55 protein-coding genes and 1 pseudogene (1 of these 56 only partly in view) are annotated in these 57,671 nt (G+C 39.7%); 39 read left to right on the top strand and 17 right to left on the bottom strand.

The genetic code is table 11. The annotated features are described in order from the left end of the window. On the bottom strand, positions 1-949 hold the 5' portion of the coding sequence (gene rimO, locus A9500_RS07665; RefSeq protein ID WP_065244482.1) for a 30S ribosomal protein S12 methylthiotransferase RimO. 389 nt of this gene lie to the left of the window's left edge; only the first 949 of its 1,338 coding nucleotides appear in the window; its start codon is at positions 947-949; its stop codon lies off the left edge, out of view. 165 nt (positions 950-1,114) lie between these two features. Between rimO and A9500_RS07660 the strand changes: the two genes are divergently transcribed. Together A9500_RS07660 and mutS are read left to right on the top strand one after the other, a co-directional pair. Further along, entirely contained in the window at positions 1,115-1,831 is a 717-nt protein-coding gene (locus A9500_RS07660; protein WP_049364256.1) for an MgtC/SapB family protein, read from the top strand. A gap of 84 nt (positions 1,832-1,915) precedes the next feature. After that, positions 1,916-4,498, top strand: coding sequence for a DNA mismatch repair protein MutS (mutS, locus tag A9500_RS07655; RefSeq protein ID WP_065244481.1), 2,583 nt, complete (start codon positions 1,916-1,918; stop codon positions 4,496-4,498). 59 nt (positions 4,499-4,557) lie between these two features. On the opposite strand, the gene glpX is transcribed toward mutS, so the two are convergent. Then, a complete protein-coding gene (gene glpX / locus A9500_RS07650; RefSeq protein WP_014064477.1) occupies positions 4,558-5,571 on the bottom strand; it encodes a class II fructose-bisphosphatase in 1,014 nt (337 codons plus the stop codon). A 142-nt stretch (positions 5,572-5,713) separates the two neighbouring features. Between glpX and A9500_RS07645 the strand changes: the two genes are divergently transcribed. From A9500_RS07645 to A9500_RS07585, 13 genes are all read left to right on the top strand, one after another. Beyond that, a complete protein-coding gene (locus A9500_RS07645) occupies positions 5,714-5,932 on the top strand; it encodes a cell division protein ZapB (RefSeq protein WP_014064476.1) in 219 nt (72 codons plus the stop codon). Positions 5,933-5,983: 51 nt separating this feature from the next. Further along, positions 5,984-6,421 (top strand): FMN-binding protein MioC, encoded by a 438-nt coding sequence (gene mioC, locus A9500_RS07640; RefSeq protein ID WP_065244480.1) that lies wholly within the window; start codon positions 5,984-5,986, stop codon positions 6,419-6,421. Positions 6,422-6,850: 429 nt separating this feature from the next. After that, complete coding sequence (gene mnmG / locus A9500_RS07635) at positions 6,851-8,740, top strand: tRNA uridine-5-carboxymethylaminomethyl(34) synthesis enzyme MnmG (protein WP_065244479.1); 1,890 nt, start codon at positions 6,851-6,853, stop codon at positions 8,738-8,740. 172 nt (positions 8,741-8,912) lie between these two features. Further along, positions 8,913-9,524: a 16S rRNA (guanine(527)-N(7))-methyltransferase RsmG gene (rsmG, locus tag A9500_RS07630; protein WP_065244478.1), complete on the top strand. Its 612-nt coding sequence runs from the start codon at positions 8,913-8,915 to the stop codon at positions 9,522-9,524. Positions 9,525-9,664: 140 nt separating this feature from the next. Beyond that, positions 9,665-10,033 (top strand): ATP synthase subunit I, encoded by a 369-nt coding sequence (locus tag A9500_RS07625; RefSeq protein WP_005699282.1) that lies wholly within the window; start codon positions 9,665-9,667, stop codon positions 10,031-10,033. A gap of 41 nt (positions 10,034-10,074) precedes the next feature. Beyond that, positions 10,075-10,872, top strand: coding sequence for a F0F1 ATP synthase subunit A (gene atpB / locus A9500_RS07620; protein ID WP_005699269.1), 798 nt, complete (start codon positions 10,075-10,077; stop codon positions 10,870-10,872). A 56-nt stretch (positions 10,873-10,928) separates the two neighbouring features. Further along, on the top strand, positions 10,929-11,183 hold the full coding sequence (gene atpE, locus A9500_RS07615; protein WP_005699353.1) for a F0F1 ATP synthase subunit C: 255 nt from the start codon (positions 10,929-10,931) through the stop codon (positions 11,181-11,183). A gap of 37 nt (positions 11,184-11,220) precedes the next feature. Then, on the top strand, positions 11,221-11,691 hold the full coding sequence (gene atpF / locus A9500_RS07610) for a F0F1 ATP synthase subunit B (RefSeq protein WP_005699345.1): 471 nt from the start codon (positions 11,221-11,223) through the stop codon (positions 11,689-11,691). Positions 11,692-11,703: 12 nt separating this feature from the next. Next, positions 11,704-12,237: a F0F1 ATP synthase subunit delta gene (atpH, locus tag A9500_RS07605; protein WP_049370027.1), complete on the top strand. Its 534-nt coding sequence runs from the start codon at positions 11,704-11,706 to the stop codon at positions 12,235-12,237. Between the two features lie 12 nt (positions 12,238-12,249). Then, positions 12,250-13,791 carry a F0F1 ATP synthase subunit alpha gene (atpA, locus tag A9500_RS07600; protein ID WP_049365101.1) on the top strand — a complete coding sequence of 514 codons (1,542 nt, stop codon included), beginning with the start codon at positions 12,250-12,252 and terminating at the stop codon, positions 13,789-13,791. An 18-nt stretch (positions 13,792-13,809) separates the two neighbouring features. Beyond that, positions 13,810-14,679: a F0F1 ATP synthase subunit gamma gene (gene atpG / locus A9500_RS07595; protein ID WP_005694946.1), complete on the top strand. Its 870-nt coding sequence runs from the start codon at positions 13,810-13,812 to the stop codon at positions 14,677-14,679. 16 nt (positions 14,680-14,695) lie between these two features. Further along, positions 14,696-16,069, top strand: coding sequence for a F0F1 ATP synthase subunit beta (atpD, locus tag A9500_RS07590; protein ID WP_065244477.1), 1,374 nt, complete (start codon positions 14,696-14,698; stop codon positions 16,067-16,069). A gap of 30 nt (positions 16,070-16,099) precedes the next feature. After that, positions 16,100-16,528, top strand: a complete 429-nt coding sequence (locus A9500_RS07585) for a F0F1 ATP synthase subunit epsilon (RefSeq protein ID WP_065244476.1) — start codon at positions 16,100-16,102, stop codon at positions 16,526-16,528. Positions 16,529-16,578: 50 nt separating this feature from the next. Here the strand turns inward: A9500_RS07585 and ilvA are convergent, their stop codons facing one another. The 6 genes from ilvA to A9500_RS07555 form a co-directional block, all read right to left on the bottom strand. Beyond that, positions 16,579-18,120, bottom strand: a complete 1,542-nt coding sequence (ilvA, locus tag A9500_RS07580) for a threonine ammonia-lyase, biosynthetic (protein WP_065244475.1) — start codon at positions 18,118-18,120, stop codon at positions 16,579-16,581. Positions 18,121-18,204: 84 nt separating this feature from the next. Beyond that, a complete protein-coding gene (gene ilvD / locus A9500_RS07575; protein ID WP_065244474.1) occupies positions 18,205-20,043 on the bottom strand; it encodes a dihydroxy-acid dehydratase in 1,839 nt (612 codons plus the stop codon). Between the two features lie 357 nt (positions 20,044-20,400). Then, complete coding sequence (locus tag A9500_RS07570) at positions 20,401-20,643, bottom strand: hypothetical protein (protein ID WP_065244473.1); 243 nt, start codon at positions 20,641-20,643, stop codon at positions 20,401-20,403. 13 nt (positions 20,644-20,656) lie between these two features. Then, positions 20,657-20,875, bottom strand: a complete 219-nt coding sequence (gene ilvM, locus A9500_RS07565; protein ID WP_065244472.1) for an acetolactate synthase 2 small subunit — start codon at positions 20,873-20,875, stop codon at positions 20,657-20,659. Position 20,876: 1 nt separating this feature from the next. Beyond that, positions 20,877-22,532 carry an acetolactate synthase 2 catalytic subunit gene (gene ilvG / locus A9500_RS07560; RefSeq protein ID WP_065244471.1) on the bottom strand — a complete coding sequence of 552 codons (1,656 nt, stop codon included), beginning with the start codon at positions 22,530-22,532 and terminating at the stop codon, positions 20,877-20,879. Positions 22,533-22,715: 183 nt separating this feature from the next. Continuing rightward, positions 22,716-23,357, bottom strand: coding sequence for a tellurite resistance TerB family protein (locus A9500_RS07555; RefSeq protein WP_065244470.1), 642 nt, complete (start codon positions 23,355-23,357; stop codon positions 22,716-22,718). Positions 23,358-23,516: 159 nt separating this feature from the next. Between A9500_RS07555 and A9500_RS07550 the strand changes: the two genes are divergently transcribed. After that, a complete protein-coding gene (locus tag A9500_RS07550) occupies positions 23,517-25,031 on the top strand; it encodes a sodium-dependent transporter (protein ID WP_065244469.1) in 1,515 nt (504 codons plus the stop codon). 2 nt (positions 25,032-25,033) lie between these two features. Next, entirely contained in the window at positions 25,034-25,132 is a 99-nt protein-coding gene (locus tag A9500_RS10535; RefSeq protein ID WP_032827301.1) for a methionine/alanine import family NSS transporter small subunit, read from the top strand. A gap of 57 nt (positions 25,133-25,189) precedes the next feature. On the opposite strand, the gene cpdB is transcribed toward A9500_RS10535, so the two are convergent. Next, positions 25,190-27,163 carry a 2',3'-cyclic-nucleotide 2'-phosphodiesterase gene (gene cpdB / locus A9500_RS07545; protein WP_065244468.1) on the bottom strand — a complete coding sequence of 658 codons (1,974 nt, stop codon included), beginning with the start codon at positions 27,161-27,163 and terminating at the stop codon, positions 25,190-25,192. 232 nt (positions 27,164-27,395) lie between these two features. On the opposite strand from cpdB, the gene A9500_RS07540 reads away from it, so the two are divergent. The 4 genes from A9500_RS07540 (at position 27,396) to potE (ending at position 32,644) form a co-directional block, all read left to right on the top strand. Then, positions 27,396-28,400: an ornithine carbamoyltransferase gene (locus A9500_RS07540; RefSeq protein WP_065244467.1), complete on the top strand. Its 1,005-nt coding sequence runs from the start codon at positions 27,396-27,398 to the stop codon at positions 28,398-28,400. Positions 28,401-28,614: 214 nt separating this feature from the next. Next, on the top strand, positions 28,615-28,809 hold the full coding sequence (gene speFL, locus A9500_RS10805; RefSeq protein ID WP_197534114.1) for a leader peptide SpeFL: 195 nt from the start codon (positions 28,615-28,617) through the stop codon (positions 28,807-28,809). A gap of 250 nt (positions 28,810-29,059) precedes the next feature. Continuing rightward, positions 29,060-31,222 (top strand): ornithine decarboxylase SpeF, encoded by a 2,163-nt coding sequence (gene speF, locus A9500_RS07535; RefSeq protein ID WP_014064454.1) that lies wholly within the window; start codon positions 29,060-29,062, stop codon positions 31,220-31,222. A 105-nt stretch (positions 31,223-31,327) separates the two neighbouring features. After that, positions 31,328-32,644 carry a putrescine-ornithine antiporter gene (gene potE / locus A9500_RS07530; RefSeq protein ID WP_065244466.1) on the top strand — a complete coding sequence of 439 codons (1,317 nt, stop codon included), beginning with the start codon at positions 31,328-31,330 and terminating at the stop codon, positions 32,642-32,644. A gap of 107 nt (positions 32,645-32,751) precedes the next feature. On the opposite strand, the pseudogene A9500_RS07525 reads toward potE, so the two are convergent. Further along, positions 32,752-32,898, bottom strand: a pseudogene (locus tag A9500_RS07525) (SoxR reducing system RseC family protein); the annotation flags it as partial. Between the two features lie 175 nt (positions 32,899-33,073). On the opposite strand from A9500_RS07525, the gene pepE reads away from it, so the two are divergent. The 3 genes from pepE to A9500_RS07510 all read left to right on the top strand — a co-directional run bounded on the left by pepE (position 33,074) and on the right by A9500_RS07510 (position 36,432). Beyond that, positions 33,074-33,778, top strand: coding sequence for a dipeptidase PepE (gene pepE, locus A9500_RS07520; protein ID WP_065244464.1), 705 nt, complete (start codon positions 33,074-33,076; stop codon positions 33,776-33,778). Between the two features lie 17 nt (positions 33,779-33,795). After that, a complete protein-coding gene (gene dcuC, locus A9500_RS07515) occupies positions 33,796-35,091 on the top strand; it encodes a C4-dicarboxylate transporter DcuC (protein WP_065244463.1) in 1,296 nt (431 codons plus the stop codon). 69 nt (positions 35,092-35,160) lie between these two features. Further along, entirely contained in the window at positions 35,161-36,432 is a 1,272-nt protein-coding gene (locus A9500_RS07510) for a M20 family metallo-hydrolase (RefSeq protein WP_065244462.1), read from the top strand. 98 nt (positions 36,433-36,530) lie between these two features. Here the strand turns inward: A9500_RS07510 and A9500_RS07505 are convergent, their stop codons facing one another. The 6 genes from A9500_RS07505 to A9500_RS07480 form a co-directional block, all read right to left on the bottom strand. Further along, positions 36,531-36,971 (bottom strand): SoxR reducing system RseC family protein, encoded by a 441-nt coding sequence (locus A9500_RS07505; protein WP_065244461.1) that lies wholly within the window; start codon positions 36,969-36,971, stop codon positions 36,531-36,533. Next, positions 36,965-37,732 carry a class I SAM-dependent methyltransferase gene (locus A9500_RS07500; protein WP_065244460.1) on the bottom strand — a complete coding sequence of 256 codons (768 nt, stop codon included), beginning with the start codon at positions 37,730-37,732 and terminating at the stop codon, positions 36,965-36,967. Before A9500_RS07500 ends, A9500_RS07505 begins: the two co-directional genes overlap by 7 nt. After that, positions 37,714-38,805 carry a tRNA (uridine(54)-C5)-methyltransferase TrmA gene (gene trmA / locus A9500_RS07495; protein WP_065244459.1) on the bottom strand — a complete coding sequence of 364 codons (1,092 nt, stop codon included), beginning with the start codon at positions 38,803-38,805 and terminating at the stop codon, positions 37,714-37,716. The genes A9500_RS07500 and trmA overlap by 19 nt, the downstream gene beginning before the upstream one ends. A gap of 101 nt (positions 38,806-38,906) precedes the next feature. Next, the gene (locus tag A9500_RS07490; RefSeq protein ID WP_032804166.1) at positions 38,907-39,242 is read right to left on the bottom strand and encodes a DUF413 domain-containing protein; all 336 of its coding nucleotides are present in this window, start codon (positions 39,240-39,242) and stop codon (positions 38,907-38,909) included. 53 nt (positions 39,243-39,295) lie between these two features. Then, the gene (locus A9500_RS07485; protein ID WP_065244458.1) at positions 39,296-39,901 is read right to left on the bottom strand and encodes a DsbA family protein; all 606 of its coding nucleotides are present in this window, start codon (positions 39,899-39,901) and stop codon (positions 39,296-39,298) included. Between the two features lie 9 nt (positions 39,902-39,910). Then, positions 39,911-40,177 (bottom strand): YihD family protein, encoded by a 267-nt coding sequence (locus tag A9500_RS07480; protein ID WP_005694923.1) that lies wholly within the window; start codon positions 40,175-40,177, stop codon positions 39,911-39,913. A 66-nt stretch (positions 40,178-40,243) separates the two neighbouring features. Between A9500_RS07480 and mobA the strand changes: the two genes are divergently transcribed. Beyond that, positions 40,244-40,810, top strand: coding sequence for a molybdenum cofactor guanylyltransferase MobA (gene mobA, locus A9500_RS07475; RefSeq protein WP_065244457.1), 567 nt, complete (start codon positions 40,244-40,246; stop codon positions 40,808-40,810). 84 nt (positions 40,811-40,894) lie between these two features. Continuing rightward, a complete protein-coding gene (gene htpX, locus A9500_RS07470; protein ID WP_178162576.1) occupies positions 40,895-41,746 on the top strand; it encodes a protease HtpX in 852 nt (283 codons plus the stop codon). A gap of 52 nt (positions 41,747-41,798) precedes the next feature. Here the strand turns inward: htpX and A9500_RS07465 are convergent, their stop codons facing one another. Further along, a complete protein-coding gene (locus A9500_RS07465; protein WP_065244456.1) occupies positions 41,799-43,247 on the bottom strand; it encodes an aminoacyl-histidine dipeptidase in 1,449 nt (482 codons plus the stop codon). Between the two features lie 110 nt (positions 43,248-43,357). Here A9500_RS07465 and gpt point away from each other — a divergent pair, with 110 nt between their 5' ends. The 13 genes from gpt (at position 43,358) to fruK (ending at position 57,671) form a co-directional block, all read left to right on the top strand. Beyond that, positions 43,358-43,816 (top strand): xanthine phosphoribosyltransferase, encoded by a 459-nt coding sequence (gpt, locus tag A9500_RS07460; RefSeq protein ID WP_065244455.1) that lies wholly within the window; start codon positions 43,358-43,360, stop codon positions 43,814-43,816. 108 nt (positions 43,817-43,924) lie between these two features. Continuing rightward, positions 43,925-47,404, top strand: coding sequence for a DNA polymerase III subunit alpha (gene dnaE, locus A9500_RS07455; RefSeq protein WP_065244454.1), 3,480 nt, complete (start codon positions 43,925-43,927; stop codon positions 47,402-47,404). Between the two features lie 78 nt (positions 47,405-47,482). Beyond that, positions 47,483-48,022 carry a bifunctional pyr operon transcriptional regulator/uracil phosphoribosyltransferase PyrR gene (gene pyrR, locus A9500_RS07450; RefSeq protein WP_049365120.1) on the top strand — a complete coding sequence of 180 codons (540 nt, stop codon included), beginning with the start codon at positions 47,483-47,485 and terminating at the stop codon, positions 48,020-48,022. 77 nt (positions 48,023-48,099) lie between these two features. Beyond that, positions 48,100-49,032, top strand: coding sequence for a peptidylprolyl isomerase (locus A9500_RS07445; RefSeq protein ID WP_065244453.1), 933 nt, complete (start codon positions 48,100-48,102; stop codon positions 49,030-49,032). Positions 49,033-49,096: 64 nt separating this feature from the next. Continuing rightward, entirely contained in the window at positions 49,097-50,146 is a 1,050-nt protein-coding gene (mltG, locus tag A9500_RS07440; RefSeq protein ID WP_065244452.1) for an endolytic transglycosylase MltG, read from the top strand. Next, the gene (gene tmk, locus A9500_RS07435; RefSeq protein ID WP_065244451.1) at positions 50,146-50,778 is read left to right on the top strand and encodes a dTMP kinase; all 633 of its coding nucleotides are present in this window, start codon (positions 50,146-50,148) and stop codon (positions 50,776-50,778) included. Before mltG ends, tmk begins: the two co-directional genes overlap by 1 nt. Next, positions 50,775-51,755, top strand: coding sequence for a DNA polymerase III subunit delta' (locus tag A9500_RS07430; protein ID WP_065244450.1), 981 nt, complete (start codon positions 50,775-50,777; stop codon positions 51,753-51,755). The genes tmk and A9500_RS07430 overlap by 4 nt, the downstream gene beginning before the upstream one ends. A gap of 7 nt (positions 51,756-51,762) precedes the next feature. Next, entirely contained in the window at positions 51,763-52,545 is a 783-nt protein-coding gene (locus A9500_RS07425; protein WP_065244449.1) for a YchF/TatD family DNA exonuclease, read from the top strand. 26 nt (positions 52,546-52,571) lie between these two features. After that, positions 52,572-53,096: a DUF1523 family protein gene (locus tag A9500_RS07420; RefSeq protein ID WP_049371396.1), complete on the top strand. Its 525-nt coding sequence runs from the start codon at positions 52,572-52,574 to the stop codon at positions 53,094-53,096. Between the two features lie 112 nt (positions 53,097-53,208). Then, positions 53,209-54,519, top strand: a complete 1,311-nt coding sequence (locus A9500_RS07415; protein WP_065244448.1) for a hemolysin family protein — start codon at positions 53,209-53,211, stop codon at positions 54,517-54,519. Positions 54,520-54,600: 81 nt separating this feature from the next. Continuing rightward, complete coding sequence (locus A9500_RS07410) at positions 54,601-55,131, top strand: hypothetical protein (protein ID WP_049369994.1); 531 nt, start codon at positions 54,601-54,603, stop codon at positions 55,129-55,131. Positions 55,132-55,205: 74 nt separating this feature from the next. After that, on the top strand, positions 55,206-56,726 hold the full coding sequence (fruB, locus tag A9500_RS07405) for a fused PTS fructose transporter subunit IIA/HPr protein (RefSeq protein WP_065244447.1): 1,521 nt from the start codon (positions 55,206-55,208) through the stop codon (positions 56,724-56,726). Between the two features lie 3 nt (positions 56,727-56,729). Then, a complete protein-coding gene (gene fruK, locus A9500_RS07400; RefSeq protein WP_065244446.1) occupies positions 56,730-57,671 on the top strand; it encodes a 1-phosphofructokinase in 942 nt (313 codons plus the stop codon).

The following is a 57,671-nucleotide window of genomic DNA, read 5'->3' as shown; positions in this document are numbered from 1 at the left end:
CTTCTGTTTCACCCGGGAAACCTACAATGAAAGTTGAACGCAAGGTTAAATCCGGACAAATCTCACGCCATTGCTTGATACGCTCTAAAGTGCGGTCAATTTTTCCTGGTCTTTTCATCGCTTTTAAAATTTTTGGACTCGCATGTTGCAATGGAATATCCAAATAAGGCAACAATAGACCTTCCGCCATTAATGGAATTAAATCATCCACGTGAGGATAAGGATAAACGTAGTGTAAACGTACCCAAATGCCTAATTTACCAAGTTGTTTACACAAGGTCATTAAGTCATTCTTAATTGGCATACCATTCCAAAAGGCGGTTTTCACGCCACCTTCTTTGCGTTGTGTATCCATCGCATAAGCAGAAGTATCTTGTGAAACAACCAATAACTCTTTCACTCCCGCATCAGCAAGACGTTTTGCTTCATCCAATACTTGCGTGATAGAACGGCTTTCTAAATCCCCACGTAATGAAGGGATTATACAGAATGTACAACGATGATCACAGCCTTCTGAGATTTTCAAATAAGCATAGTGTTTTGGTGTTAATTTCACCCCTTGTTTTGGTACAAGGCTGGTGTAAGGATTATGCTCTGGTTTTGGTACGTATTTATGTACTTGTGCCATTACTGTTTCATAACTATGCGGACCGCTCACTTCCAATACTTTCGGGTGAACTTGGCGAATTTGATCTTCTTTCGCCCCCAAGCAGCCAGTCACAATCACGCGTCCATTTTCTTCCAACGCCTCTCCAATAGCTTCTAGAGATTCCTGCACGGCGCTATCAATAAAACCGCAAGTATTCACAATAACCAAGTCCACATTTTCATAACTTGGCACAATGTTATACCCGTCAGTACGTAATTCGGTCAGAATACGTTCGGAATCCACTAAATTTTTAGGACAACCTAAACTTACAAAGCCAATATTCGGCGTTGATTTTTGCATAAATTTATTCTCAGCTATCATCATCTTTCAAGACTTTAGATTTTACTCAATTTCAAGCAGAAAGGCGATAAATTAAAGGTAAATTGATTGTAAATTTGCCCATTAAAGTCCTTTTTTCAGGTAGAATAACGCCCGTTTTCTTATTTACTCATATTCATTATAAACATGGAAAATTCTTCTCTTTTTTCGACCGCTCTTGAACAGACGGCTTATTTACTTATTCTAGGGAAAATGCTACTCGCACTTGTACTTGGCGGGATTATTGGCTTAGAACGTGAACTTAAACACAAACCGGTTGGGGTCAAAACCTGCGCCATTATTGCGGTGACAACTTGTGTACTGACGATTGTATCCATTCAAGCTGCAGAACATTATGCGCAAGTTTCAGATAATATCCGAACAGACCCTATGCGGCTTGCCGCACAAGTAATCAGCGGCATCGGTTTCTTAGGTGCTGGGGTTATTTTGCACAAGAAAAATGATGCGATTTCAGGCTTAACCACAGCTGCCATTATTTGGGCAGCAGCAGCTATCGGTGTGGCAACAGGTGCAGGCTTTATTTTTGATGCGATTATTGCCACTTTAATGATTTTAATCGCCATCCGTATCAGCCCGATTGTGCAACGTTATGTTCGTCGTAAAACCTATAAAAAACGTACTCGCTTAGCTATTCAACTAAGTTCTGCGAACGGCATCAGTAAAGTGACAGATTTATTATTGAAACATGACTATCGCATTGAAAATATCTCGGTAAAAGACCAAGCGAGTGGCGAGGTTCGCTTGCAAGTACGATGCTACAATATTGATAATGAAATGCTAAAAGATGTCTATACGCTATTAAAAACAGAAGATGAAGTACTGAGTGTGGATGTAGAAAATTAAAATCAGCTTAAAATAACACATTACTTCTATCGTAAAACCTATACTTGCTAGACAAAAAGTTAAACACTTAAACTGGATAACGTCATGAATTTACAAGATAATTTCGAGCAGCATACGCCGATGATGCAGCAATATCTCAAGTTAAAAGCAGAAAATCCTGATATTTTGTTATTTTATCGAATGGGGGATTTTTATGAGCTTTTTTATGATGATGCAAAAAAAGCGGCAGCGTTGTTAGATATTTCTTTAACGAAACGTGGGCAATCAGCAGGTAATCCCATTCCCATGGCGGGTGTGCCTTATCATGCGGTAGAAGGTTATTTAGCAAAATTAGTGCAATTAGGTGAACCTGTAGCCATTTGTGAGCAAGTGGGTGATCCCGCTACATCAAAAGGGCCTGTTGAACGCAAAATTGTACGAATTATGACGCCAGGTACAGTAAGTGATGAAGCGCTTTTACCAGAACGCCAAGATAACTTAATTGTGGCGGTTTATCAGGAAAAAGAAAAATTTGGTCTAGCCACATTAGACATGACATCTGGACGTTTCCAACTTTGTGAACCTCATTCAAAAGAAGCCTTGCAAGCCGAATTACAACGTATTAATCCCGTAGAATTACTTTATTGTGAAGATTTTGCCGAAATGGCCATTATCGAACATTATAAAGGCCTACGCCGTCGCCCAATTTGGGAATTTGAACTTAGTACGGCTATTTCAGAACTTAATCGTCAATTTGGTACGAAAGATTTACGTGCATTTGGTGTGGAAAAATCACCTCTTGGCTTGGCAGCAGCAGGCTGTTTATTGCAATATGCAAAAGAAACTCAACGTGCTTCTCTGCCACACATTCAAAGCATTAGTGTTATTCAAAATAACGATAATATTCAATTAGATGCAGCAACACGCCGAAATTTAGAACTCACTCAAAATCTTGCAGGTGGCACAGAAAATACACTTGCTTCGGTATTAGATAAATGTGTTACCCCAATGGGTAGCCGTTTGTTAAAACGTTGGATTCATCAACCTATCCGTCAAACAGACATTCTATTAAAACGCCAAAAAACTATTGGTGAAATTATTGAGCAAGATTTGTATCACGAATTGCAGCCTTATTTGCAACAAGTGGGGGATATGGAACGTATTCTTGCTCGTGTAGCATTGCGTTCTGCTCGTCCTCGAGATCTCACGCGTTTACGTACTGCATTAGAACAAATTGAACCGATAAAATCGCTGATTCATACAAAAATATCGTCAAATTTGACCGCACTTTCCGCACAAATTGATGATTTTTCCGCGCAAATCGACCTACTTCAAAAAGCAATTATTGAAACTCCTCCGTTATTAATTCGCGATGGTGGCGTTATTGCTGAAGGCTATAATGCAGAATTAGATGAATGGCGAACCCTTTCCGCTGGCGCAACGCAATATTTAGAAAATTTAGAACAACGTGAACGAGAAAGCACAGGTATTGATACCTTAAAAATTGGTTTTAATGCGGTGCATGGTTATTACATTCAAATTAGCCAAGGGCAAGCTCATAAAGCACCGATTCATTATGTTCGCCGTCAAACATTAAAAAATGCCGAGCGCTATATTATTCCTGAATTAAAAGAATATGAAGACAAGGTTTTAAAATCAAAAGGAGCGGCGCTTGCTTTAGAAAAGCAACTTTATGATGAATTGTTTGATTTATTATTGCCACATTTAGGTAAATTGCAGTTAGCGAGCTTGGTATTATCTGAATTGGATGTGTTAGTTAATCTCGCAGAACGAGCAGAAACCTTAAATTATGTTGCACCACAATTTAGTGATGAAATTGGCGTAAAAATTGAAAATGGTCGCCATCCTGTAGTGGAACAAGTCTTAAAAGACCCCTTTATTGCTAACCCTGTGAATATCAATCAGCAACGTCATTTGCTGATTATTACTGGCCCAAATATGGGTGGTAAAAGTACCTATATGCGTCAAACGGCTTTAATTACGTTAATGGCGTATATAGGCAGTTTTGTGCCAGCTGATAGTGCGGTTATTGGGCAAATTGATCGTATTTTTACTCGAATTGGTGCTTCTGACGATTTGGCATCCGGTCGTTCTACATTTATGGTAGAAATGACCGAAATGGCGAATATTCTTCATCAAGCCACTTCACAAAGTTTGGTTCTGATTGATGAAATTGGACGAGGTACGTCTACTTATGATGGGCTTTCTTTAGCTTGGGCTTGTGCCGAATGGTTAGCGAAGAAAACCCGTTCACTTACATTATTTGCGACCCATTATTTTGAACTCACCGCACTGCCAGAACAAATTGAAGGTATTGCTAATATTCATTTAGATGCATTAGAACATAACAATACCATCGCCTTTATGCACGCTGTTCAAGACGGTGCGGCAAGTAAAAGCTATGGTCTTGCTGTTGCAGCGCTGGCAGGTGTGCCCCAATCTGTCATTAAACTGGCGAAGCAAAAATTACATCAATTAGAAAAATTGTCAGCACAAAATGGTGATCAACAAATTCAACATTTAAGAGCGTTAAATCAACATCAAGGTGAATTGGCTTTTGAAGCGGAGCCTGATGCTTTACGCGAAGCCATTGAGCAACTTGATCCAGATGAATTAAGTCCAAAACAAGCCTTAGCTTATCTGTATCAATTGAAGAAAATGCTGTAAGAAATAAAAAAGAGCGGTCAAAAAATTCATTGTTTTTTATGACCGCTCTTTTATTTTCACTAATTTCTTAAAATCTCATAGATTTCAGAATCTTTTCTATCGAGATAATGAATGGATTGGATTTTACGAATGGTGCGTGATTTACCACGAATTAATAAGGTTTCTGTCGTTGCCAAGTTTCCACGACGAGAAATTCCTTTGAGTAATTCACCGTGCGTAATTCCCGTTGCAGCAAAAACAAGATTATCATCACGTACTAAATCTTCTAATTTTAAGATTTCATTGACCTTCACACCTAAGGCTTCACAACGTTGAACTTCTTCAGCGGCAATTTTACGGTTTTCTTCTGTATCGCCTTTCACTTCATTACGTGGAATAAGGCGAGCTTGCATATCTCCACCTAATGCACGAATTGCAGCGGCAGCTGCCACACCTTCAGGTGCACCGCCAATGCCATAAACCATATCCACTTCAGCATCCGGTAAACAACATAAAACCGAAGCGGCAACATCACCATCTGGAATAGCCATCACGCGAATACCTAGATTATGCATTTGCTTAATCACTTCATCATGACGTGGTTTAGCGAGTACCATCACCGTTAAATCCGATAAGGATTTACCTAAACGAGAAGCTACACGGCGAAGATTTTGCTCAATCGGTAAACTTAAATCAATCATGCCTTTCACTTCAGGACCAACGACCAATTTTTCCATATACATATCAGGTGCTTTTAAAAAAGTACGTTTACCACCAGCAGCCAATACTGAAATAGCATTTGATTGGCCCATTGCGGTCATTCTTGTGCCATCAATCGGATCAACCGCAATAGAAACGAGTTCACCATTACCTGACCCGACTTTTTCGCCAATATAAAGCATTGGGGCTTCATCAATTTCCCCTTCACCAATTACAATTTCACCGTCCATATGGATTAAATTCAGCATATAACGCATGGCTTTGACTGCCGCCTCATCTGCCGCATTTTTATTACCACGTCCAAGCCAAGTATAAGCCGCTAATGCAGCTGCTTCGGTTACTCTTGAAAATTCAATAGCTAGTGCACGATTCATTTTTCTCTCCCAATGCAAAAAGTCTTGCTATTTTATCACTAAGCAAACGTTTGCATAATAATTTTTGACAAGAGGCTTTTAAAAATAGGATTAAGTGGGTAGAATAAAGCCGTTTCGGACTTATTTTAAAAAGGAAATCACTATGTCTTTAGAAATTTTAGATCAGCTTGAAGAAAAAATTAGACAAGCAGTAGAAACTATTCAATTACTTCAACTTGAAGTGGAAGAATTAAAAGAACAAAAAAATCAATCTCAACAAGCGGTAGAAGCATTGCAGCATGAAAATGAGCAACTTAGAAATGAACACCGCAACTGGCAAGAACACATTCGTTCATTGTTGGGTAAATTCGACAACGTATAATGACTATAAAGGCTTAGAAAATCTAAGCCTTTTTTCTTATTAGGAAACAATATGAATATTTGCGTGATTTCAGGCAGCACACTAGGTAGCGCTGAATATGTGGCGGAGCATTTAGAAGAGGTGTTAAAAAAACAAGATTTTTCTACCGCACTTTTCCACGGACCAGAACTTGATGATGTGATTGATGAAAATATTTGGTTGATTGTCACTTCAACACATGGCGCAGGTGAATTGCCTGATAATTTGAAACCACTCTTTGAACAAATTGCGGCATCAGATAAAGATTTCTCTTCCCTCCGCTTTGCCGTTGTAGGCTTAGGCAATTCAGATTACGATACATTCTGTCATGCCGTGAATAAAGTCGAAACACAATTAAGTGAAAAAAGTGCGGTCAAAATTTGCGAGAGTTTAAAAATCGATGTCTTGCATGTTGATGATCAAGAACAATTTGCGGAAGATTGGCTACCACAATTTATTCATGCACTTTAGTCATAATAAAGCGATAATTTGAGTTATCGCTTTTTCTTTATCTATTATCTAAAAAAATCACCTGTGGATAACTTTAAAAAAACCTGTCAAAAACTTGTTCTTTTCCACTGAGTAAATATGATGATTGTTTTAACTGTGGATAAAATTAAAGGTTATCCACAAGAAAAAGCCTCCAAACTGACGACATTTCAACACAGTCTAAAATGATCTAACTTCTTCATTTAAAAAAGGAAAAGGATCTTATTAACAAGGTAAAAGGATCTTAATAGTAACAATAATAAGATCTTTATATATAAATAGATCTTATCTTTATTACCTCTCGATCTTCTCTTATCACAGATTGAATTCTTGCTTTCAAGCACACGTAATTTTCAGTAGAATAGCGCCTATTTTTAGATCGAAGATCAAATTGAAGACGAAGAGAGAGATATGTTTTACACCGAAAATTATGATGTGATCGTCATTGGAGGCGGTCATGCTGGTACAGAAGCGGCATTAGCACCAGCACGTATGGGATTAAAAACCCTATTATTGACACATAATGTCGATACCCTTGGACAAATGTCATGTAACCCAGCCATTGGCGGCATTGGTAAAGGCCATTTAGTAAGAGAAATTGATGCAATGGGTGGTCTTATGGCTCACGCAGCGGATAAAGCCGGTATTCAATTTCGTACTTTAAACAGCAGTAAAGGGCCTGCTGTACGTGCAACCCGAGCTCAAGCTGACCGCGTGTTATATCGTCAAGCCGTACGCATCGCACTAGAAAATCAACCAAATTTAGATATTTTCCAACAAGAAGTAACGGATATTTTAATTGAGCAAGATCGTGTTTGTGGTGTGGAAACCAAAATGGGACTTAAATTCCGTGCTAAATCGGTGATTTTAACTGCCGGTACTTTCTTAGCGGGTAAGATCCATATTGGTTTAGAACATTATGAAGGCGGTCGCGCAGGTGATCCAGCATCTGTTACACTTTCTCATCGTTTACGTGATCTGAATTTACGTGTAGATCGTTTAAAAACCGGTACACCACCACGTATTGATGCACGCACGATCAATTTCGATATATTGGCTAAACAACATGGTGATGCCGTATTACCGGTATTCTCTTTTATGGGATCAGTGGATGATCACCCTCAACAAATTCCTTGTTATATAACACACACTAATGAACAAACTCATGAAGTGATCCGTAATAACTTAGATCGTAGTCCAATGTATACTGGTGTGATTGAAGGAATCGGTCCGCGTTATTGTCCATCTATTGAAGATAAAGTGATGCGTTTTGCGGATCGTAATTCACATCAAATTTATTTGGAACCAGAAGGCTTAACCAGTAATGAAGTGTATCCGAACGGGATCTCTACTAGTTTGCCTTTTGACGTACAAATGGGCATTGTGAATTCTATGAAAGGTTTAGAAAAAGCTCGCATCATTAAACCAGGTTATGCCATTGAATATGATTATTTTGATCCACGTGACTTAAAACCAACATTAGAAACTAAATCGATTTCGGGTTTATTCTTTGCGGGTCAAATTAACGGTACAACCGGTTACGAAGAAGCTGCAGCACAAGGCTTATTGGCTGGGATTAACGCAGGTCTTTACGTGCAAGAGAAAGAGGCATGGTATCCACGTCGCGATCAATCCTATACTGGCGTATTGGTGGATGACCTTTGTACGCTTGGTACCAAAGAACCGTATCGCGTATTCACTTCTCGTGCAGAATACCGTTTGTTATTACGTGAAGACAATGCAGACATTCGTTTAACGCCAATTGCCCATGAATTAGGTTTGATTGATGAGGCTCGCTGGGCTCGCTTCAATCAAAAAATGGAAAATATCGAACAGGAACGCCAACGCTTACGCAGCATTTGGTTGCATCCGCGTTCTGAATATTTAGAAGAAGCGAATAAAGTACTTGGTAGCCCACTTGTGCGTGAAGCCAACGGTGAAGATTTATTACGCCGTCCGGAAATAACTTACGATATTTTGACTTCTTTAACGCCATATCAACCGGCAATGGAAGACAGAGAGGCCGTAGAACAAGTGGAAATTGCCATTAAGTATCAAGGCTATATTGAGCATCAGCAAGAAGAAATTGAAAAACAAAAACGCCACGAAAATACAGCTATCCCGGCTAACTTTGATTACAGCAAAGTTTCCGGTTTATCTAATGAAGTACGTGCGAAGTTGGAACAGCATCGTCCAGTTTCAATTGGTCAAGCGAGCCGAATTTCAGGCATTACTCCTGCGGCAATTTCAATTATTCTGGTGAATTTGAAAAAACAAGGCATGCTAAAACGTGGGGAGTAAACTTCTCAGGTATTGAAAGTAAAAGTGCGGTGAATTTTCATCGCACTTTTTTATATTACAAATTAAAAAATATGTAATGAGTAGGCTAAATTATTTGCTTAAATAAAAACACTAAGGATTTTAACCACACTTTCAAGTAGAATGACGACAAACAGACAAGATAGATAGAAAAATGAAAACAAAACTCGAAAATTTACTGACTCAAGCAGAAATTCAATTAACAGATCGACAAAAAGATCAACTTATCCAGTTAGTGCAATTACTCAATAAATGGAATAAAGCCTATAACTTAACCTCTGTGCGTGATCCACAGGAAATGTTAGTGAAACATATCTTGGATAGTATTGTTGTTAGTCCTTATTTACAAGGGGATCGTTTTATTGATGTAGGAACCGGTCCAGGTTTGCCAGGCCTGCCTTTAGCCATTATTAACCCTACCAAGCAATTTGTCTTGTTAGATAGTTTAGGTAAGCGTATTAGCTTTATTCGAAATGCAGTACGTGAGTTAGGACTAACAAATGTAGAACCCGTTCTTAGCCGCGTTGAGGAATACCAACCTGAACAAAAATTTGACGGTGTATTAAGTCGTGCATTTGCTTCGTTAAAAGATATGACAGATTGGTGTCATCATTTGCCAAAGAAAGATGGATATTTTTATGCTTTGAAAGGCATTTATCACGAAGATGAAGTTCAAGAATTAGACAAAAAATTCGAAGTAAAAGACGTGATAACTTTACATGTCCCTGAGCTTGTAGGTGAACGACATTTAATCGTTTTACGATAAAACACACTTTTTTTGTGATGATTTTGTGAATATTTTTTTAAAAGTGTGATTTGTTTAACATTTTTTAGTGGTTTAAAAGTTGAAACTCTTTGTAGCACGGGTATAATTAGATGGTTTTTGTATTTTAAAAAAATAAGATAATGTCTAAGGTTTTAACACAGGCTAAAAATCGATATCAAAAGGCGATAATCATTGAGTCGGTTTGTCTTGTTGTTTTTGGGGTATTCCTTGCAATTTGGCAAGGTGAAAGTGCGGTAGATTTCAGTTTAGGATTTATCAGTGCTTTTGTACCATTTTGTGCTTTTGCTTATATTGTTTTTTTTCGCAAACAAGATTTTTCAACAAAATTAAAGGCATTTTATCTTGCTGAAGTAGTTAAGTTTCTATTCACTATTTTGTTGGTTATAACCTTTTTTAAATGGTTTGAAATTACTAATTTTTTACTGTTTTTTAGCGGTTTTATGGTGGCATTATTATTGAATAATTTGCTTCCTTTTTTGTTTAGATAAAACAGCATCCATTTTATTATTTTTTATACAGGGTATTTATTATGTCAGGACAAACCTCGATTGAGTATATCCAGCACCATTTGACTTACCTAACCACAGGGGAAGGATTTTGGACCTTTAATTTAGATACATTTTTCTTTTCTATCGTTTGCGGTTTAGTTTTTATTGGTATTTTTTATAAAGTAGCTAAAAAAACGACAACCGGTGTTCCAGGAAAATTGCAGTGTGCAGTTGAAATGGCTGTAGAATGGATAGATGGTGTCGTTCGTGAAAACTATCATGGAAAACGAGGGGTTATTGCGCCATTAGCATTAACTATCTTCGTTTGGGTGTTTATCATGAATGCAATTGACCTTGTACCTGTTGATTACATCCCTCAACTTTTTGCTTTAATTAGCGGAGATCATCATATTCCTGTACGTGCCGTGCCTACTACAGATATGAACATGACCTTCGCAATGTCTATTTCTGTATTTATTCTAATTCTGTTTTATACCGTGAAATCTAAAGGTATTACAGGATTGGTTAAAGAATATACGTTACATCCTTTTAATCATTGGGCTTTTATTCCCGTAAACTTACTATTAGAGTCTGTTACTTTAATTTCAAAACCAGTCTCTCTTGCTTTACGTTTGTTCGGTAATATGTATGCTGGTGAGTTGATTTTCATTCTTATCGCAGTGATGTATTCAGCTAATGCTTTCGTTGCTGCTATGGGAGTGCCATTGCATTTAGTTTGGGCTATATTCCATATTTTGGTTATAACGTTGCAAGCCTTTGTTTTCATGATGTTAACTGTTGTTTATCTCAGTATCGCTTATAACAAAGCCGAACATTAATTAACTTTTTTATTAACAAACCGGGCGAAAGCCTTAACTCAACTTGGAGAAATCTTATGGAAACTGTAATTAGTGCAACAATTATTGCATCTGCGATTATGCTTGCTTTTGCTGCTTTAGGTACTGCAATTGGCTTCGGTCTTTTAGGTGGTAAATACCTAGAATCTGCAGCTCGCCAACCTGAATTAGCTAACTCACTACTTACAAAAATGTTTATCGTTGCAGGTCTATTGGATGCGATTGCTATGATTGCAGTTGGTATCGGCTTGTACTTTGCATTTGCAAACCCATTTGCCTCATTATTAGGTTAATAAACAACAAACAGCCTATTAAAGAAGGGGGTATGTTGTGAATATTAATGCAACATTAATTGGCCAAACTATAGCATTTATCATCTTTGTATGGTTTTGTGTTAAATATGTATGGCCACCAATTATTAAAGCAATTGAGGAACGTCAGAGCCAAATTGCGAACGCGTTAGCGTCAGCTGAAGCAGCGAAAAAAGAGCAAGCAGATACTAAAAATCTTGTGGAACAAGAACTTTTATCTGCAAAAGTACAAGCTCAAGAGATTTTAGATGCTGCGAATAAACGTCGCAATGAAGTGTTAGACGAAGTGAAGGCAGAAGCCGAAGAACTGAAAGCAAAAATTATTGCTCAAGGTTATGCTGAAGTAGAAGCAGAACGTAAACGTGTTCAAGAAGAATTACGTGTTAAAGTGGCTTCATTAGCAGTGGCTGGTGCTGAGAAAATTGTGGGTCGTTCTATTGACGAAGCGGCAAACAATGACATTATTGATAAATTAGTTGCAGAGTTATAAGAGGCTTAGCTTATGTCAGAATTAACTACAATAGCTCGCCCTTATGCAAAAGCTGCATTCGACTTTGCCATTGAACAAAGTGCGGTCGAAAAATGGACTGAAATGTTAGGTTTCGCTGCTGCCGTAGCTGAAGATGAAGCGGTAAAAGCTTACTTAAGTAGTTCTCTTTCTGCACAGAAATTAGCTAATACAGTAATTTCTATTTGTGGCGAACAATTGGATCAATATGGGCAAAATCTTATTCGGTTAATGGCTGAAAATAAGCGTTTGAGTGCGATTTCTACCGTGTTTGAAGAATTTAAACATTATGTAGAAGAACACCAAGCTATTGCAGAAGTTGAAGTAACTTCCGCACAACCATTGAATGCAACACAAATCGAAAAAATTGCAGCTGCAATGGAAAAGAGATTAGCTCGCAAAGTAAAATTAAATTGCAACGTAGATAGCTCACTGATTGCCGGTGTGGTTATTCGTACTGAAGACTTTGTGATTGACGGAAGTAGCCGTGGGCAACTTGCTCGTCTCGCAAACGAGTTGCAATTATAAGAGGAATACAAGATGCAACTAAATTCAACTGAAATTAGTGAATTGATTAAAAAACGCATCGCTCAATTCGACGTGGTGAGCGAAGCCCGTAATACAGGGACAATTGTTTCTGTAAGTGACGGGATTATTCGTATTCATGGCTTAAGCGATGTGATGCAAGGCGAAATGATCGCCTTACCAGGCAACCGTTACGCAATGGCACTTAACCTTGAACGTGATTCTGTTGGTGCGGTAGTAATGGGTCCTTACGCAGATTTAGCGGAAGGTATGGAAGTACAATGTACTGGCCGTATTCTTGAAGTACCAGTTGGTCGTGGTTTATTAGGTCGTGTGGTAAATACACTTGGTCAACCAATCGATGGTAAAGGTGAAATTGAAAACGATGGTTTCTCTCCTGTTGAAGTCATTGCACCAGGTGTTATCGATCGTAAATCGGTTGATCAGCCTGTACAAACCGGTTATAAAGCGGTTGACTCCATGGTTCCAATCGGTCGTGGTCAACGTGAGTTAATCATTGGTGACCGTCAAACGGGTAAAACAGCATTAGCAATCGACGCAATCATTAACCAACGTGATTCAGGTATTAAATGTATCTATGTAGCGATCGGTCAAAAAGCGTCGACTATTGCAAACGTAGTGCGTAAATTAGAAGAGCACGGTGCGCTTGAAAACACTATTGTTGTTGCGGCATCTGCATCTGAATCAGCAGCATTACAATATTTAGCGCCTTATGCTGGTTGTGCAATGGGTGAATATTTCCGTGATCGCGGTGAAGATGCGTTAATCGTTTACGATGACTTATCAAAACAAGCCGTTGCTTATCGTCAAATTTCATTATTATTACGTCGTCCACCAGGTCGTGAAGCCTATCCAGGTGACGTATTCTATCTACACTCACGTTTACTTGAACGTGCAGCACGTGTAAATGAAGAATACGTAGAAAAATTCACTCAAGGTGCAGTAAAAGGAAAAACTGGTTCTTTAACCGCTCTTCCAATTATTGAAACTCAAGCTGGTGACGTTTCAGCATTCGTTCCAACCAACGTAATTTCGATTACCGATGGTCAGATTTTCTTAGAATCTAACTTATTTAACTCTGGTATTCGTCCAGCGGTAAACCCTGGTATTTCGGTATCTCGTGTGGGTGGTTCTGCACAAACTAAAGTAGTGAAAAAATTAGCTGGTGGTATCCGTACTGCATTAGCTCAATATCGTGAATTAGCGGCGTTTGCTCAGTTTGCATCTGACCTTGACGATGCTACCCGCAAACAACTTTCTCACGGTGAAAAAGTCACTGAATTATTGAAACAAAAACAATATGTACCGCTTAGCGTAGCAGAGCAATCTGTGTTGCTTTTCGCGGTTGAGTTTGGCTATTTAGAAGATGTGGAATTGCAAAAAATTGCAAGTTTTGAAGCCGCACTTTTAGATTACGCTCGCCGTAACCACAGCGAGTTTATGGCTGAATTGACCAAAACCGGTAATTACAATGATGAAGTTAAAGCATCATTGAAATCGATTTTGGATAACTTTAAAGCCAACAGCGCGTGGTAAAAGTAACGGAGAAATAAGATGGCAGGTGCAAAAGAGATAAAAACCAAAATTGCCAGTGTACAAAGTACACAAAAAATTACAAAGGCAATGGAAATGGTGGCGACCTCGAAAATGCGTAAAACGCAGGATCGTATGTCGGCTTCTCGTCCGTATTCTGAAACAATACGAAATGTTATCAGCCACGTCTCTAAAGCAAGTGTTGGTTATAAACACCCATTTTTAATTCAACGCGAAGTGAAAAAAGTCGGGATCTTAGTGGTCTCGACTGACCGCGGAATGTGTGGTGGTTTGAACATTAACTTGTTTAAAACCGTCATGACAGAAATCAAACAATGGAAAGATAAAGGGGTTAATGTTGAATTGGGTTTAATTGGCTCAAAAGGCATTAGTTTCTTCCGTTCATTAGGATTACCTGTTCGTGCACAACTTTCCGGTTTGGGTGATAATCCGACAATGGAAGATTTAATTGGTGTTGCAAACGGTATGTTTGGTAGCTATAAAGACGAAGAAGTAGATGCAGTTTATATTGCCTACAATAAATTCGTTAATACAATGGCACAAAAACCTGTTTATCAGCAATTAATACCATTACCGGCATTAGAAACCGATAATTTAGAGCAAAGACAAAGCACCTGGGATTACCTTTACGAGCCAGAGCCAAAAGTCTTATTAGACAGTTTGCTTACTCGTTATTTGGAATCACAAGTGTATCAATCTGTGGTAGATAACCTTGCTTCCGAGCAAGCTGCTAGAATGGTAGCAATGAAAGCGGCAACTGATAATGCAGGTAATTTAATCAATGACTTGCGATTAGTTTACAATAAAGCCCGTCAAGCAAGTATTACAAATGAATTAAACGAAATCGTCGCCGGCGCGGCAGCGATTTAATGAAAGAGGAACGGTAATGTCAGCAGGAAAAATTGTACAAATCATCGGTGCGGTGATTGACGTTGAATTCCCACAAGATGCAGTACCAAAAGTTTACGATGCATTAAAAGTTGAATCAGGTTTAACCCTTGAAGTTCAACAACAATTAGGTGGCGGTGTAGTTCGCTGTATCGCATTAGGTACATCTGACGGCTTAAAACGTGGCTTAAAAGTAGAAAATACGGATAACCCAATTCAAGTTCCAGTAGGGACTAAAACATTAGGCCGTATTATGAACGTATTAGGTGAACCAATCGATGAGCAAGGTGAAATTGGCGCGGAAGAAAATTGGTCTATTCACCGTCCAGCACCAAGCTATGAAGAACAATCTAACAGTACGGAATTATTAGAAACTGGTATCAAAGTTATCGACTTAATTTGTCCATTCGCAAAAGGTGGTAAAGTAGGTCTATTCGGTGGTGCGGGTGTAGGTAAAACCGTTAACATGATGGAATTAATCCGTAATATCGCGATTGAGCACTCAGGTTACTCCGTATTTGCGGGTGTAGGTGAACGTACTCGTGAAGGTAACGACTTCTATCATGAAATGAAAGATTCTAACGTATTAGATAAAGTATCATTAGTTTACGGACAAATGAATGAGCCACCAGGTAACCGTTTACGTGTTGCATTAACCGGTTTAACCATGGCTGAAAAATTCCGTGACGAAGGTCGTGATGTATTATTCTTTGTGGATAATATCTATCGTTATACTCTTGCTGGTACTGAAGTATCTGCGTTATTAGGTCGTATGCCATCTGCGGTAGGTTACCAACCAACATTAGCAGAAGAAATGGGTGTATTACAAGAACGTATCACTTCAACCAAAACAGGTTCTATCACCTCTGTTCAAGCGGTATACGTACCTGCGGATGACTTAACTGACCCATCTCCGGCAACAACCTTTGCGCACTTAGACTCAACAGTTGTATTAAGTCGTCAAATTGCGTCTTTAGGTATTTACCCTGCGGTTGACCCATTAGATTCAACTTCACGTCAATTAGACCCACTCGTTGTTGGTCAAGAGCACTATGATGTAGCGCGTGGTGTACAAGGTATCTTACAACGTTATAAAGAATTAAAAGATATTATCGCAATTCTTGGAATGGACGAGTTATCTGAAGATGACAAACTTGTGGTAGCACGTGCACGTAAAATTGAACGTTTCTTATCACAACCGTTCTTCGTTGCTGAGGTATTTAACGGTACTCCAGGTAAATACGTTTCTTTAAAAGAAACTATCCGCGGCTTTAAAGGTATTTTAAACGGCGAATACGACCATATTCCAGAACAAGCGTTCTACATGGTCGGTACAATCGACGAAGCGCTAGAAAAAGCCAAAAATATGTAATCACTTCAAGTCATTTGAAGGAGAACAAAAATGGCGACATTTAACCTAATAATAGTCAGCGCAGAGCGAAAAATCTTTGAAGGTGCTGTGAAACAAATCCAAGCAACAGGTGTGGAAGGTGAACTTGGTATTTTACCAAACCACACCCCTTTGATGACGGCGATTAAGCCAGGGATTGTTAAATTCACTCTTGAAGATGGCAATGAAGAAGTTATCTATGTTTCAGGTGGCTTCTTAGAAGTTCAACCTAAAGTAGTAACAGTGCTTGCCGATGTTGCAATTCGCGGTAGCGAATTAGATGCAGATCGTATTCGTGAAGCAAAACGTAAAGCAGAAGAAAATATTGTAAATCATGCAGTTGATGTTGATCAAGATTTACTTGTGGCTAAACTTTCTAGAGAGTTAGCAAAACTTCGTGCTTACGAACTTACTGAAAGACTTGTTAAATCAAAACGATAAGTTTTTAATAATAAAAAAGAGCGGTTATTTTGACCGCTCTTTTTGTTTTTCTATCGTAAGAAATATCGATACGCTTTACTTTCAGTTACATCTTCATAAACATAACCGAGTTCTGCTAAAGCTTGTTCAAATTCTGCGTTATCTTTTTCGCCTAATTGGAAAGCCGCAAGAATATTACCGTAATCGGCTCCATGTGCACGATAATGGAATAATGAAATATTCCAACGTTTACCCAAAATTTCTAAGAATTTAAGTAACGCGCCTTTTTGCTCTGGAAATTCAAAGCTATAAAGTCGTTCATGATGATTAGAAACTCGTCCACCCATTAAATAACGCACGTGAGTTTTCGCAATATCATCATCAGACATATCTTCTACATCAAAGCCATTTTTCGTTAAATCAGCAATAATTTCTGCTTTTTCAGCTTCATTAGCCGTGCGCACACCAACGAAAATACAGGCTTTTTGATTATCTGCATAACGATAACTGAATTCTGTTACTGCACGGTTGCCGATGACATGGGCAAATTTCAAGAAACTACCCGGTTGTTCAGGCATCGTTACCGCCAATAAAGCTTCACGGTTTTCACCAATTTCACAACGTTCCGAAACATAACGCAGTGTATGGAAGTTAAGGTTGGCGCCAGATAGAATTGCCGCCATATTTTTGCCTTCCAAATTGTTTTGTTTCACATATTTCTTCAAACCGGCTAATCCTAAGGCGCCAGATGGTTCTGCGACAGCACGCACGTTTTCGAATAAATCTTTCATTGCTGCACAAACTTCATCACTATCTACCAGCACCATACCGTCTAAATATTTTTGACATAAACGGAATGTTTCGTCACCAATACGTTTTACCGCTACACCATCAGCAAATAAGCCAACGTGTGATAAATCGGTAGGTTCTCCTTTTTCTAAGGCGGCATTTAAACAAGCTGAATCTTTGGACTCGACACCAATGACTTTGATTTCCGGCATAAATTGCTTGAGCAAAATGGCTACGCCAGCCGCAAGACCACCGCCTCCGACTTGCACAAAGACATAATCTAAATCTGCCACCTGTTGTAGCATTTCCATCGCCAATGTACCTTGACCAGCAATAACCAATGGATGATCAAAAGGCGGGATAAATGTCATATGTTTAGATTTTGAAAGCTCAATGGCTTTAGCTTTGGCTTCATCAAAATTAGCTCCATGTAACAACACTTCACCACCAAAACCACGAACGGCATCCACTTTGATACTCGGTGTATTTTGTGGCATAACAATTAATGCTTTTAAGCCAAGCTGTTTTGCTGATAAAGCAACACCCTGTGCATGGTTACCTGCAGAAGCGGCAATAACACCAGCCTGTTTTTGTTCATCAGAAAGGCTAGATATCATCGCATAAGCACCACGCAGCTTAAAGCTATTTACTGGCTGGCGGTCTTCACGCTTAATCCAAATATTATTATGTAGGCGATCAGATAATTTGCCCATTTTTTGTAGTGGAGTTACGGTAGCGGCTTCATATACTCTGGAGCCAAGTTTGACAATCGCGTTAATGTAATCCGATTGAGAGGGTTGAGGATTGGTGAGTAGGTTTTTCATGGTATTTGTTGTTTATGATGAAGTGCGGGTAATTTTTTCTTTGTTTTATTTCTCCCTCTCATAAAAGAGAGGGAGAATCAGACACTATTTTAAAAGTGTTTTATCACGAACGGCACCTTTATCCGCAGAAGTAGCGAAGTGACCAAATACTTTTAATGCAAAAGACACTTCACGTTCACGGTTAGCTGGTTGCCAGCCTTTGGTATCTTGCTCGGTACGGCGTTTTGCTAATTCTTCATCGCTGATTTTGAGATTAATCGCGCGATTTGGAATATCGATTTCGATAATATCATCATCATGTACTAAGCCGATCGCACCGCCAGAAGCTGCTTCAGGAGAAGCGTGACCGATAGATAAACCAGATGTACCGCCAGAGAAGCGACCATCTGTTAATAAGGCACATTTCTTACCTAAGCCCATGGATTTTAAGTAGCTGGTTGGATACAACATTTCTTGCATGCCAGGGCCACCTTTTGGACCTTCGTAGCGGATGACTACCACATGGCCTTCTTTCACTTTGCCACCTAAAATACCGGCTACCGCATCTTCTTGGCTTTCAAATACGATTGCTCGACCGGTAAATTTCCAAATAGACTCATCCACACCCGCCGTTTTTACGATACAACCGTCTTTAGCTATGTTACCGAATAATACGGCTAAGCCGCCTTCTTGAGAAATCGCATTTTCTTTATTACGAATACAGCCGCCTACACGGTCATCATCTACGCTATCCCAGCGACAATCTTGTGAGAAGGCTTGCGTGGTGCGAATGCCTGCCGGACCTGCACGGAAGAATTTGTGTAATTCTTCGTCTTTATTGCGGATGATATCGTATTGGTTTAATTGCTCTTCTAAAGTCATACCTAATACGGTTTTGGTATCGCGATGGATTAAACCAGCACGATCTAATTCACCCAATAAGCCCATAATGCCACCTGCACGGTGTACATCTTCCATGTGGTATTTATTGGTGTTTGGTGCAATTTTGCTTAAGCAAGGCACAACGCGTGATAAGCGGTCAATATCCGCCATTTTGAAATCTACACCAGCTTCTTGAGCAGCTGCTAATAAGTGTAAAACAGTGTTACTTGAACCACCCATCGCAATATCTAAGCTCATAGCATTTTCAAAAGCCTCAAAGGTGCCAATTGAACGAGGTAAGACGCTTTCATCATCTTGTTCATAATAGCGTTTGCAAAGCTCAACAATTTGACGACCAGCTTTTAAGAATAATTCTTTACGGTCAGCATGGGTTGCCAACATCGAGCCATTGCCTGGTAAAGATAAACCTAATGCTTCGGTTAAGCAGTTCATGGAGTTAGCGGTAAACATTCCTGAGCAAGAACCGCAAGTAGGGCAAGCACTTCGCTCAATCGCATCAATACGCTCATCGCTTACATTCGGATCTGCCGCTTCAATCATCGCATCGACTAAGTCTAAGCGAATAAGCTGATCAGATAATTTGGTTTTACCCGCTTCCATTGGGCCGCCTGAAACGAAGATAGTTGGAATATTTAAGCGCATTGCTGCCATTAACATTCCAGGGGTGATTTTGTCACAGTTGGAAATACACACCATCGCATCAGCACAGTGAGCATTAACCATATATTCCACGCTATCTGCGATTAAATCACGGCTTGGTAAGGAATAAAGCATCCCACCGTGACCCATAGCAATACCGTCATCCACCGCAATGGTATTGAATTCTTTTGCCACGCCGCCAGCTTTTTCAATTTCAGCCGCGACTAGTTGACCCATGTCTTTTAAATGAACATGCCCTGGTACAAATTGGGTGAATGAGTTCACCACCGCAATAATCGGTTTACCAAAGTCATTTTCTTTCATCCCTGTTGCACGCCATAAGGCACGTGCACCCGCCATATTACGACCTTGAGTACTGGTCGCTGAACGTAGTTTTGGCATAAATAATCTCTCCAAGTAAATTTTTGTTAAAGTTTGTTATGTTCTTTAATTTCTTCGTTAATAAATACTGCCAAATCTCCCCTACCCCTCTTTGCTAAAGAGGGGGGAATCTTTAGTTAATGAGCAACAATTTTCTCACTTTTATTTTAGTTAGCTAAATCATAAACGCTAAGATCTAATTTTATCTCATTTCAATCCCCTCTTTAGCAAAGAGGGGTAGGGGAGATTTGGCAGAAGATAATACGAAGAAATTATTTGATAAAATTAAGTTTATAAATGCAATTATTCAGATAAAGAGCCTACCGATTAAAATAAAAGTCTGATCAGATTTAATAGTACTTTTTGACCACATTTAAACTAAATTGCCCCATTAGCTATATCTACACACTTGTAAACCATTTGTTTTGTATCGTATTGTCCTTCAAATTCTTTTTGAAAATTTTCTTTGGCCTTTTCACACTGCTCTTTTGTATTATGAATTGAGAGTGTTGTTATATAGCCTGTATAGTTTTGCAAATAAGTGAGAGCATAAGCAGCTTGTGATGAAGTTGCGAATACTAATCCTGATACAGCTAAAAATGATTTAAAAAATTTAGTCATAATGTCTTCCTTTTTAAATAATATTTAAAACATCCGGCAATTTCGCCAATTGATTCACCAACAAATCAAAAGTGCGGTCAGATTTTACAGTGATTTTTAACTGCACTTTGGTTTCTACCAATGCCATATCCATATTAGTCACAGTGAAGCCGCGCAAACGAATAACGCGTAATACACGTTCTAAAACCTCTGGGCGATGTTGAGCGATCAAGTCAAAAGTATATTGGTTCATCTTAAATTTCCTCCAGCATATCTGTGTTGCATGCGCCTGGAGGCACTAATGGCCATACACATTCTTCAGGTGGAATGCATACTTGCAATAAATAGGCAGTTTCACTATTTAATAAACGATTAAGTGCCGCATCTACATCATCAGCGCGCTCGATACGTTCAGCTGGAATATCAAAGGCTTTCGCTAACATCACGAAATCAGGGTTATCTTCTAAAATAGTTTCAGAGCGGCGTTTGTTCCAGAAAAGGTCTTGCCATTGACGCACCATACCAAGACGTTGGTTATCTAACAGTAAAATTTTCACAGGTAATTTGCCGCGTTTGATTGAACCTAATTCTTGAATGTTCATCATCAATGAACCATCACCTGTCACTAAAATCACTTCATCATGAGGACGTGCTTTTTTCGCACCTACCGCTGCAGGTAAACCAAATCCCATGGTACCGAAGCCCGCAGAGGTAATATAGTTTTCTGGTGCGAAATGACGCATATGTTGTGCAGACCACATTTGATGTTGACCCACATCGGTGCAAATCACCGCATTTTGAGGTTTACGCTGAGAAAGCGTGTTGAGCAACGACCAAGGGTCAATAGGTCGGTTGCCTGCATTGTCAATATAAGTGAAATCGAGTTTGGCTTTCAATGCTTGAATGTGTGCTCGCCAATCATCAATCGCAAGCGGGATACTTAAAGCTTCTAAAGCTTGAATTAAATCACCTTGAAGGGCGACATTTGCCACACGGAGTTTGTTGATTTCTGCTGCATCAATATCACAATGAATGACTTTCGCATGTGGTGCAAAACTGTCTAATTTACCGGTCACACGGTCATCAAAACGTGCACCGCACACTAACAATAAATCACATTCTTGTACGGCAATATTTGCGGCTCTTGTGCCATGCATACCAATCATGCCCATATAAACGGGATCGGTTGGGTCAATTGAGCCTAAACCTTTCAATGTTGAAACGGATGGCATTTTGGTTATTTGTAGGAATTTTTTGACCGCTTGTGTAGCTTTTGCCATACCTACACCACCACCTACATAAAGCACGGGTTTTTTCGCTTGTGCCAATAATGCTTTTGCTTCAGTTAATTTTAATTCTGAAAGTGCGGTTGGTTTTACGGTTGGTTTGACAATAGGTTTTACATGTTCAGGTACATCGCTCACTTGGATGTTGCGAGGCACATCAATGAGAACGGGGCCAGGTCTGCCACTTTGTGCAATTTGGAAAGCAGAGGCAATAATTTCGGGGAGTTCTTCGATGGATTGCACAATGTAGCTGTGCTTGGTGCAAGCAAGAGATAAACCTAAAACATCGGCTTCTTGGAAAGCATCGGTACCGATAAGAGGGGCGGCCACTTGGCCAGTAAATGCCACGATTGGTACAGAGTCAGCAAAGGCATCGCCTAAACCGGTAATTAAATTGGTTGCACCCGGACCAGAGGTTGCCACGCAAACGCCGACTTTGCCAGTAGAGCGCGCATAACCAATCGCAGCTATTGCGGCACCTTGTTCGTTACGACAAAGGAGATGGTCAAGACCTGAGTCATAGATGGCATCATAGGTTGGCATGATTGCCCCGCCTGGGTAGCCGAAAAGATCGGTTACACCGTGCGCTTTTAAACATTCGATAATGAGTTGTGCGCCTGTCATGTTGCTTCCCGTTTTTATGATTATTAAATAATTTTATGAATATTGAAGTTTTGCATTGTAGCGGAATTTTTCGCCTTTGGTTAGGTTTTCGCGAAAAAACAAATGAAAAAAACACGATAACTAAGATTATCGTGTTTTTTAATGAAAAGTGCAGTCAGAAAACGCGATGTTTTCTACACAAAATTAGAAGCCTGCTTGTTTTTCTAATTGTTCAACAAGCGCATCATCTAAACCTAACGCTTGAGCTAAATCTGCTAAGAAAATGATTTCTTTGCGAGATAAATCTTTGCTTACTAAACGTGCAGCTAAGTATACATTGCTTGCAAGTGCAGTATCGTTACCTACAAGACGTGCAATTTCATTGATAGAAATTGGATTTTGGATTTCTTGTTCAAGCCATTGCGCTAATTCAGGGTTGTTACCAGCTTCATTTGCGATAGTTTGTTTTTCATCTTCAGTGATTTCACCGTCTGCTGCCGCTGCGGCGATCATAGTACGTAAAATTAATTCACCCGCATCGATATGGCTTGATGAATTTAATACATCAAACGCATTTTCTGAAATGTTTGGTTGGCTATTATTTTGTTGGTATTTTTGATAATTTTGGTACGCTTGGTAAGCAAGGTTACCTAAAACGGCAAGTGAGCCTAATTTTGCTAAGCTTGCACCACCGCTACGGCCTAAAATCATTGATAAGATACCGCCTAACGCTGCACCACCACCTACTTTTGTAATAGAGTCGATAGTTTGGTTGCCGGTTTCAAGTTTGCTTGCAGAGTTTTTAGCGACATTTAAAACTTGATTTAAAATGCTGTTGATATCCATAAATGTTTCCTTTTGGTTGTTAATAGAGATTAAATTTGGCCTTTAGACAGTAAATTTTAAAAAAAATTCACTATTTTTAACCGCTCTTTTAACCAAGTCCTTGACTCGGTTTTAGAATTCATTATATTGAAATCTTTCTTCATTAAAAAGGAACTTAATATGACGCAGTCAAACGCAAAGCGTGAGACCTTTTCTGGTCGGAATGCATTTATTATGGCGGCGATTGGATCCGCTGTTGGCTTAGGAAACATCTGGCGTTTCCCTTATACCACTTATGAAAACGGGGGCGGTGCATTTATTATCCCTTACCTTATTGCACTTTTAACCGCCGGTATTCCATTGCTTTTCTTAGATTATGCAATTGGTCATCGCCATCGTGGTGGTGCACCGCTTTCTTATCGTCGCTTTAACCCACACTTTGAAGTGTTTGGTTGGTGGCAAGTAATGGTGAATGTTATCATTGGTCTTTACTACGCGGTAGTATTAGGTTGGGCGGCAAGCTATACCTATTTCTCACTTAATTCTGCTTGGGGCGACCAACCGATTGATTTCTTCCTACACGAATTCTTAAAAATGGGCGATATCAGCAATGGTGTGAGCTTTGAGTTTGTCGGCATGGTAACTGGACCATTAATTGCTGTATGGTTAGTGGCGTTAGGCGTACTTTCTTTAGGTATTCAAAAAGGGATTTCTAAATCTTCAGATATCTTAATGCCTGTTTTAGTGGTGATGTTTGTGGCGTTGGTCGTTTATTCTTTATTCTTACCAGGTGCAGAAAAAGGCTTAAACGCACTATTTACACCAGACTGGTCAAAACTCTCTAATCCGAGTGTGTGGATTGCGGCTTACGGTCAAATCTTCTTCTCTCTTTCCATCTGTTTCGGGATTATGATTACATATGCATCGTACTTGAAAAAAGATTCAGATTTAACAGGTAGCGGTTTGGTTGTTGGTTTTGCGAACTCAAGTTTTGAAGTGCTTGCTGGTATCGGTGTATTTGCGGCATTAGGTTTCATCGCAACTGCACAAGGCGTAGAAGTGAGCGAAGTGGCAAAAGGTGGTATTGGTTTAGCCTTCTTTGCATTCCCAACTATTATTAACAAAGCACCATTCGGTGAAGTATTAGGGGTATTGTTCTTCGGTTCATTAACCTTTGCGGCATTAACCTCATTTATCTCTGTTATTGAAGTAATCATTTCAGCGATTCAAGATAAACTGCGTTTACGTCGAGCAAAAGCGACCTTTGTTGTTGGTTTACCAATGATGGTGGTATCAGTCATTTTATTTGGTACGACAACCGGCTTACCAATGCTTGATGTATTAGATAAATTCGTGAACTACTTTGGTATCGTTGCAGTGGCATTTGTTTCATTAATTGTGATTGTAGCAAATGAAAAATTAGGCTTATTAGGCAACCACTTAAATCAAAGCTCTTCATTCAAAGTCGGTTTCCTATGGCGTTTATGCATTGTCATCACCACCGGTATTCTCGCCTTTATGTTATTGAGTGAAGGTGCGAAAGTATTTACAGAAGGTTATGAAGGCTATCCAAGCTGGTTTGTAAATATCTTTGGTTGGGGTATGGCAATTTCGCTAGTGGTTGTTTCGTTCATTCTTTCTCGTTTACAATGGAAAAATGAAGACAACTTCAAGCTTGAAGAAAAAGGAGAATAAAGATGACAAGTATTGCAATTACAATGATGATTGTGGCGCTTTTTGTGATTTGGGGCGGCTTGATCTTTTCCTTAATCAGACTTCCAAAAGAAGAAAAATAAGGTCAAAATTGACCGCACTTTGAAATAAGTAGGGCGTGCTGAGCACGCCCTTTTTTGTTATTTCGATAAATCAATTTGATATACCGCAAAGCCCACTTCATCGGTGCCGACTTTTTTCATTGGGTATTGTGCATTATCTTGAATGAATTTCGCCGCTTGTTCGCTTGGTGAGGTTTCAAAACGCACATCTAATTTATCGTTACCTTTAATCGGTGCAAAGCGCCAGTTTTTATCCGCACTTGGGTTTACATGGCCATTTTTTTCGCTTTCTGCTTTGATGTAATCCGCAAGAATTTGGCGGTTTTCATCTGGAGAAGCGTAAACAATGTGCGCATCGCCTGTGCCTGGGAATTTATTACCGTAAGCACGATAGTTATTAGTCGCAATTAAGAATTCTGCTTTTGGATCAACCGGTTTACCTTGGTAGGTTAAATTCACCACACGGTGTGAATTCGGGTTAATCAATTTACATTCGCCGTCATAACGCGGTGGTTGAGTGAGGTCGAATTCATAATTTACGCCGTCAATCACATCGTAGTTATAAGTACGGAAACCGTCCCAATCAAGTAAAGATTGTGGTTTGTCGCTGGTAGGATCGATTTGTTTGAACATACCTGCGCTACATTCTAACCACTCTTTCAGTTCTTCACCGGTTGCTTTGACAACAACTAAGGTATTTGGATAGAGGTATAAATCTGCTGCGTTACGGAACGTTAATTCACCTTTGTTAACTTCAGTATAGCCCGTTGGGTCATTTTTACGTCCGCCTGCTTTAAATGGTGCGCCTGCACTTAAAATTGGTAAGCCCGCCATTGCTGCAACACTTGGTGCTACTTTTTCAACGTAAGCTTTTTGTGCTTGGTTCACAATTTGAATGGTTGGGTCATCTTGCACTAACGCTAAGTAGCTGTACATGTTATCGGTCGCTTTACCGATTGGCTGTGCCACAAATTCACGGGTGGCTTCATGCACAGGTTTTAAAAGTGCGGTCAATTCTGCGTCACTTTCTGTGGTTGCTTTTTTGTTTTCGGCATCATAAATTGGACGAAGTACCGCTTTACCATCAGCTACTAACCATTTGCCGTTGTGTTGAGCAAGGGTTAAGTCGATTACACTGATGTTGTTTGCCCAGTAGCCTGCCATACTTTCAGGAACACCTTTCACGGTACCTTTAGCAATATCTGCATTTGGTGATTTTGCGAACTCTTTATTCGGGAATAAACGGTGAGAGTGACCGAAAACAATCGCATCAATGTGTGGTACATCAGCAAGATAGAATGCTGAGTTTTCTGCACCTTCTTGATATGGCTCGTCAGATGGACCCGTATGCGCAAGTGCCACAATAATATCTGCACCTTTTTGTTTCATTTCTGGCACATATTTTTGTGCGGTTTTCACGATATCGCGCGTTTCAACTTTACCTTGTAAGTTTGCTTTATCCCACACCATAATTTGTGGTGGCACAAAACCGATATAACCAATGTTTAGTTTATGCGTTTTACCTTGGCTATCCACCACTTCTTTAGTTTGAATCACATAAGGCGTGAAATAGGGCTCTTCGGTACCGACTTTCACTACGTTAGCATTGATGATAGGGAATTTCGCTTGTTTAATCGCATCGGCTAAATAATCTAAGCCATAGTTAAACTCGTGGTTACCTAATGTCCCTACTTCATAGTGCATTGCATTTAAACAATCTACGGCTGGGTTTGATTTGCCTTCTTTATAACCTTTAGCTGCTTGATAGTCAGCAATTGGGTTACCTTGAATTAAGTCACCGTTATCAACTAAAACGCTGTTTTTCACCTCTTTACGTGCTTGACGAATCAAGCTTGCTGCACGGGTAAAACCGAATTTCTCAGTAGGTGCATCTTTGTAGTAATCGAAGTCAGTCAAAAAACTGTGAATATCGGTCGTTGCTACGATACGTAAATCGACTTGTGTGTCGCTTTTCGCAAAAGCAAAACGGCTCGCACTTAACGCTAAAATACTGCTTGCGCCAAGTTGAATGAAATCTCTTCTGTTGATCATATGTGCTCCTGTTGTGTGAGAATCGACGGGATTTTAAATCTCTTTTATATATAAAGAAAGCGCAATATAAAGTTCTGGGATGAAGTGTGATGAGCATCACAAAATAAAGGATTGAATTTTGTTGCAAAACTCCGCATTTGGGACAAAAATAGGCTATCCAATCCACTAGAAATTAAGTCATTCATAGTAAGGTAGCCTGCATTTATTGATGGCATCCGATAAGGAGATCGCTATGGCTTTTAATCTTAAAAATAGACACTTATTGAGTCTTGTTCATCATTCAGAACGCGAAATTAATTATTTGTTAGATTTATCACGTGATTTGAAACGTGCGAAATATGCAGGAACAGAGCAACCTAAGCTTAAAGGTAAAAATATCGCACTTATTTTTGAAAAAACCTCAACGCGTACTCGTTGTGCCTTTGAAGTCGCTGCTTATGATCAAGGTGCTAGAGTGACTTACATTGATCCAAACTCCTCTCAGATTGGACATAAAGAAAGCATGAAGGATACAGCTCGAGTTCTTGGGAGAATGTATGATGCGATTGAATATCGGGGCTTTAAACAAAGTACCGTGCAAGAACTTGCGGATTATGCAGGTGTGCCGGTGTTTAATGGTTTAACGGATGAGTTTCATCCTACTCAAATGCTCGCGGATGTTCTCACGATGATTGAACATTGTGACAAGCCACTTCGTCAAATTAGTTATGTGTATATTGGTGATGCACGTAATAACATGGGGAATTCTCTTTTACTAATTGGATCAAAACTGGGGATGGATGTGCGTATTTGCGGCCCAAAAGCTTTATTACCAGAAGCCAGTTTTGTTGAGATGTGTGAAGGTTTTGCTAAAGAAAGTGGTGCGCAGATTACAGTCACTGAAGATATCGACACAGCCGTAAGAGGTGTTGATTTTGTGCATACCGATGTTTGGGTTTCAATGGGCGAGCCATTAGAAGCTTGGGGAGAACGCATTAAGTTATTGCTTCCTTATCAAGTAACGCCAGAACTCATGAAGCGTACCGGTAATCCAAAAGTAAAATTCATGCACTGTTTACCTGCATTCCATAATAGCGAAACGAAAGTGGGTCGCCAAATTGCAGAAAAATACCCTGAATTAGCAAATGGCATTGAAGTGACTGAAGAGGTGTTTGAGTCGCCGATGAATATTGCCTTTGAGCAAGCAGAAAACCGTATGCATACGATTAAAGCAGTCATGGTAGCGAGTTTAGCTTAGGAAAGATCGCGATAAATGAGTACATTTATTAATCATCTATTTTAAGAATAATTTATTTCCATACTTTTTGTGGTTTTATTTTTTTTATGTGAAAAATTAAATTTATTTTTTGATAATGATCACATTTTTTGAAAAATATTATTGACATGATATTTACACAAGCAGAGAATATACCCAACTAAGGTTAGTTTAGATAGAAAGAGGAAATTTTTCTATGCTACTTCGTACATATATACACAGATACGTCCATACGAAAGTATTGAGACTTTTACGGTTTAATCCGATAAAAGGTCGTTCTTTGATGGCGCATATCCGTCGTACACGCCATATTATGATGCCATCGCATCGTTCTTGCTTCTCATATTCAGTATTTGCTTCTCAAAACAAACCATCCAACACGGCTCTCTAAACAGAGTTGTTCTCTCTGTTTAGAGAGTCTCCACAGATTAATTTCTGAATATTTTTGTATTGTCTAGAACAGGCAAGAAATATTTTGTGAAATTAACTTAATCTTATTTAATTTAAAATAAAAAATTCTTACTTTAGTTTTTTTATATAAAAATCTAGAGCGGGTTATTTTATTCTAAATAAATCTATTGCGTTATTAAAATTAATAATGCCGGGTAACTTTACGTCAAAAATAAATAAAGGAGTTCATTATGCCAAACTTAAAAATTGCATATAGCCCAAAAGTTGAACAATATTTCTCTACAAATAGAGAATTAGTTGAGATTGCCAAAACAGACTTTACAGATGTTGCGGCTATCGTGTTAAGTTCAGGTGATGTAGGAGAATACCTCGGTCGAATTCAAGCAACAAAATTCGGCGTTCCAGTATTCGTTGTTCAAACAGAAGAACAACAAGTGGATCCAAAATTCTATGATTCTATTTATCATATCCAAGATTTAAACGGTTATGACATCAAACTTTATAGCCGCCAAATTGAAACTGCAGCGAAACTTTATGAAGAAAAAATGTTACCTCCATTCTTCAAAATGTTAAGTGAATATGTGGAAATGGGTAATATCGCTTTCGACTGTCCAGGACACCAAGGTGGTCAATACTACCGTAAACACCCAGCAGGTCGTTTCCTTTACGATTTCTTTGGTGAAAATATTTTCCGTTCTGATATTTGTAATGCGGACGTCAAATTAGGTGACTTGTTAATTCATGAAGGTGCAGCTTGTGATGCACAAAAATATGCCGCTCAAGTATTTAATGCAGATAAAACTTACTTCGTATTAAATGGTACCTCATCTGCAAACAAAGTAGCATTAAACGCTGTACTTTCTCCAGGTGATTTAGTGTTATTTGACCGTAACAACCACAAATCAAACCACCACGGTGCGTTAATTCAAGCAGGTGCAACGCCAATTTACTTGGAAACTGCACGTAACCCATTTGGTTTCATCGGTGGTATTGATAGTCACTGTTTTGAAGAAGATTACTTAAAATCATTAATCAAAGAAGTTGCACCTGAAAAATTAAACCAAAAACGTCCATTCCGTTTAGCAGTTATCCAATTAGGTACTTATGACGGTACGATTTATAACGCACGCCAAGTTGTGGATAAAATCGGTCACCTTTGTGATTACATCTTATTCGACTCTGCATGGGTAGGTTATGAACAGTTCATTCCAATGATGAAAGATTGCTCTCCATTATTGCTTGAATTAAATGAAAATGACCCTGGTATTTTAGTGACACAATCTGTTCACAAACAACAAGCTGGTTTCTCACAAGCTTCACAAATCCATAAAAAAGATAAACATATCAAAGGTCAAGATCGTTATGTAAACCATAAACGTTTCAATAACGCCTTCATGTTACATGCTTCAACCAGTCCGTTCTATCCATTGTTTGCAACATTAGATGTGAACGCGAAAATCCAAGGTAGTGAAGCAGGTCTTCGCTTATGGCATGAATGTGTGAAAGTGGGTATCGAAGCACGTAAATTAGTGTTGAATCATTGTGACTTAATCCGTCCATTCATCCCTACCACAGTAAAAGGTAAAAAATGGCAAGATTATGACACAGAAGAAATCGCAACTAACCTCGAGTTCTTCAAATTCCACCCAACTGATACATGGCATAAATTTGAAGGCTATGCAGACGAACAATACTTCGTTGACCCATGTAAATTCTTGCTTACCACTCCAGGTATCAGCTTAGAAAATGGTGAATATGAAGACTTCGGTATTCCAGCGACCATTCTTGCAAACTACTTACGTGAAAACGGTATTATTCCGGAAAAATGTGACTTGAACTCTATCTTATTCTTGCTCACTCCGGCAGAAACTCTCACCAAAATGCAAACATTGGTAGCTCAAATTGCCTTGTTCGAAAAACACATTAAACAAAACTCTTTATTAAAAGATGTATTGCCAACTGTGTACAAAAACAACGAAGACCGCTACAAAGGTTACACAATCCGTCAATTATGCCAAGAAATGCATGACCTTTATGTAAGCCGCAATGTAAAACAACTTCAAAAAGACCTATTCCGCAAAGCAACATTACCGGAATATGCGTTAAATCCACACGATGCGAATATTGAATTCGTTCGTAACAAAGTTGAACTTGTTGCATTAACTGACATTGTTGGTCGCGTAGCTGCGGAAGGTGCATTACCTTATCCTCCAGGTGTGTTATGTGTGGTTCCTGGGGAAAGATGGAGTCCGACTGCACAAAAATACTTCCTCGCATTAGAAGAAGGTATCAACACATTACCTGGTTTCGCACCTGAAATCCAAGGGGTTTACTTACAAAAAGACCCTGATGGACGTACTCGTGCATATGGCTATGTTTTAACTGACTATTAATAAAGTGTGGTTATGAGGTTTTCCCTTATAACCCTCTCAGCACAAACAAAAAAAGTGCGGTTAAAAACATCTGATTTTTTGACCGCACTTTAAGGAGTATAAATTATGAGTGCTAAAAGTAATAAAATTGGTGTGGTTCAACTCACCATTCTGACCATGGTTAATATGATGGGTTCAGGTATCATTATGTTACCGACCAAATTAGCCGAAATTGGGACTATTTCTATCGTCTCTTGGCTTGTAACCGCAGTTGGTTCAACAGCCTTAGCTTATGCATTCGCACAATGCGGTATGTTTAGTAGAAAATCTGGTGGTATGGGTGGCTATGCCGAATACTCTTTCGGTAAAGCTGGTAACTTCATGGCGAACTATACTTATGGTGTGTCGTTAGTTATTGCGAATACTGCGATTGCGATTTCTGCTGTAGGTTATGGTTCTGAGTTCCTCAGTGCAACCCTTTCTCCACTTTCTATTGCATTATGGACGATCTTCACTCTTTGGCTTGCGACTGTTCTTAACTTCGGTGGCGCAAGAATTACGGGTAACATCAGTTCATTCACCATTTGGGGTGTAATTATTCCTGTAGTTGGTATTTCAATCATCGGTTGGAAATGGTTTGATGGTTCAATGTATGTAAATTCTTGGAACCCACACAATGTGCCTACTTTTGAAGCGATCGGTGTATCTATTTCAATGACATTATGGGCATTCTTAGGGTTAGAGTCTGCTTGTGCGAACTCTGATGCGGTTGAAAATCCAGAGAAAAACGTACCAATCGCGGTACTTGGTGGTACTTTAGGTGCAGCGGTAATTTATATCGTTTCAACTAACGTGATCGCAGGTATTGTTCCTAACCTTGAACTTGCTAACTCAACTGCACCGTTTGGTTTAGCCTTTGCTCATATGTTTGATGAAACAATCGGTAAAGTGATCATGGGCTTAATGGTGATGTCTTGTTTCGGTTCATTATTAGGTTGGCAGTTCACTATTGCTCAAGTATTCAAATCTTCAGCGGAAGAAGGTTATTTCCCAGCATTCTTCAAAAAAGTTACTAGCAAAGATGCACCAATCGTTGGTATGGTAACCATCACTTCGTTACAAACATTACTATCATTAATGACAATCAGCCCATCATTAAATAAACAATTCAATGTGTTGGTGGACCTCGCGGTAGTAACGAACGTTATTCCATACTTGCTCTCAATGGCAGCACTTGCCGTATTGTTGAAAACTGAAAATGTTCCTCACCAAAAATACAAAAAAACTGTTCTTGTTGCCTTTATTGGTTCAGTCTATAGTATCTATGCGCTTTATGCTGCAGGTGAACAGGCGATGTTATACGGTTCAATTGTGACCTTTATCGGTTGGACATTGTATGGTTTTGTTTCTTACAAATTTGACCTTAAAAAATCTCAAGCTTAATTAAAAAAGAAAAGCCTACATCTTCATGTAGGCTCTTTCGAGTAGTAATAAGCTTAAAGTATAAAAGAGCGGTTGAAAATTTAATTGTTTTCAACCGCTCTTTTTATTTAGGACAATACTCTTAACAAAACAGGCTGAAATTCCGTTTGTTGGCCGAGTTTTAGGGTGTAACGTTCAACCATCACAAAAGAAAGTGCGGTCAACATAAAGATTAAAATCGCACGGATGAGCTCATTTTCACTGATATAACATGAAATAAAAGCCAGTTTTTCAATTAAATTTTGAACACGATTAAGATTAATTGACATAGTTTTCTCCTGATACGGTTTATTTTTTGATATTCGTCAAACAACAATAATTTTCTTTGAAAATTAACCTTTTCTAAGTGTAATATCGGTATTGCTAAATTCCTCTAAATAGGAGTAGAAGATGAAAAACATGCTACTGCTCAGTAGCTCAAAATACAAGAACACAGGTTATCTTGAACACACCATACCTTGGTTACAAAATTTTCTGACTGATTATCGTGGTAAAACAATTGCTTTTGTGCCTTATGCTGGGGTACGCCGCACTTTTGATGAATATGAAAAAACTGTGCAAAATGCACTTTCTGATTTAGGGATGAATATTGTTTCCGTTCATCATGGTAAACAGCATCGAGATATTATTGAACAAGCAGATGTCATCGCTATTGGCGGCGGGAATACATTTTGTTTGTTAAAACAGCTTTATGAACACAATTTGATTGATATTATTCGTAAAAAAGTAAATAACGGTACGCCTTATTTTGGTTGGAGTGCTGGGGCCAATGTAGCTGGCGCATCTATTATGACAACTAATGATATGCCGATTACTTATCCTCCTTCATTTCAAGCATTACAACTTTTTCCTCATCAAATTAATCCGCACTTTATTTCAGGTAAAATGCAAGGCCACAATGGTGAAAGCCGAGAAGAACGTTTGGCAGAATTTTTACTCGTTAATCCAACCGCACTTGTATATGCATTGCCTGAAGGTTCTGCGCTTCATATACAAAATGAAATGGCAACTGTGTTGGGGGAAAATCCTATTTTGTGCTTCAGTGAAAATATGGAATGTGGCACATTTGACATCAATACAACTTTTTCTTATTAACTTAAAAGGAACATATAATGGAATTATTTAAATCCATCGTTGCAGTGGTTGGCATTATTGCCACAATTTATTTTCTAATTAAAAAAGCTGAAACCCGAACTGTTTTGATTGGTGTCGGTTTAATAATGTCCATTCTGACGCTTAACCCAATGGGCGCATTAGATGCTTTTGCCAAAAGCATGACATCTAGCGGATTAATTATGGCTATCTGTTCCAGTATGGGTTTTGCTTATGTAATGAAATACACTCAATGTGATACTCATCTGGTACATTTACTTACCAAACCATTAAGCGGATTAAAATTCTTCTTAATTCCGATTGCAACAGTCATCACCTTTTTCATCAATATTGCTATTCCTTCTGCTGCTGGTTGTGCTGCTGCGGTTGGCGCAACATTAATTCCTGTTTTAAAAAGTGCGGGTGTTCGACCAGCTACTGCTGGTGCAGCTATTTTAGCAGGGACTTTTGGATCAATGATGAGCCCTGGGTCTTCTCACTCAGCAATGATTAGTGAAATGTCAGGCTTAACTATCACCCAAGTAAACCTTTCACATGCGCCATATAGCATGATTGCGGGAGCAATAGGTGCGGTTGTTTTAACAATTCTTGCACTTGTTTTTAAAGATTATGGTGAACAACATCGTGAAGCTTATCTTGCAGAACAAAAAGAAAGTGAAATTAAAGTTGTTGAAGGCGTCAATGTACTTTATGCCCTTGCACCATTAATACCATTAGTTATTTTAGTAATTGGTGGAACGTCATTACAACAAGTACCGGGTCTTGAATGGACTAAAATGGGCGTTCCTCAAGCGATGCTCATTGGCGCAATTTACGGCATTATAGTAACTCGTATTTCCCCAGTAAAAATCACTGAAGAGTTTTTCAATGGTATGGGAAATTCTTATGCAAACGTACTTGGTATCATCATTGCAGCCAGCGTATTTGTAGCAGGATTAAAATCTACGGGCGCAATTGATGCTGCAATTTCTTTCTTAAAAGAATCCAACGAATTTGTACGTTGGGGCGCAACAATTGGACCATTCTTAATGGGCTTAATTACAGGCTCTGGCGATGCAGCAGCGATTGCCTTTAACACTGCCGTCACGCCACATGCTGTAGAACTCGGCTACACTCACGTAAATCTTGGTATGGCAGCAGCTATTGCTGGTGCAATCGGTCGTACAGCTTCACCAATTGCAGGTGTAACCATTGTTTGTGCAGGCCTTGCGATGGTAAGCCCGGTAGAAATGGTAAAACGTACCGCACCAGGCATGATACTTGCTGTTTTATTCTTAGCATTATTTATGTTGTAGAAATAGTAAAAAATTGACCGCACTTTATTTAAGTGCGGTCTGTTTTTATAGACTTTTAAAGGAGAAAAAATGAACTTAGATTTAAATCAACTTGTTAAATGGCGTCGTGAATTTCATCGTTTTCCAGAAATTGGTTGGAGTGAATTTTGGACAACTTCTCGCATTGCGGATTACTTGGAAGACTTAGATTGTTTTGAAATTTTTCTTGGCAAACAAATTATAAATCCAGACTTTGTTCGTGGACGAAAACAAGCCGTAGTAGATAAAGGTTTAGCTAATGCAAAAGCCTATGGAGCGAATGAAAAATGGCTCGAAAAAATGGAAGGGTACACTGGTTGTGTGGCATTATTTGATTCAGGTAAACCAGGAAAAACCATCGCGTTACGCTTTGATATTGACTGTGTGAATGTAACAGAAACTCGTTCATCCGAGCATATTCCAAATAAAGAAGGTTTTGCCTCAATTAACGATGGCTTTATGCATGCTTGTGGACATGATTCACATATTACAATAGGTTTAGGTGTTGCATTATGGATCGCTCAGAACAAAGATAAACTCACTGGAAAAGTAAAAATTGTATTCCAACCAGCAGAAGAAGGTGTTCGAGGTGCAGCAGCCATTGCACAAAGTGGCATAATTGATGATGCAGATTATTTTGCTTCTTCACACATTAGTTTTTGCGCGAATACAGGCACAGTTATTGCTAATCCAAGAAATTTTCTTTCCACTACAAAAATTGATATTCGCTATAAAGGTAAACCTGCACATGCAGGTGCTGCCCCCCATTTAGGTCGTAATGCTTTATTAGCTGCAGCGCATACAGTCACTCAACTTCATGGTATTGCACGCCATGGTGAAGGCATGACAAGAATTAATGTGGGTGTGCTAAAAGCGGGTGAAGGACGAAATGTCATTCCATCCTCTGCTGAATTACAATTAGAAGTGCGGGGAGAAAATAAAGCAATTAATGAATACATGACTGAACAAGTCATGCAAATAGCCAAAGGTATCTCCATAAGTTTTGATGTAGCGTATGAAACTGAAATTGTAGGTGAAGCAGTGGATATGAATAACGATGTTGAACTTATAAAACTCATCGAAGAAATATCCCTTGAACAACCACAAATAAATAACGTAAATTCAGATTATGCTTTCAATGCAAGTGAAGATGCGACTATTTTAGGTAGACGTGTACAAGAACATGGGGGCAAAGCTATTTACTTCATTCTTGGTGCAGATCGCACAGCAGGTCATCATGAAGCTGAATTTGATTTTGATGAAAATCAATTGCTTACTGGGGTTAATATTTATACTTCTTTAGTACAAAGATTATTATCTTAATAGAAAAGCCTACATCTTAATGTAGGCCTTTTGAGTTGCAATAAGCTAAGTACAAAAGAGCGGTTGAAAATTTAATTGTTTTTAGCCGTTCTTTTTATTTAGGACAACACTCTCAACAAAACAGGCTGAAATTCTGTTTGTTGGCCGAGTTTTAGGGTGTAACGTTTAACCATCACAAAGGAAAGTGCGGCCAACATAAAGATTAAAATCGCACGGATGAGCTCATTTTCACTGATATAGCTAGAAAGCAACGTTGCAATCAATAAAGTCAAAAGCGGCACGATATACATTAACAATGCAGAAAATAACATGGATTTTTCTTCTAGACCGATTTCTACCATTTGACCTGCACGGAGTGGCGTGATGGTTTCTAGCGTAAAGATATGTTCACCTCGTTTTCCGTTAAGCTCAGAAAGGGAAGCTGTTCCACAGGCTTCTCTAGCCGAACAAGCTCCACAGGCGCTTTGTGATTGACATTTCACTGTAGCAAGGCCTGTTTTCGCATCATAGCTCATTACAACTGCACTTTCTTTTAGCATTGTGCTTCTCCCATATAAATATCAAAGCGGTGATTTTTAGTTTCACGACTAACATGGGGCGATTTTTGCGCTAAAAATTCGGCATAATCAGGACGTTTTACCACCACACGTTTACGGGCTAATTGTAACGCAGGTGTCAAGAGCTCATCGGCATCCAAATCTGCACCAACCAAATGTTGGAATACACGCATTTCTTTTTTTACTAATGCGGATTTTTGCTTATGTGGATACATTGGATCTAAATACACCACATCGGCACTTTCGGTTTGTGGATTAAGTTCGGCAATATGATGAACATCTAGTAAGCGCATATTTTGTTGCATCATGTCACCTATTTCTGCATCCTGATAGGCACGATTGAGACCATCCTGCAATAGCAAATATACTACTGGATGACGTTCTACTAAGCGCACTTGGCAACCGATAGAAGCTAAAATAAAGGCATCTCGACCAAGTCCTGCGGTGGCATCAATCACGGAAGGTAATTCAGTTCCCTTAATGCCTACAGCTTTGGCAATAGCTTCGCCACGTCCACCGCCAAATTTACGACGATGCGCCATCGCACCAGCTACGAAATCTACAAACACATCGCCCAGCTTAGGCTCGTCTAGTTTACGCAGGGCAAGATGGGTTTCTGTTCGCACCAATGCAAGTGGACTTTCAGTACAATGCTCGATACCAAGAGGGGAACAAAGTACGGTCAATTCTGACAATGTTCCCGCTTCGGCAAGCAGTTGAATTTTTATTTTCTCACCAGCCATACGCCGCTTTCCATATGATCTGTGTAAGGGAATTGATCAAACAGCGCCGCCTTTTCAATGCGGTGGGTTTGGCTTAGGGTTTGCAAATTCTCACAAAGGGTATGTGGATTGCAGGAAATATACAAAATACGATCGTAATTCTGCACCAGTTTTACCGTGTCAGGGTCAAGCCCTGCTCGTGGTGGATCCACAAAAATCGTATTGCATTGATAGGCTTTTAAATCAATGCCTTTTAAGCGATTAAATTCACGGACGCCATTCATTGCTTGAGTAAACTCTTCTGCTGACATACGGATAATTTGTAGATTATCTATACCATTTTCCGCAATATTAAATTGTGCGGCAGCCACTGATGGCTTGGCAATTTCGGTAGCAAGGACTTTGCGGAAGTTTTGTGCAAGGGCGATGGAGAAATTACCGTTACCACAATACAGTTCCAATAAATCCCCTTGAGAACCTTGGGTGCAATCAATCGCCCATTCCAACATCTTGCAATTCACCGCGGCATTTGGCTGAGTGAAGCTGTTTTCCACTTGGCGATAAACATAATTACGCCCTTTCACTGGTAACACTTCATCGACAAAATCCTGCTCTAAACAGATTTTTTGTTTACTCGCACGACCAATCAGCTGCACATCAAAACCAAGTTGTTGTAATTCTTCTTTTAAGCGTATAGCAGCGCTTTGCCATTCTTCCGTGAGTTGCTTGTGGTAAAGTAGACTTACAATAATTTTATTGCTGAGCGTGCTCAAATAATCAATTTGAAACAGTTTTTTATGTAATACTTCCTGCGTTTTTAACAATGGCAGTAAGCTTTTCATCATGCGATTGATCAGTTCGCTGGCAATTGGGAATTCATCCACTCGATAACGCTGCAAGGTGCTTTGATCAAACATGATGTGATAAAAATCGCCTTTATCATGCCAAATACGAAATTCTGCACGCATCCGATAATGGCTAGCCGGCGAATCAAACACGGCTATTTCTGGGGCGTTAAAGGGCTGCAAAAGTGCGGTCAGTTTTTCAGTCTTTTTTTGCAGGAGTTCGGTATATTGGGAAACGGGTAGTTGCATTGATGTTTACGTTTGAATGATAAATATCCCACAGCCCTTGGCAAGCATGGGGATTGAGTAAAAAAGCAAAAGGCAAGCTTCAGCCTGCCTTTTAAAATGTATTATTCGCCAGAATAATCTTCGCCGCCAGAAGCCGCTTCGCTCACATCACCTGATAGGGTGTAAACACGTTTTGTTGTGTTAATGCGAGTACGATATTTATTCCAGGTTTTTTCGAAGAAAGTTTCTGGTGCACGTTCACCACGGCAAAATGCAACAAATTCTTTTTCTTCTTTTGTCGCTGGCTTGCGCTCGCCTGAATCTAATGCTTTAAACGCTTGACCATATTGCTCTAATACTTGGGATTCTTTGATTGTATAATCACCGTGACGGGAAAATCCGCGTGGGTAGTTTTTGTCGTCAAAAAAACGACGAGTAACACTGAAACTAGCAGCCATAATCATCTCTCTTCTTTATATTTAAAAACGGCAGGCATTAAACCAATTTTTTTTTATTTTTGCAATAAACCTTTCACGGTTTCTACATAATCTTTGACGAAATCGTCGTAATTTAAGCCTTCAGGGTTTACGCGATATTTGCCATTGACATAGAAATCAGGTACACCACGTACTTGAAACTGTTCCGCTGCATTTACTTGTTTATTCACTAAACCGTTTACAGCAAAGCTGTTGATGTTGTTATCAAATTGTTCAGCTGTAACACCGTTGTCAATGAAGATTTTGCGAATATCGTCCATTGAGCTTAATTTATCTTGTTGTGCCGCTTCAAATAAAGGCGCTTTTACTTTGCTTTCTGCACCAAGTGCCATCGCTAATGCCCATGCACGAGTGAGGTTTTCAGATTGACGACCTAAGAAGTTGACGTGATATTGTTTAAATTCAGTGCCTTGTGGCAAGCCTTCTGCAACTTGTTTTGGAATGTGGTATTCCATTTCAAAGGCATAGCAATGCGGGCAGTAGAAAGAGAAAAATTCAATGACTTCAGGCTGTGCAGAAGCGGTTTGGCCCACTTGAACGTATTGTTTGCCTTCTTCTAGGTTGGCTGCGAATGCATTAAATGAAAATAAAGCACCGAGTAAAAATAAAACTTTTTTCATTTGTTTTCCTTATTTAATAATTCCGCGTGCTTTTAACAATGCGGTTTTAAAATCTTCTTCATAATCTTTTTTGATGCCAGGGATTGGCTCAAGTTTATCTGTGCCGTGCATTTTTAAATGATAAATAATCACTTCATCAGATAATTCTGCTACGGGTTTATCAAAACCTGCTTCATCAGCAATTTTTTGCAAAATTTGTAACAAGCTCAGATCTGGGTCTTTAGACCAATAAGGTTGTAAAAGTTCCAATACTTCATTTAAACGCTTACATTTCATTGCTATTTCCTTTTAAATGGAGAAAAATAAGGCTAGATCATACTTCAAATAAGGCAATAAGAAAATATGAAATACACAATAAGTGCGGTTATTTTGGCGGGAGGAAAAGCGCGGAGGATGAATGGTGCGGATAAAGGCTTGCAGCTTTTACAAAATAAACCATTAATTAGCCATGTGATTGATCGCTTACAACCTCAAGTGGTTGATATTTCAATTAATGCTAATCGTCACCATGCGGAATATGCACAATGGGGGGGGCCTGTATTTTCAGATGAATTGCCTGATTTTCAGGGACCATTGAGCGGTATGTTAACAGCACTCGAACAAGCTAAAACGGATTTTGTGCTTTTTGTGCCCTGCGATAGCCCGTATTTTCCACAAAACTTATTAGAAAAATTAAAAACTGCGGTTAAAAATGACAGCACTTTAATGGCTTATGCAAAAGATAAAGATCGTGAACACCCGACATTTTGTTTGATGTCCGTTCAGCTTAAAGAGACGTTACGCGCTTATTTAAACGAGGGCGAACGACGTTTATTACAATTTATGAACAAAAATGGCGCCGTAGCTGTCCAATTTGACGAACAAGAAGGACGATTTGTAAATTTTAATACCTTAGAAGATTTACAATAAATTATTTGTTTAACCTTGAATTTTGTAAAAAATTCTCCATTATTACAGTGTTTACTTTCTATTTTATTTTTATTGAGGAACTTTATTATGATGCGAATCCTTTTATTTTTAGCGACTAACTTTGCTGTGATGCTTGTGTTAGGGATTATTTTAAATGTGACCGGTATTGCAGGAAATAGTACAGGTGGCATTTTAATTATGGCAATGCTTTTCGGTTTTGCCGGATCATTGATTTCATTATTTTTGTCAAAAACCATGGCATTGCGCTCTGTGGGCGCGGAAGTGATTACCGAACCACGTAATCAAGCTGAACGTTGGTTAGTGGAAACTGTACGCCGTCAAGCGCAACAAGCAGGCATCCCAATGCCAGATGTCGCGATCTACCATTCTAATGATGCGAATGCTTTTGCTACGGGGGCAACTAAAAACAATTCTTTAGTGGCGATTAGTACGGGCTTATTAAACTCCATGACGGAAGAAGAAGCTGAAGCGGTATTGGCTCACGAGGTCTCACACATCGCGAACGGTGATATGGTGACCATGACTTTATTACAAGGCGTATTGAACACCTTTGTAATTTTCTTATCTCGTGTAATTGCTAATGTGGTAGCAAGTTCTCGTAATGGTGATGAAGAAAGCCGCAGTTCAGGCATTTACTTCTTAGTCTCAATGGTGTTAGAAATTTTATTTGGTATTTTGGCAAGTATTATCGCGATGTGGTTCTCACGCTATCGTGAATACCGCGCAGATGCAGGTTCTGCACAACTTGTTGGTAAAGAAAAAATGATTGCGGCATTGCAACGTTTACAACAAATTCATGAGCCGCAAGAGATGGAAGGTTCACTTAATGCCTTTATGATTAATGGCAAACGTAGCGAACTCTTTATGAGTCATCCTCCACTTGAAAAACGTATCGAAGCATTACGTAGTTTATAAAAGATAAAAAATAAAGGGCTAAATGTAATATTTAGCCCTTTTTATTTGTAGATTATTTAATATCTGCTAAGACTTTAGTGAGTAACTCCCAGTAAGTTTGTACTGTTGAAATTTGGACTTTTTCATCAGGCGAATGCGCATTGAGAATAGTTGGCCCTACAGAAATCATCTCAATGTTCGGATAATGTTCTTTTAACAAGCCACATTCAAGACCCGCATGAATTACTTTAATCTCAGGCTCTTTGCCAAGCACTTCTGCATAATGTTTTTTCATTAAGGCTAAAATTGCCGTGTCGTTTACCGGTTTCCAACCAGGGTAAGAACCTGAGAATTCAACCGTTGCACCAGTGAGTTCAGCGAGTGAAGTTAAGGTTTCCCCTACATACTCTTTACCACTTTCAATAAGTGAGCGAATAAGAATCGTACCTTTGATTTTATCTTCAAGGGTTTTTAATACACCAATGCTTAACGAGCTCTCCACGACATTTTGGATTACATCACTGTTGCGGATCACGCCATTTGGTAAGACGTTCAGCAAATTAATCACTTTTTTGGTGGTTTCAAGCGTGAAGGTTTGTTGTGGATTTTCAACTAGCTCAGCGGTTAAGGTTAAGTTTGGTTCAGCGATAGCAAGCTCATCTTTCAATAAAACTTCAAAATTTTTGACCGCACTTTTTACGCTTTTTACATCATGATTGAAGCAAATGGTTGCGGCGGCTTCACGTGGAATCGCATTACGAATTGAGCCTCCGCGAATTTCTGCAAGGGCAAAGTGCGGTTGATTTTGTGAAAGTTTTGCTAATAAACGCGCCAATACTTTAATTGCATTCGCACGTGTGGTGTGAATATCACAACCAGAGTGACCGCCACGTAAACCTTTTAAGTTAATTTGCAAAGTATGGTTGAATGAATTGGTTTCACGGTGAACAGGTAGTTCAACATTCGCATTTACCCCACCAGCACAACCAATATAGATTTCACCGATTTCTTCGGTATCGGTATTAATTAAGATTTCCGATTTTAACCAATTGCGGCGAAGGTGTACGGCACCATCCATGCCGGTTTCCTCAGTCATGGTGAGTAACACTTCAAGTGGTGGATGTGCAATATCGGTACTTTCTAATACCGCTAAGGTCGAGGCTAAACCGATACCGTTATCCGCGCCAAGTGTGGTGCCTTGTGCTTTTACCCAATCGCTATCAATATAAGGGCGAATTGGGTCTTGAGCGAAGTTGTGTGGATTGCCTTCATTCGCTTGTGGAACCATATCTAAATGTGCTTGTAACACAACAGGTTGGCTGTTTTCCATACCTGCTGTGGCAGGTTTACGAATTAATACATTACCGGCTTCATCACGCTCGGCAAAAAATTGTTTTTCTTTCGCCCAGTTAACAATAAAGGTCGCGAGCGCATCTTCGTGATGAGAAGGATGTGGAATCGCACAAATTTGATCAAACCATTTCCAAAGTAATTGCGGTTGTAATGTGGTAATTTCTGACATAATGAACTCCTTTTTTCATTAAAATTTTGCGGAAATCATAGCATAAAACGCCATTTCAGGTTAAAATTCCGCAATTTTTTTATTTAGCGACAAAGTTTAAGGGATTTGTTATGAGCGAAAAATATGTTGTGACTTGGGATATGTTCCAAATGCATGCCCGCAAATTAGCGGAACGTTTACTTCCTGCCACTCAGTGGAAAGGTATCATCGCAGTAAGCCGTGGTGGTTTATTCCCAGCAGCGGTACTTGCTCGCGAATTAAATATTCGTTTCGTAGAAACCGTGTGTATTGCTAGCTATGATCACGATGAACAAGGTGCATTAAAAGTATTACACCGCGCAGATGGTGATGGCGAAGGAATGATCGTGGTAGACGATTTGGTAGATACCGGCAACACTGCTCGTGCAATTCGTGAAATGTATCCAAAAGCAAAACTCGTCACAGTATTCGCAAAACCTGCAGGTGCTGAGTTGGTGGATGATTATGTAATTGATATTCCACAAAACACTTGGATTGAACAACCTTGGGATTTAGGTTTAACTTTCGTGCCACCATTGGCAAGAAAATAATTACAAATATGAGTTGGGAATGCGGGGCTTAGCCTCGCATTTTGTTTATTGAGCCGATTGTAAAATCCCGTTAAAATTAACCGCACTTTTACTGAACAAGGAATTTGAATGTCAGCCAAACCGCGTTTTGTACATCTTCGTACGCACACTGATTTTTCGATGATTGATGGAATTGCGAAAGTGAAACCATTGGTCAAAGCGTGTGCAGCAAATAATATGGTCGCGTTGGCATTAACAGATTTCACCAATTTTTGTGGTGTGGTGCGTTTTTATGGTGAAACTCTTTCTTCGGGGATTAAACCGATTATTGGCGCAGATGTTCATGTTAAAAGCGAGTTATGCGGTGAGGAATTATTTACGCTCACTTTACTTGCTAAGAACAACGAAGGCTATAAAAACATCACCTTACTGCTTTCAAAAGCCTATCAACGTGGCTATGTGGACCTACCTTATATCGACCAAGAGTGGTTGATTGAACACCGTGAAGGTGTAATTGTTTTATCAGGTGGCACACAAGGCGATATCGCGAAAAAACTCCTTAAAGAAAATATTTCCGAAGCTGAAAGTGCGGTTAGTTTTTATCAAGAATTTTTCCCTGACCATTTTTACCTTTCGCTTTCCAGAACAGGGCATCTGGATGAAGAGCGTTATATTCAAGCCGCATTAAAATTGGCTGAGGAACATGATTTACCGCTTGTTGCAACCAACGATGTTGTCTTTCTCGCACCTGATGATTTTGAGGCACACGAAATTCGTGTCGCTATTCATGATGGCTATACCCTAGACGACCCAAAACGTCCAAAACGTTATACCGAACAACAATATTTCCGCTCAGAAGAAGAGATGTGCCAATTATTTGCTGATATTCCTTCTGCGCTTGAAAATACAGTATTAATTGCGCAACGCTGTAATGTCACTTTGCGTTTGGGCGAATATTTCCTCCCAAAATTCCCAACAGGCGATCTGAGTACGGAAGATTATTTGGTGATGAAATCCAAAGAAGGTTTGGAAGAGCGGTTGGCATTTTTATTCCCCGATGAAAAAGTGCGGGCAGAAAGACGACCGGAATATGATGAGCGTCTTCAAGTCGAACTCGATGTGATCAACCAAATGGGTTTCCCGGGTTACTTCTTAATCGTCATGGAGTTTATCCAGTGGTCAAAAGACAACGATATTCCGGTAGGGCCTGGACGGGGTTCTGGTGCGGGTTCATTGGTGGCTTATGCACTAAAAATTACCGATTTAGATCCCCTTGAATTCGATCTTCTTTTTGAGCGTTTTTTAAACCCAGAACGTGTTTCCATGCCCGATTTCGACGTGGATTTTTGTATGGATGGGCGAGATCGCGTTATCGATCATGTGGCAGAAACCTATGGTCGTGGTGCGGTATCACAAATTATTACCTTCGGTACCATGGCGGCCAAAGCGGTAATTCGAGATGTAGGTCGCGTGTTAGGCCATCCTTATGGCTTTGTGGATCGTATTTCGAAAATGATTCCACCTGATCCAGGCATGACTTTAGCCAAGGCTTTTGAGGCTGAACCGCAATTACAAACAGCATATGATACGGATGAAGAAGTTAAAGCCCTAATTGATATGGCGCGTAAGCTGGAAGGGGTAACGCGAAATGCGGGTAAACACGCAGGTGGTGTGGTAATTTCGCCTTCTTTGATTACTGACTTTTCACCACTTTATTGCGATAGTGAGGGTCTTCATCCGGTCACCCACTTCGATAAAAATGATGTGGAATATGCCGGTTTAGTGAAGTTTGACTTCTTAGGTTTGCGTACACTCACCATTATCAAATGGGCACTAGATATGATTAATGCCCGCCTTACTCATGAAGGCAAACCGTTAGTCGATATTGCCGCTATTCCATTAGATGATCCCGAATCCTTTGATTTGCTGAAACGGTCTGAAACGACCGCTGTATTCCAGTTGGAATCGCGTGGGATGAAAGATTTAATTAAACGCCTTCAGCCAGACTGTTTTGAAGATATTATCGCGTTGGTAGCATTATTCCGCCCTGGTCCATTACAATCGGGCATGGTGGATAACTTTATTGACCGTAAACATGGTCGAGAAGAAGTGTCTTATCCTGACGCAAACTATCAACATGAAAGCCTTAAACCGATTTTAGAGCCAACTTATGGTATTATTTTGTACCAAGAGCAAGTCATGCAAATTGCTCAGGTATTAGCGGGTTATACTCTTGGCGGTGCGGACTTATTACGCCGTGCGATGGGTAAGAAAAAGCCGGAAGAAATGGCGAAACAGCGCTCAGTGTTTAAAGAAGGCGCGGAAAAAAACGGCGTTGATGGCGAGCTTTCCATGAAGATTTTCGACTTGGTGGAAAAATTTGCCGGCTATGGTTTCAATAAATCGCACTCAGCGGCTTATGCGTTAGTATCTTATCAAACCCTTTGGCTGAAAACCCATTTCCCTGCTGAGTTTATGGCTGCGGTAATGACCTCGGAAATGGATAATACGGATAAAATTGTTGGCTTGTACGATGAATGTTTACGTATGGGCTTAAAAGTTACCCCACCGGATATCAATGTAGGGAAACATCATTTCAGTGTGAATGAAAATGGTGAGATTGTTTACGGTATCGGCGCCATTAAAGGTGTGGGGGAAGGTCCGATTGATGCATTGATTACCGCTCGTAATGAAGGTGGCATTTTCAGAGATTTATTTGATTTATGTGCTCGCGTTGATTTGAAGAAAATTAATCGTCGTACCTTTGAAAGTCTGATTATGTCGGGTGCGTTTGATAAGTTAGGGCCACATCGTGCGGCGTTATCTAAGAATCTAGAAGATGCACTCAAGGCCTCTGATCAGCATGCAAAAGATGAGGCCATGGGGCAAACCGATATGTTCGGTGTGCTGACAGAAACACACGAAGAAGTGGAAAATGCTTACGCCCATACGCCACCTTACACAGAAAAGCAAATTCTAGATGGTGAGCGAGAAACTCTAGGTTTGTATTTAAGCAGTCATCCAGTAAGTCGTTATTTAAAAGAGCTTTCTCATTACAGCTCTACGCGATTAAAAGATCTCACGCCAAACCGCCGTGGGCAAATTAGCACTGCAGCTGGTTTGTTGGTGTCAACGCGTTTTGCAACAACGAAAAAAGGCAATCGCATCGGTATCGCAACCATTGATGACCGATCAGGGCGTTTAGACCTAACCCTATTCGGCGAAAGCTTAGACCAATTCGGCGAAAAACTACAAAAAGATACGGTTGTAGTGGTATCTGGTCAGGTGAGTTTTGACGATTTTTCTGGTGGATTAAAAATGTCGGTACGGGATTTAATGACCTTAGATGAGGCGCGTTCCCGTTATGCAAAATCTTTGGCTATCAGTTTGTCTGAGGAGCAGATTAGCCCAAGTTTTATTAAGAAATTGAAAGAAATGTTAGAACCTGTTAGTGGCGGTACTTTACCAATTAACGTATATTATCAAAGCGCAAAAGGTCGTGCGTTATTGCGTTTAGGGATTCAATGGTCTATTACACCAACGGATGAGATTCTAACAGAATTGGTGAATTTGCTCGGCGAAAATGCGGTAGAGCTAGAATTCGGTTAATATTCCAGTAAAAGTGCGGTCAAAAAATCAGTGTTTTTTCAACCGCACTTAGTCTATGTAAACAAAGCGAGAGATAAAATGGAAAAAATTATTATTGATGCAGACAGATTTTTACGCACCATTTCACGTATTTCCCATGAAATTATTGAAAAGCACCAAGATTTCGATAATGTAATTTTAGTTGGGGTGAAACGTCGTGGTGCTGAAATTGCCGAATTGATTCAACGTCGCATTGAAGAGTTGAATGGAGTAAGTCTTCCCATGATGGAATTGGATATCACATTTTACCGCGATGACTTAGAGTATGTTGAACCTGAAAATCCAACCCCTGTGTATAGCGGTGCCTCAAGTTATATGAATATTCAGGGTAAAGAAGTCATTTTGATCGATGATGTTCTATTCACCGGAAGAACCATTCGTGCTGCAATGGATGCGTTAACGGATTTTGGTCGAGCAGCTAAAATTGAGTTGGTGATTTTAGTGGATCGTGGACATCGTGAATTGCCGATTCGGGCAGATTATGTGGGTAAAAATGTGCCGACCTCTCGCGATGAACAAGTTCAGGTGCGTACATTAAAATATGATGGTTGTTATGAAGTGGCATTATTGCCTAAATAACGATCAGCCTATTGTGAACCTTTGATAAAATTGATAATCTAACGAGCATTATCCTATTATTTTTTAAGACAACTAAAATGAAAAAATCAATGTTAAAATCTCTTTTGTTTGCCATGATCGGTCTGTTTACGTTTTCTCAAGTACAAGCAGAAGAACGCGTTGTGGCGACCGTAAATGGTACACCAATTTTACAAAGCCAAGTGAATGCCGTAATGGGCAAGAAAGGTAGCCAACGAGCAGCATTAGATAAGATTATTGATGATATGCTGACAGAGAAAGCTATCAAAGAATCCGGTGTAAAAGTAAACCAAGCTGAAGTAAACCGTATCGTAGAAGATATTGCGGCGAAAAATGGTTTAACTTATGGTCAATTCTTAGATGCATTGGATTATCAAGGCATTTCCTTAAATGCATTTAAACAACAAATTTCTCGCCAAATGTTAATGGCGGGCGTGCGTAACCATGCTATTCAAAACAGCGTGGATGTGACTCGCGAGCAAGTGGATGCATTGGGTAAACAAATGCTCGATGAAGCAAAAGCAAAAGGTACCGCGCAAAAAGTGATGGGCAAAGAGTATGAAGTTCGTCATATTTTATTAAAATTAAACCCATTACTGAACGATGCACAAGCGAAAGCTGAATTAGAGCGTATTCGTGGTGATATTGTTTCAGGAAAAATGACTTTTGCAGATGCAGCTTTAAAATATTCTAAAGATTATTTATCAGGTGCGAATGGCGGCAGTTTAGGCTATGCCTTTCCAGAAGCTTATGTGGGCCCATTTGCAAAAATGGTTGAAACTACACCACAAGGTACTATTTCTGCACCGTTTAAATCTGAATTTGGTTGGCATATTTTAGAAGTAACTGGCAGTCGCGATGGTGATAAAACAGAAGATGCCTATCGTCAAAAAGCTTACGAGCAAATCGTAAATAGCCAATTGCAAGATGCAACCAAAGACTGGGTGAAGGCATTACGTAAAAATGCTGATATTCAATATTTCGATAAATAACAGAAACCGTTAGAATAAGGGGGCATTTTTGCCCCTTTTGTCGTTTTTATAAAATGAGTGACGCATGAAAAAATTTTTTGTCTTTTTACTAATTCTTCTGCTAATTCTTGGCGGTGTTGGTTTTTGGGGTTATCAAAAACTAACGGAGTTTGTTCATACGCCGGTGAATGTCACGCAAGATCAATTGCTTACGATTGAGCGAGGCACTACGGGCAGTAAACTCGCAGCATTATTAGAGCAGGAAAAAATTCTTGAGCATGCTGATTTATTACCTTGGTTATTGAAATTACAACCTCAGCTCAACAAAGTGAAAGCGGGGACTTACTCTTTAACGGGCGTGAAAACGTTGCAAGATTTATTGGATATGATTAATTCTGGCAAGGAAGCGCAATTTAGTGTGAAGTTTATTGAGGGTAAGACGTTCAAGGAATGGCGTAAAAACCTTGAAAGCGCACCGCACTTAAAACAAACCTTGCAAGGTAAAAGTGATAAAGAAATTATGGCGTTATTAGATATTCCAGCCGTTGCAAAAGCCGTTTACGAATGGAATAACATGGATGGGTGGTTGTATCCAGATACCTATAATTACACCCCAAATTCGACTGATCTTGAATTATTAAAACGTTCAACTACTCGTTTACAAAAAGCCTTGGATAAAGCATGGGGTGAACGCGATGAAAATCTCCCATTAGCGGATCCGTATCAGATGTTGATTTTGGCTTCTATTGTGGAGAAAGAAACGGGGATTGCAGCGGAGCGCCCGCAAGTGGCTTCCGTATTTATTAATCGTTTAAAAGCCAATATGAAACTGCAAACTGACCCAACGGTGATTTATGGAATGGGTGAGAGTTATACCGGCAATATTCGTAAGAAAGATTTGGAAACGATAACCCCATATAATACCTATATGATTGAGGGATTACCGCCAACACCGATTGCGATGGTGAGTGAAAGTGCTTTGCAGGCCGTGGCTCATCCAGCAAAAACGGACTTTTATTATTTTGTTGCTGATGGAAGTGGTGGCCATAAATTTACTCGTAATCTGAACGAGCATAATAAAGCAGTGCAAGAATATTTACGTTGGTATCGTAGCCAACAAAAAGGAGCCAACTAATGCAAGGCAAATTTATCGTGATTGAAGGCTTGGAAGGTGCAGGTAAAAGTACCGCCATGCAAACGGTGGTGGATACATTAAAATCCCTTGGTGTAAATGATATCGTGTTTACTCGTGAGCCAGGCGGTACACCGTTAGCAGAGAAATTACGCCATTTAATCAAACATGAAACAGAAGAGCCAGTTACGGATAAAGCCGAATTATTGATGCTTTATGCGGCACGAATTCAATTGGTAGAAAATGTGATTAAGCCAGCATTGGCAGAAGGTAAAATTGTGCTAGGTGATCGACATGATATGTCTTCACAGGCCTATCAAGGCGGTGGGCGTCAGTTTGACCAAACGCTTATGGCTAATTTAAAAAATATGGTATTAGGCGATTTTGAGCCTGATTTTGTACTGTATTTAGACATTGATCCTGCAGAAGGGCTTGCTCGTGCTAGAGGTCGTGGTGAATTAGACCGCATTGAACAACAAGGACTCGATTTCTTCCATCGTACCCGCCAACGTTATTTGGAATTGGTGCAGAACAACCCGAAAGCCGCCATTGTTAATGCAGGTCAGCCTTTGGAACAAGTACAAGCAGACATTCAAAGTGCGGTCAAAAATTGGTGGGTTTCACAAACAAAATGAGCGAACTTTATCCTTGGTTAGTGCCTACTTATCACAAAATTAGCCAAACTTTTAGCGAAGGTTTGGGGCATCATGCATTATTGATTAAAGCTGATCAAGCTCTCGGTGCTGAAGGTTTGTTTGAGGCTTTAACAAAACGCATTATGTGTCAAACACCAGATAATGCACCTTGTGGGCATTGTCATGCTTGCCATTTAATGGCAGCGCACAGCCATCCTGATTTTCATGTTTTAGCCTCTCAAGAAGGCAAAGACATTGGTGTTGATCAGGTGCGGGCGATTAATGATGTTGTCAGCCAACACGCACAACAAAACGGCAATAAATTAGTATATATTCAAGATGCAGAACGTCTTACGGAAGCGGCAGCGAATGCATTGCTCAAAACCTTAGAAGAGCCACGTCCGAACACGTATTTCTTATTGCAAATAGAGCCTTCCTCTTCATTGTTAGCGACCATTTACAGCCGTTGCCAAGTGTGGAATGTGCCTTTGCCAACGGAAGCAGAAGCCTTAACTTGGCTTTCTTCTCAATTTCAAGCAGAAACATCAGAATTATTGACCGCACTTGCGATGAATTTGGGTCGTCCATTGTTAGCATTGGAAACACTCCAGCAAGGATTAATTGAACAACGGAAGAATTTCCTACGCCAATTTTGGCTGTTTTATCGTCGTCGTTCGCCTTTGGAAATTTTGCCTTTCTTTGAAAAAGAACGCACCGTACAGCAAGTAGATTGGATTTTAGCGTTTTTAAGCGATGCCATTAAATACAAACTCGAAATACAAAGTGGCTGGCAAACACTTGATCTTAAAACAGGTGTCACTCAATTTGCAGACGAGCAAACAGCGCTTGGGTTATTAACCGCAAATAAAATTATGCAAAAAGTACGCTCGGATTTACTCACTATCAACGGCGTTAACACAGAATTAATGTTATTAGATGGTTTGACAAAGTTAATTACCGACGTATTTAAGGACTAAATAAATTATGTTTATCGTAGATTCCCATTGCCATTTAGATGCATTGGATTATGAAAATTTACACAAAGATATTGCTGATGTAGTGGCTAAAGCCAATGCACGGGATGTGAAGCATTTACTCGCCATTGGCGTAACATTAAGCCGTTTTGAAAAAGCTTACCCTGAGTTAGCAAAATTTCCGAATGTGTCTTTGGCTTGTGGTGTGCATCCACTAGATCTTGAAGAAGAACCTTACGATGCAGAACGTTTATTACGTTTATCCCAAGATAAAAAAGTGATCTCAATTGGCGAAATCGGTTTAGATTATTATTACAGCGCGGATAATAAGGCATTGCAGCAAACGGTTTTTGCTGATCAAATCAGAATTGCTAATGAAGTGGATAAACCCGTGATTATTCATACGCGTTCAGCATCAGAAGATACCATTGCCATGTTGCGTGAGCACCATGCAGAAAAGTGCGGTGGATTAATTCATTGTTTTACGGAAACCTTGGATTTTGCGAAAAAGGCACTTGATTTAGGGTTTTATATTTCTTGTTCGGGCATTATTACCTTTAAAAACGCAGAAAGTATTCGCGAAGCCATTCGTTATGTACCAGCAGATCGTTTGTTAGTTGAAACGGATTCGCCTTACTTAGCACCCGTGCCTTATCGTGGCAAAGAGAACCAGCCTGCCTATACGCGAGAGGTGTGTGAATATGTGGCAGCGTTAAAAGGGTTGTCTATGGAAGAATTTGCACAAATTAGTACACAAAACTTCGAGCGTTTATTTAAAATTAATGTACAATAAATCATCGATTTAAATGAGAGAGTTTTATGCGTAAGTTTTTTAAGTACTTTTTATTTTTAGTAGTCTTTGTTTTCCACGGCTTTATGTTCGCGGTGGTAGACTACGTTTTCCCACACTATGATGTAACGCGAGTAACGGGTGTGGAAGTGAAACGTGTGGATAAAGATGGTCCGATTACAAAATCGAATCCGGCTGATGGTCCAACGCGCGATGTGTATTTTATCAATACACAAAATGATGATGGCAAAATCATGGTGTATCGTAATGAAGATACCCGTTGGGGTTTTCCATTCTACTTTAAATTTGGTTCAGCGAACTTACAGGCTCAGGTTCAAGCCTTGGGTAATGAAAACAAATTAGTGCAAATCAAGTATTACGGTTGGCGGATGACGATGTTCGATGAATATCGCAATGCCGTTGCAGTGAAAGAAATCAGTGGCGATGTGACACCAAGCCATCCGATTTTATCTTGGGTATTCTATGCTTTCTTATTAGTTACTCTTTTCCTTTCTATCCAATTTGTACGTGGCTGGTTCGACAGCGAAAATTAGCGTTTCTCAAATATGGGGCGTCATAGAACGCCCTCACAATTTAATAATAACATTTCTAACCTAAAAACCAGCGGTAAATTGACCGCACTTTAAAACCAATAAAGAGAACATTATGAGTTTATCTGCAGCGATTTTTATTTTAATCGTATTAATTATTGTCAGTGCAATCTTGTCATCAGCTGAGATTTCTCTCGCGGGTGCAAGACGCATTAAACTACAAACGTTGGCCAATGAAGGCAATATCAAAGCGGAGAAAGTTTTAAAATTACAGGAACAGCCAGGGCGTTTCATTACTGTAGTACAAATTGGACTTAATATGGTTGCCGTACTCGGTGGTGTGATTGGTGAAGCAACCATTAGTCTTCACTTACAGAGTTTTTTACATGAATACACTACGGCAGAATGGGTTGAGCCAGCCTCCTCTTGGATTGCTTTTTTCATGGTAACCACAACATTTGTTTTATTAGCCGATTTAATTCCGAAACGTCTCGCATTGATTAATCCTGAAGGTGTGGCGTTACGGACTATTGGCATTATGCAAGTCTTCATTTTCTTCTTAAAACCTATTGTATGGTTTTTTGATGGTCTTTCTAATATCTTCTTCCATTTAATGGGGATATCCACTAAGCGCGAAGATAATATGACTCCAGAAGACATTGTGGCGATTGTGGAGGCTGGTGCCGAAGCGGGCGTACTAAAAACACAAGAACATTATTTGATTGAAAACATCTTTGAAATGCAAGAGCGTACCGTGTCTTCAACCATGACGACTCGTGAAAACATCGTGTTTTTAGACCGCACTTTTACTCGTCAGGAAGTGTTGAATACCTTATCGGCTGACTCTCATTCTAAATTAGTGATCTGTGATAATGGTTTGGACAAGATTTTAGGTTATGTGGAATCCCATACTTTGTTGACGCTTTATCTTCAACAAGAAGTAGTAGATTTAACAGATAGCCGTTTATTACGCAAAGCGTTATTTATCCCAGATACGCTGTCGTTATACGAAGTATTGGAGTTGTTTAAATCTACGGGGGAAGATTTTGCGATTATCGTCAATGAATATGCGCTTGTAATGGGCTTAATTACCTTGAACGATGTGATGAGTATTGTGATGGGAGAATTGGTTTCTAACGAAGAAGAGCAAATCGTTAGCCGCGATGAAAACTCTTGGTTGATTGATGGGGCAACGCCACTTGAAGATGTGATGCGCGTTTTGGATATTGAATCTTTCCCTGATTCAGAAAATTACGAGACTATTAGTGGCTTTATGATGTATATGTTACGCAAAATTCCGAAAAAAACCGATTTTGTCGTATACGATAAATATAAATTTGAAGTCATTGATACCGAAAACTTCAAAATTGATCAAATTTTAGTTTCGATTGTCAAAGACAGCGGAGTGAGCAAAGAATCAGCGTAGTACTAGGTGTTACCTTGCTTAACTCCCCATTCTAAGTATAATTAACAGCGGTTTTAACCTCCTATAAATAAGGAAAATTTAATGTTTAAAAAAATCTCGATATTCTTTGTTGCAGTAATGCTTGCGGGTTGTTCTTCGATTTCAGATATGACCTCTTATATTCCGTTTATGGGTAAAGACAAAAAGGTCATTGATTTAGATAAAGATAAAATCGACCAAAAATCTTATGCCGCCGCTTATGAAGCCACTGTGGCAACCTATAAAGATCGTGTAACAAAAAATTTCTTTGTGGATAATTTTGCAAGTGGTGCGAATGACTGGTATCTCGGTCGTATTGTTGTACCAATCAAGCAAATTCAAGATAAACTCTACACAGGTGGTCATGATTCTGATGTGTATGCTTACTATAGCGGTGTGTTACATGCAGAAGCATTACAAACTAACTTCAGCCGTTTAAGTGCAAATTGTTGGCAAAAAGTGGATTCGCCAAGTGTGACGCAGGGGATCTACGATGCAATGCGTGATTTGCAAAAAGGCAAAGAGCGCGGTGAAAATGACGCCTATATTTCCCAAGGCAGCGAAATGCTACTCAAAGCCTGTACTGGCCAATAATCAATTTGAGCTGTTGATGAGTGATCTTATCAGCAGCTTTTCTTTTTTTAAATCATCAATGTGAAGGAGCAAGAATGTTAGAACTTTCGGAAAGCAACATTCATTTAAATGCTACGGCAACAAATAAGCTGCAAGCTATTGAAATGGCTGCAAGCGCGTTAGAGCAAGCTGGCAATGTTGAACAAGGCTATTTGCAAGGTATGCTTGGACGTGAACAACAAACCTCCACTTTTTTAGGCAATGGGATTGCAATTCCACACGGTACATTAGAAACCCGTTCAATGGTGAAAAAAACCGGTGTACAAGTTTTCCAATTTCCACAAGGTATTGAGTGGGGAGAAGGCAATATTGCTTATGTTGTGATTGGTATTGCTGCCCGTTCTGATGAGCATCTTGCTTTACTTCGTCAATTAACGCATGTTTTAGGTGATGAAGACACTGCGGCACAGTTAGCGACATTAACAGATGTTGAAAAATTCCGTGCGATTTTGTTAGGTGAAAGCGATGCTTTTAGCATGACTGAAGAAACATTAAGCTTAGATATTGAAACGCAAAGTTTGCTCACCCTTACCGCCATCAATGCAGGCAAATTACAACAGCAAAGTGCGGTTGAAAATAGCTTTGTTTCTGAAGTAGTCTCCAATTCTGCTCTGCCACTTGGCAAAGGGTTATGGGTAACCGATGCCGTATCAGGTAACTTGAAAAATGCGTTGGCATTCAGTCGTGCGAAAACCATTTTTAATCATAATGGCAAAGCGGTGAAAGGTGTGTTGACGATTTCGGCTGTCAGTGACCAAATCAATGAGACATTAGCGCGTTTATTGGATGATGAAGTCCAAAATATTTTATTAAGTGGTAATGCGCAGCAAATTTTGACCGCACTTAATGGCGGTAAAGTGCCGGCTTCGCTAGCTACTCAATCTGAAGACCAAATCGCGACAGGTGCAGTGATTGGTACCTTTACTATTCGTAATGAACATGGCTTACATGCTCGCCCAAGTGCAGTGCTTGTTAATGAGGTGAAAAAATTCGCCTCCAAGATTACCGTACAAAATCTTACTCGAGAAACCGCACCGGTTAGTGCAAAAAGCTTGATGAAAATTGTGGCATTAGGTGTCACTCAAGGTCATCGCTTACGTTTTGTTGCAGAAGGGGATGATGCGAAACAAGCCATTGAAGCCTTAGGTAAGATTATTGCAAGTGGACTTGGTGAAAGCGTATCAGCTGTGCCACCAGCTGAACCAGATACCATTGAAGTAAGCAGTGATCACGCACCACAAATTCACGAAGAAAAAACAGGTTTACCAGCAGATGCCATTGAAGCCGTATTTATGATTCGTAATGAACACGGTTTACATGCCCGTCCAAGTGCGGTGCTTGTTAATGAAGTGAAAAAATACAATGCATCTGTTGCGGTACAAAACTTAGATCGTGACACCCAATTAGTCAGTGCGAAAAGCCTAATGAAAATTGTGGCGCTCGGTGTCGTGAAAGGTCACCGCTTACGTTTTGTGGCGAGCGGTGAAGAAGCTCAACAAGCGATTGACGGTATCGGTGCAGTCATTGAAAGCGGTTTAGGTGAAGGTAAGGAGTAAGTGATGGCAAAAGTAGCAACAATTACCTTAAATGCCGCTTACGATTTAGTCGGGCGTTTGCCGCGTATTGAAATCGGCGAAGTGAACACTGTTGAAACACTTGGTCTTTTCCCTGCAGGCAAAGGTATCAATGTCGCTAAGGTATTAAAAGATTTGAGCGTAGATGTCGCGGTTGGTGGCTTCTTAGGTGAAGACAACGTGGGTGATTTCGAAACTCTATTTAAAAAACAAGGCTTAGAAGACAAATTTCATCGCGTAGCAGGTAAAACTCGCATTAACGTAAAAATTACGGAAACCGAAGCCGATGTGACGGACCTAAATTTCTTAGGTTATCAAATCACCCCAGAAGCTTGGCAGCAATTTACAGCAGATTCATTAGCGTATTGTCAAAACTTTGACATTGTTGCGGTTTGCGGCAGTTTACCGCGTGGTGTCAGTCCTGAATTGTTTGCGGATTGGCTTAATCAGTTGCATCAAGCTGGTGTGAAAGTCGTATTAGATAGCAGTAATGCGGCACTTACAGCAGGTTTGAAAGCCCATCCTTGGTTGGTAAAACCAAATCATCGCGAATTAGAAGCGTGGATTGGCCACCCACTAAATTCTCTTGATGAAATTATTGTGGCGGCTAAAAAACTTAAAGCAGAAGGTATTGCTAACGTCATTATTTCGATGGGCGCGAATGGTTCTTTATGGCTGAGTGATCAAGCTGTTATTCAAGCTCAACCACCTAAATGTGAAAACGTGGTGAGCACCGTAGGGGCTGGTGATTCTATGGTGGCAGGCTTAATTTACGGTATCGAAAAAGGCTTATCTCAAGCGGAAACCTTAGCATTTGCGAGTGCGGTTTCTGCCTTTGCCGTTTCGCAAAGTAATGTGGGCGTGAGCGATATCGACTTGCTTGAGCCAATTCTGGCGAATGTCAAAATTTCTGTGATTGAAGGATAA

It is taken from the genome of Haemophilus sp. CCUG 60358, assembly GCF_001679485.1.
Taxonomy (GTDB): domain Bacteria; phylum Pseudomonadota; class Gammaproteobacteria; order Enterobacterales; family Pasteurellaceae; genus Haemophilus_D.
The sequence above is the reverse complement of the archived record's forward strand: the minus strand, read 5'-3'. Positions and strand labels throughout refer to the sequence as shown.

Coding starts and splice junctions, on each gene's coding strand:
- mnmG (WP_065244479.1), top strand. CDS start 6,851: ATGTTTTACACCGAAAATTATGATGTGATCGTCATTGGAGGCGGTCAT.
- dcuC (WP_065244463.1), top strand. CDS start 33,796: ATGGAATTATTTAAATCCATCGTTGCAGTGGTTGGCATTATTGCCACA.
- glpX (WP_014064477.1), bottom strand. CDS start 5,571: ATGAATCGTGCACTAGCTATTGAATTTTCAAGAGTAACCGAAGCAGCT.
- cpdB (WP_065244468.1), bottom strand. CDS start 27,163: ATGATCAACAGAAGAGATTTCATTCAACTTGGCGCAAGCAGTATTTTA.
- A9500_RS07430 (WP_065244450.1), top strand. CDS start 50,775: ATGAGCGAACTTTATCCTTGGTTAGTGCCTACTTATCACAAAATTAGC.
- A9500_RS07425 (WP_065244449.1), top strand. CDS start 51,763: ATGTTTATCGTAGATTCCCATTGCCATTTAGATGCATTGGATTATGAA.
- A9500_RS07485 (WP_065244458.1), bottom strand. CDS start 39,901: ATGAAAAAAGTTTTATTTTTACTCGGTGCTTTATTTTCATTTAATGCA.
- ilvA (WP_065244475.1), bottom strand. CDS start 18,120: ATGAAAAACCTACTCACCAATCCTCAACCCTCTCAATCGGATTACATT.
- mioC (WP_065244480.1), top strand. CDS start 5,984: ATGAATATTTGCGTGATTTCAGGCAGCACACTAGGTAGCGCTGAATAT.
- fruB (WP_065244447.1), top strand. CDS start 55,206: ATGTTAGAACTTTCGGAAAGCAACATTCATTTAAATGCTACGGCAACA.
- A9500_RS07570 (WP_065244473.1), bottom strand. CDS start 20,643: ATGACTAAATTTTTTAAATCATTTTTAGCTGTATCAGGATTAGTATTC.
- mltG (WP_065244452.1), top strand. CDS start 49,097: ATGAAAAAATTTTTTGTCTTTTTACTAATTCTTCTGCTAATTCTTGGC.
- A9500_RS07510 (WP_065244462.1), top strand. CDS start 35,161: ATGAACTTAGATTTAAATCAACTTGTTAAATGGCGTCGTGAATTTCAT.
- pepE (WP_065244464.1), top strand. CDS start 33,074: ATGAAAAACATGCTACTGCTCAGTAGCTCAAAATACAAGAACACAGGT.
- atpE (WP_005699353.1), top strand. CDS start 10,929: ATGGAAACTGTAATTAGTGCAACAATTATTGCATCTGCGATTATGCTT.
- A9500_RS07445 (WP_065244453.1), top strand. CDS start 48,100: ATGAAAAAATCAATGTTAAAATCTCTTTTGTTTGCCATGATCGGTCTG.
- speFL (WP_197534114.1), top strand. CDS start 28,615: ATGCTACTTCGTACATATATACACAGATACGTCCATACGAAAGTATTG.
- ilvM (WP_065244472.1), bottom strand. CDS start 20,875: ATGAACCAATATACTTTTGACTTGATCGCTCAACATCGCCCAGAGGTT.
- atpA (WP_049365101.1), top strand. CDS start 12,250: ATGCAACTAAATTCAACTGAAATTAGTGAATTGATTAAAAAACGCATC.
- rsmG (WP_065244478.1), top strand. CDS start 8,913: ATGAAAACAAAACTCGAAAATTTACTGACTCAAGCAGAAATTCAATTA.
- A9500_RS07505 (WP_065244461.1), bottom strand. CDS start 36,971: ATGCTAAAAGAAAGTGCAGTTGTAATGAGCTATGATGCGAAAACAGGC.
- A9500_RS07490 (WP_032804166.1), bottom strand. CDS start 39,242: ATGGCTGCTAGTTTCAGTGTTACTCGTCGTTTTTTTGACGACAAAAAC.
- A9500_RS07585 (WP_065244476.1), top strand. CDS start 16,100: ATGGCGACATTTAACCTAATAATAGTCAGCGCAGAGCGAAAAATCTTT.
- speF (WP_014064454.1), top strand. CDS start 29,060: ATGCCAAACTTAAAAATTGCATATAGCCCAAAAGTTGAACAATATTTC.
- A9500_RS10535 (WP_032827301.1), top strand. CDS start 25,034: ATGACAAGTATTGCAATTACAATGATGATTGTGGCGCTTTTTGTGATT.
- mutS (WP_065244481.1), top strand. CDS start 1,916: ATGAATTTACAAGATAATTTCGAGCAGCATACGCCGATGATGCAGCAA.
- A9500_RS07420 (WP_049371396.1), top strand. CDS start 52,572: ATGCGTAAGTTTTTTAAGTACTTTTTATTTTTAGTAGTCTTTGTTTTC.
- potE (WP_065244466.1), top strand. CDS start 31,328: ATGAGTGCTAAAAGTAATAAAATTGGTGTGGTTCAACTCACCATTCTG.
- A9500_RS07500 (WP_065244460.1), bottom strand. CDS start 37,732: ATGGCTGGTGAGAAAATAAAAATTCAACTGCTTGCCGAAGCGGGAACA.
- mobA (WP_065244457.1), top strand. CDS start 40,244: ATGAAATACACAATAAGTGCGGTTATTTTGGCGGGAGGAAAAGCGCGG.
- A9500_RS07480 (WP_005694923.1), bottom strand. CDS start 40,177: ATGAAATGTAAGCGTTTAAATGAAGTATTGGAACTTTTACAACCTTAT.
- ilvG (WP_065244471.1), bottom strand. CDS start 22,532: ATGACAGGCGCACAACTCATTATCGAATGTTTAAAAGCGCACGGTGTA.
- A9500_RS07550 (WP_065244469.1), top strand. CDS start 23,517: ATGACGCAGTCAAACGCAAAGCGTGAGACCTTTTCTGGTCGGAATGCA.
- A9500_RS07625 (WP_005699282.1), top strand. CDS start 9,665: ATGTCTAAGGTTTTAACACAGGCTAAAAATCGATATCAAAAGGCGATA.
- A9500_RS07415 (WP_065244448.1), top strand. CDS start 53,209: ATGAGTTTATCTGCAGCGATTTTTATTTTAATCGTATTAATTATTGTC.
- atpG (WP_005694946.1), top strand. CDS start 13,810: ATGGCAGGTGCAAAAGAGATAAAAACCAAAATTGCCAGTGTACAAAGT.
- A9500_RS07660 (WP_049364256.1), top strand. CDS start 1,115: ATGGAAAATTCTTCTCTTTTTTCGACCGCTCTTGAACAGACGGCTTAT.
- A9500_RS07465 (WP_065244456.1), bottom strand. CDS start 43,247: ATGTCAGAAATTACCACATTACAACCGCAATTACTTTGGAAATGGTTT.
- atpB (WP_005699269.1), top strand. CDS start 10,075: ATGTCAGGACAAACCTCGATTGAGTATATCCAGCACCATTTGACTTAC.
- pyrR (WP_049365120.1), top strand. CDS start 47,483: ATGGAAAAAATTATTATTGATGCAGACAGATTTTTACGCACCATTTCA.
- A9500_RS07540 (WP_065244467.1), top strand. CDS start 27,396: ATGGCTTTTAATCTTAAAAATAGACACTTATTGAGTCTTGTTCATCAT.
- tmk (WP_065244451.1), top strand. CDS start 50,146: ATGCAAGGCAAATTTATCGTGATTGAAGGCTTGGAAGGTGCAGGTAAA.
- gpt (WP_065244455.1), top strand. CDS start 43,358: ATGAGCGAAAAATATGTTGTGACTTGGGATATGTTCCAAATGCATGCC.
- atpD (WP_065244477.1), top strand. CDS start 14,696: ATGTCAGCAGGAAAAATTGTACAAATCATCGGTGCGGTGATTGACGTT.
- dnaE (WP_065244454.1), top strand. CDS start 43,925: ATGTCAGCCAAACCGCGTTTTGTACATCTTCGTACGCACACTGATTTT.
- atpH (WP_049370027.1), top strand. CDS start 11,704: ATGTCAGAATTAACTACAATAGCTCGCCCTTATGCAAAAGCTGCATTC.
- A9500_RS07410 (WP_049369994.1), top strand. CDS start 54,601: ATGTTTAAAAAAATCTCGATATTCTTTGTTGCAGTAATGCTTGCGGGT.
- A9500_RS07645 (WP_014064476.1), top strand. CDS start 5,714: ATGTCTTTAGAAATTTTAGATCAGCTTGAAGAAAAAATTAGACAAGCA.
- ilvD (WP_065244474.1), bottom strand. CDS start 20,043: ATGCCAAAACTACGTTCAGCGACCAGTACTCAAGGTCGTAATATGGCG.
- fruK (WP_065244446.1), top strand. CDS start 56,730: ATGGCAAAAGTAGCAACAATTACCTTAAATGCCGCTTACGATTTAGTC.
- trmA (WP_065244459.1), bottom strand. CDS start 38,805: ATGCAACTACCCGTTTCCCAATATACCGAACTCCTGCAAAAAAAGACT.
- A9500_RS07555 (WP_065244470.1), bottom strand. CDS start 23,357: ATGGATATCAACAGCATTTTAAATCAAGTTTTAAATGTCGCTAAAAAC.